Here is a 50,271-nt window from a genome sequence, read left to right as displayed (position 1 = left end):
TTAATATTCGTGGGCCTGGTGGTAGTGACGGATCTCGTGTGTTGTTCAACCTTATTGGATTGGTTGGGCGGCGAAGAGGTTCCAGGAAATAGCTCCACCGTATAGACCGTACCCGAAACCGACACAGGTGGTCAGGTAGAGTATACCAAGGCGCTTGAGAGAACTATGTTGAAGGAACTCGGCAAATTGCACGCGTAACTTCGGAAGAAGCGTGACCCTGTTGTACGCAAGTATGTCAGGGTGGCACAGACCAGGGGGTAGCGACTGTTTATCAAAAACACAGGGCTCTGCGAAGTAGCAATACGACGTATAGGGCCTGACGCCTGCCCGGTGCTGGAAGGTTAAAGGGAGGGGTGCAAGCTCTGAACTGAAGCCCCAGTAAACGGCGGCCGTAACTATAACGGTCCTAAGGTAGCGAAATTCCTTGTCGGGTAAGTTCCGACCTGCACGAATGGCGTAACGACTTCCCCGCTGTCTCCAACATAGACTCAGTGAAATTGAATTCCCCGTGAAGATGCGGGGTTCCTGCGGTCAGACGGAAAGACCCCGTGCACCTTTACTATAGCTTTACACTGGCATTCGCCAAGGCATGTGTAGGATAGGTGGTAGGCTTTGAAGCGGGGACGCCAGTTCTCGTGGAGCCATCCTTGAAATACCACCCTTATCTTCGTGGATGTCTAACCGCGGTCCGTTATCCGGATCCGGGACAGTGTATGGTGGGTAGTTTGACTGGGGCGGTCGCCTCCGAAAGAGTAACGGAGGCGCGCGATGGTGGGCTCAGACCGGTCGGAAATCGGTCGTCGAGTGCAATGGCATAAGCCCGCCTGACTGCGAGACTGACAAGTCGAGCAGAGACGAAAGTCGGTCATAGTGATCCGGTGGTCCCGTGTGGAAGGGCCATCGCTCAACGGATAAAAGGTACGCCGGGGATAACAGGCTGATGACCCCCAAGAGTCCATATCGACGGGGTTGTTTGGCACCTCGATGTCGACTCATCGCATCCTGGGGCTGGAGCAGGTCCCAAGGGTATGGCTGTTCGCCATTTAAAGCGGTACGTGAGTTGGGTTCAGAACGTCGTGAGACAGTTCGGTCCCTATCTGCCGTGGGTGTAGGAATATTGACAGGATCTGTCCCTAGTACGAGAGGACCGGGATGGACGTATCTCTGGTGGATCTGTTGTCCTGCCAAGGGCATAGCAGAGTAGCTATATACGGAATGGATAACCGCTGAAGGCATCTAAGCGGGAAACCAACCTGAAAACGAGTGTTCCCTATCAGAGCCGTGGAAGACGACCACGTTGATAGGACGGGTGTGGAAGTGCAGCAATGCATGAAGCTTACCGTTACTAATAGCTCGATCGACTTCTTCGTTCCCATTGATTATGTTCATGTTTATCGAAGATAAACATCAACTGTTCTGTCTTCACGGGCCAAAAGCCCTGCAGACGGCGCGCGCCACAGGGCGCGACGGACTATCGTCCTGTATGGGTGGCACGCTCGAACTTCGAGCAAGGCACCATACGGACAGGTCACAGGAAGACGTGTAATTAAGACAAAAAGTGGCAATGCCACCCAGCTTCTCGAAACAACAGTTTCCATGTGAAAACATGAACATGTTGCTTTGGTCAAACGTACACTCGCAAAGGGTGCCGTATCGACCATTGGTGTGCCCTGTGAGCGTCAAGCGAACAGGATAAGCTACACCAATCACAAGCAATCATATGTTCATGCTCCGCATGAACATATGTTGCGTTTTGCCGACCTGGTGGTTATTGCGGGGCGGCTGCACCCGTTCCCATTCCGAACACGGCCGTGAAACGCCCCTGCGCCAATGGTACTCCGTCTTAAGACGCGGGAGAGTAGGTCGCTGCCAGGTCTGCAAAACGCAACACATCATAAAACAACAATCTTCTCAAACATAAACAAACTTCGGCCCAGCCGATACAAAGGGCCGCATCAAGCGGCCTTTCGTCGTTGAAGCGATAAGCCGAAAACAAATCAAAGATCGGCGTACCAAAAAAAGAGGTGCGTCCCTTACAGGAGACAAGTTGCTACGCAATTTGCTCCGGCACTCCATGTAAACCGCCTTGCGGTGTACATGATCGGTATTTTGCCCAAGGCAAAAACCGGGAAAAAAGCGACATTTTGCTAACGCAAAAGTCGGGTAGTGACGCAAACTCTGCGAGTTTGCTATGGCGGTTTTTGCAAACGCAAAAACCTGGTAACGCGGGGTGGAGCAGCCCGGTAGCTCGTCAGGCTCATAACCTGAAGGCCGCAGGTTCAAATCCTGCCCCCGCAACCAAAATACAGACATATCAATCACAAAATATAAAACAGAAGTTCTTGTCAGGAACACCTGAATCGTTCTCGCGTAAAAATCATAACCCTCTCTATGGATTATGAGGCCGTTTCGGTCTGAGCTGCTCTCTCTGTGGATAGGGGGATTGCGCGCTCGCCGATAGGGGCTATATTTCCAGTCACGACGAGGAAAAGCTTGGGAGGAGCGTTTCATGAGACGGATGTGGCCGGACGAATTCAATTCTGTTTTGGACAATGCGCAGGAGGTCACGCTTGATGTGCCTGCAATCGACCCAGCGGGTCATGTGCGTGGAGAGATAACGAAACGTCAGGCGCTCAAGGTGCGCATGACGCAGGCCGATTATGAACGCATCTGGCCACTTGCCGAAACCCGTTACCGGGTCCAAGGGTCATTTTCAGGCAAGGCGATTACCCTCATTACGAACAATCCGCATTATCAGAAATGGCACCCTGTGGATGGAGGCGTAGAGGAAGGTGTTTCCGATAGTGGCAAGCCTTTTCAGACACCCTATGTGGTCACCTATTTTCTGCTGGACGACGTGAGCGAGAAGGTAGAGGCGTAACCGCCCTGACCCTATTGGTGCGATCTGACCGCGTTCGACGTCGTCGAGCGCGGACGATGCTTTCGTCTGGTGTCTATTGAGACATAAACTGCGAGATCACCTCGAGAAATGCCGGGCCGTAGCGATCCAGTTTCGCTTCGCCGACGCCCGGCACTTTGGCCATCTCGGATCGCGATGTCGGTCGTGCACCGGCAAGTTCGATCAGTGTCTTGTCATGGAAGATGACATAGGGCGGCAGGTTTTGGGTACGCGCGATTTCCATGCGGCGTTCGCGCAGGGCCTGAAACAGTGCTGCATCTTCATCGGGAAGACTGACAGTTTTGTTTCCACTAAGATTTCGGTCGCGGCTCGCCTTGCGAGGAGCTTGAGGTTTTCGCAGCATCAGCGTCGGCTTTTCCCTCAGGAACTGCCGGCCAGTCTCAGACATGGAAAGGCCGCCATGGCCCTCAAGATCCACTTCTAGCAGGCGTGACGCAATCAATTGGCGCAAAATGGCGCGCCAGGTCCTGTTGTCATGCTCCTTCCCGATGCCATAGGTGGTGATCTTGTCATGGCCAAAGCGGGTAATTCGTTCGTCTTCGACACCCAGCAAAACGGTGATAATATAGGCTTGGCCAAAACGTTCGCCCGTTCTGTAGATGCAGGACAGGATTTTCTGGGCAGCGATCGTGCCATCGAACAGTTCTGGCGGTTGGGCGCAGGTGTCGCAATTGCCGCAGGGTTCGCAACTGTCTCCGAAATAGGAGAGGAGAGCCTGTCGTCTGCACCCCGCCGTCTCGGCCAAGCCCAGCAGCGCATCGAGCTTTTGTCGCTCCATGTGTTTGCGCTGGTCCGAGGCATCCGAGCCTTCGATAAAACGGTTGCGCAGCGCGATGTCGTCGGAGCCGTAGAGCATGAGGACATCGGATGGCAGGCCGTCACGACCGGCACGGCCTGTTTCCTGATAATAGGCCTCGATGCTGCTGGGCAGATCGATGTGGACGACGAAACGGACGTCCGGCTTGTCGATGCCCATTCCGAATGCGATCGTGGCGACCATGATGATCGCTTCACCGTGCTGGAAGCGGGTCTGGTTGGCTTCGCGATCTGCCCTGTCCATGCCGGCATGGTAGGAAAGGGCGTCATAACCTTCGCTGCGCAGCCATTCGGCCGTTTCCTCGGTTTTTCGTTTGGACAGGCAATAGATGATGCCGCTTTCGCCTTTGTGATCTCTCAGGAAGCGTTTGACCTGCGACCTCGGATTGTCCTTTTCCATGATGGCGTAGCGAATGTTGGGGCGGTCGAAGCCTGCGATGAAGGCATCATCGCCATCAATGCGCATATGATCCAGAATTTCCGCGCGGGTCGGTTCATCGGCAGTCGCTGTCAGCGCCATGCGCGGTGTATCGGGAAACCGCTCTATCAACAGGTCGAGCTGGCGATAGGGCGGCCGGAAATCGTGTCCCCATTGCGATAGGCAGTGGGCCTCGTCGATGGCGATGAGCGATAGCGGCACGTTTTGGAGAGAATCCAGAACATCGGTCTTCAGCAAGGTTTCGGGGGCTGCATAGAGAATGCTGACCTTGCCCGCGCGGATATCGGCCCACAAGGCGCGACGCTCATCTGGCAACAGGTTGGAGTTGAGCGCTTCTGCCCTGACACCGGCCTGTCGCAGAGCGGCGACCTGATCAACCATCAATGCAATCAGCGGCGATACGACGAGGCCCATGCCAGGCCGAGAGAGCGCGGGAATCTGGTAGCAGAGAGACTTGCCGCCGCCCGTCGGCATCAGCACAAACGCGTTGTTACCGGCGATGACGTGCTGGACGATGTCTGCCTGCTGTCCCCGGAAGGTATCGTAGCCATAGATGGTTTTCAGAATATGGAATGGATCAGTATTCACGGATGTCTTCTTTAAGATTCGCTCGCGCGGCACCTCATTCCATATTCAGAATAATCACAACCCCTTTAAAGCGGCATACACTGCCAATCACTCCGCTGCGGTTTTGAGGCAGCCATCTATGATGCCCCTGATCTCAGCGCGGCAGGAGCCGCAATTGGTTCCGGCATTCAGGGTTTTGCCGATGGCTTCAACGGTGTGGCATCCGTTGCGTATTGCTGCCGTGATTTGATTTACACCAACGCTGAAGCACGAGCAGACCGTTGCACCGGGGTCTGCCTTGCCAGCGCCGGGGCGACCAGCGACCAGCGCGAACCGTGTGCGCAAATCTTCATGGTGGGTGGCCAGCTGGGAAATGGCCCAGTTGCGGGCGACGGCCACGGGCGTGTTGGCGATGAACAAAGCCGCAAGCAGCGTTTCGCCATCAAAAAAGGCAAGACGCACCTGACCGGCGCTGTTATCGGCGTAACCAATGGGCTCAATACGCGGATCGATGCCAAACACCGCACGCCCCCAGCTCATCCAGTCCTCTGGAACCTCTTCGAATGCCATTTCCAGACGATAACCGCCGTCTGCTTTTGCCAGCGCCCAATAGGCACAATCGAGGCCCTGCGGCTTGATCTGCGTCACGGCAAAAGCATAGGCCTTTGCTTGAAAACGCTGTGCCTTAACGGCGATGTTTTTCGATGCCGGTTGGCCGGAAAATGGATCGGTTATTGACGGAACAAGTTTGTCGACACGGGCATTGGCGGCGAACTGATCGTTCCAGTGCATGGGTACAAAAACATTGCTCCGCGCCTGCCGGTCCGTGACCAGCGCGCGAACGATGATCCTGCCAAGCGGGCTTTTGATTTCGACGAGATCAGCGCTTTCGATGCCCGCTTCCATGGCGTCGCGTGGATGCAGTTCCACGAAAGGCTCTGCGATATGGGATGATAGGCGGGCGCTTTTTCCGGTTCGCGTCATCGTGTGCCACTGGTCACGAATGCGGCCGGTGTTGAGTGTCAGGGGATAATCCGCTGATGTCTGGCGCGTCTGCGGCAGAACTGGGCTGATAAAGCGGGCCTTGCCATCGGCATGGAAGAATTTGCCATCGGCAAAAAAGCGTGTGGCTTCTGTTCGGGCAGAGGCGGGCTGTGGCCAGTTGAAAGGAGCCATCTCGTCATAATCTGACATGCCCACATCAGAATATGCGCCGATGTCGAAATCCCGTGATCCGTGATTTTCATAGGTCGAGAGATTGGCATGTTCGGCAAAGATGCTGGCTGGGCCAGCGTAGTCGAACGCTTCGGCAAACCCCATGCGACGGCCGACTTCGGCCATTTGCCACCAGTCTGCGGTCGCTTCACCCGGTGCATCCAGATAGCCGCGCTGGCGCGAGATGCGGCGTTCGGAATTTGTGACCGTGCCATCTTTTTCGCCCCAGCCGAGTGAGGGCAGAAGAACGTGCGCGTGGCGTGTGGTGTCGGTGTCTTGCATGATGTCGGAGACGACAACGAAGGGGCAGATTTTCAGCGCTGCCTCGACGGCGCTCGCATCCGGCATGGATACCACGGGGTTGGTCGCCATGATCCAGAGCGCCTTGATACGGCCATCTGCGACAGCCTTGAACAGATCGACCGCTTTCAGGCCGGGCTTGTTGGCAATGGCGGGTGAACTCCAGAACCGCTGGACGCGATCCCGGTCATCGGCACTTTCGATGGCCATATGGGCGGCCAGCATGTTGGCGAGACCGCCGACTTCGCGGCCACCCATGGCGTTGGGCTGGCCGGTCAGCGAAAACGGTCCCATGCCCGGCCTGCCGATGCGACCGGTGGCGAGGTGGCAATTGATGATGGCGTTGACTTTATCCGTGCCGCTGGCCGATTGGTTGACGCCTTGGCTATAGCAGGTGACGACTTTTTCGGTGTTCTCGAAAAGCTGATAGAAGCGTTTCAGCTCAGTGATGGACAGCCCGGTCGCTTCGGAAATCTTGTCAGAGCTGAAAGCGGTTGCGGCTCGAGTGGCCTCATCGAAGCCGTTTGTGAAGCTATCGACATAGGCGCGGTCAATCGCCGGGCCTTTTGCCAGATGAGCCAGCAGACCGGTAAACAGCGCGACATCACCATCCGCGCGGATGGCCAGATGCATATCGGCGATATCGCAGGTCATAGTGCGGCGTGGGTCGATGACCACGATGCGCATGTCTGGGCGCTCAGCCTTTGCGGCGGCAAGGCGCTGGTAGATGACGGGATGGCACCATGCCAGATTGGAGCCGGTGAGGATGACGAGATCGGCGAGTTCGATGTCTTCGTAAAGTCCCGGGACCGTATCCGAACCGAAGGCGCGGCGATGACCGGCGACGGAAGACGACATGCACAGCCGCGAATTGGTGTCGATGTTGGCAGAGCCGATGAAACCTTTCATCAGCTTGTTGGCGACGTAATAGTCTTCGGTCAGCAATTGGCCTGAGACATAAAAAGCCACGGAATCTGGTCCGTGTTGGGCAATGGCGTCGGAGAATTTCGAGGCCACGAGATCAAGCGCGCTGTCCCACTCCACCCGCTCGCCATTGATCTGCGGATAGAGCAGCCGCCCGTCCAGATCGATGGTTTCCGCCAGTGCCGACCCCTTGGAACAGAGCCGTCCCAGATTGGCAGGGTGATCGGGGTCGCCTTTCACGGAGACGGCACCATCATCCGCAATGTTGGCAATGACGCCGCAACCGACGCCGCAATAGGGACAGGTGGTCTTGACCTCTTTTGCCATGATTACTCCGCTGCGATCATCAGGCTTTCGATGGCAATCGAAAGCTGCCCATCCACATTGCGCACGGGAATGGTGCGCACCGCACCTTCATCCGCACCCAACGCCTTGCCGGTTTCCAGAGAAATGACCCAGTTGTGCAGGGGACATGTGACCGACGCGCCATGCACGATGCCTTGGCTTAAGGGGCCGCCCTTGTGCGGGCAATGGTCCTCAATGGCATAGACATCGTTGTCAGCCGTGCGGAAAATCGCGATCTTGCCTGCAGGCGTTTTTACGCATCGTGCGCCGCGCAGAGGAATGTCTGTGATGTCACCGATATCGACCCAATTCATTGTTTTCGTCCTATCCTTCGCGGTTAGAATTTTGGGTGGGGCGAAAACTCCTCTTTTCCACCCCACCCGACGCCCTGCGTCCGACCCACTTCGATAAGCGGGTGGTCACTCTGCGGCTTGATTGAACCCGATGGTCGCCATCGGTTTGAACTCGTGCTTATGTTCGCCGGATACGCGTTCCGACCATGGATCGACCTGCGCGAATTTCTGGCTGAAGACGAAGCGTTCGAAGTAAGCCTTTCGCTTTTCAGCATCACCCATGATCTGGCGGCGAACCTCATCGTAACCGATGCGCTTGGCCCATTTGTAGATGCGCTCAAGGTAACGGCCCTGTTCGCGATACATCTGCGTCAGCGCCACGATATGCTCCAGCGCCTCGTCCTCGGTCTTCACCAGACCCAAAACCTCGGTGCCTTTGATATCGAGACCGGCCGCACCCGCGAAGTGGATTTCAAAGCCACTGTCAACGCAGATCACGCCGATATCCTTGCAGGTGGCTTCAGCGCAGTTGCGCGGACAGCCTGATACGGCCAGCTTCAGCTTGGCCGGTGTCCACGAACCCCACATAAACTTTTCGATGCGGATGCCGAAGCCGGTACTGTCCTGCGTGCCGAAGCGGCACCAGTCCGAACCGACGCAGGTTTTGACGGTGCGAAGGCCCTTGGCATAGGCCTGACCGGAGATGAAACCGGCCTTGCCGAGATCTGCCCAGACGGCAGGCAGGTCTTCCTTTTCGATGCCCAGCAAATCGATACGCTGACCGCCGGTGACCTTCACCATCGGTATCTCGAACTTGTCGACAACATCGGCGATGGCGCGCAGCTCGTTGGCATTGGTCACGCCGCCCCACATGCGTGGCACGACGGAATAAGTGCCGTCCTTCTGGATGTTGGCGTGAACGCGCTCGTTGATGTAGCGCGACTGGTAGTCGTCTGCATATTCATCCGGCCAATCGCAGACGAGGTAGTAATTCAGTGCCGGGCGACATTTCGCGCACCCACAGGATGTCTTCCACTCCAGTTCCTGCATGACGGCAGGAATGGTTTTCAGACCCTTCGCCTTGATCAGACGGCGCACGTCATCATGGCCGAGGTCGGTGCAGTTGCACATGGGTTGAACGGCAGCGGGATTATAGCTGTCGCCCAGTGTCAGTGTCATCAGTTGCTCAACGAGGCCTGTGCAGGAGCCGCACGAGGCCGACGCCTTGGTGTGTGCGCGAACATCGTCCAGCGATGTCAGCCCCTTCGACGTGATGGTGGAGGTGATTTTACTCTTGCAAACGCCGTTACAGCCACAGATTTCCGCATCATCCGGCAAGGCTGCAACGGCCGCCATGGGGTCCAGTGGGGACCCTCCCTGATAGGCCTGGCCGAAGATAAGGGTTTCACGCATCGCCGAAATGTCGGTCGCTTTTTTCTTCAGGTCGTTGAACCAGGCACCATCGGCTGTTTCCCCGTAAAGCACGGTGCCGATAATGCGGTTGTCCTTCAAGATCACGCGCTTGTAGACGCCAGCGGTGGCGTCACGCAGCACGATTTCCTCGCGGTCATCGCCATCGGCAAAATCACCGATGGAGAACAGGTTGATGCCCGTGACCTTCAGCTTGGTGGGCGTATCGGCGTGCACGAAGGCGGGTGTCGTATCGCCAGCCAGATGCGAGGCGGCAATTCTGGCCATCTCGTAAAGCGGCGCGACGAGGCCATAGACCATGCCGCCCACTTCGGCGCATTCGCCGACAGACAGAATATCACCGTCGGATGTCTGCATGCCCGCATCCACGACGATGCCGCGATTGACCGCAAGGCCGGCGTCCTTTGCCAGACCGGCATTGGGACGGATACCGACCGCCATCACCACCAGCGTGGCCGGGATAATCGTACCATTGTCGAGTTCGATGCCCTCGACCTTATCGGTGCCGAGGATCTGCTTGGTGTTGGCCTTGGTGATGACCTTGATACCGCGATCTTCCATTGCCTTTTGCAGAAGATATCCGGCTGCCGGATCGAGCTGGCGCTCCATCAGCGTCGGCATAACATGCAGAACCGTGACGTCCATGCCGCGCATGGAAAGACCGGCTGCCGCTTCCAGACCCAGCAGACCGCCGCCGATGACGATGGCCTTTTCGCGGGATTGCGCTGCCAGCAGCATCGCATCCACATCATCCAGATCGCGGTAGGTGATGACACCCGGCAGATCCTTGCCGGGAACGGGGATGATGAAGGGCACCGAGCCTGTGGCGATGACGAGCTTGTCATAGCTTTCGGTCACGCCGTGATCGGATGTCACCGTCTTGGCAGCACGGTCGATGTTGACGATGCGGTGGCCCTTGTAGAGCGTGATGCCGTGCTGAATGTACCAGCCGTCACCATGGATGATGATGTCCTCAAAGGACTTTTCACCCGATAGCACGGGTGAAAGCATGATGCGGTCGTAATTGACGCGGGGTTCTGCGTTGAAGATGGTGACCTGAAAACGGCCCGGTGCCTTCTCGAAGAGTTCTTCGAGCATGCGTCCGGGTGCCATGCCGTTTCCGATGATGACAAGTTTTTCTGTCTTTGTTTCGGACATGGGGAATTACTCCGCAGCTTCGACGAAGCGGTGACGTTCGTAGAGGAACTTCAGCACGGCTTCGCGGCATTTGAGATAGGTTCGGTCTGATGCAAGGTCGATGCGGTTGCGCGGCCTTGCCAGCGGCACATCCAGAATTTCGCCAATGTTGGCGGCGGGGCCGTTGGTCATCATGACGATGCGGTCCGAGAGAAGAACAGCCTCATCCACATCGTGGGTGATCATGATCATGGTGTTGCCGAGACGGGCATGGATTTCCATCACCGCATCCTGCAAATGGGCGCGGGTGAGGGCATCCAGCGCGCCGAAGGGTTCGTCCAGTAGCAGGATTTTCGGCTCCATGGCCAGCGCGCGGGCAATGCCGACGCGCTGCTTCATGCCGCCGGAAATTTCGGACGGCTTCTTGTCTTTCGCATGGGCCATCTGCACGAGGTCCAGATTGCGCATCACCCATTCGTGGCGTTCCGCCTTGGTCTTGGTGTAGCGGAAGATCTTTTCGACGCCGATATTGACGTTCTCATAGACACTCAACCACGGCAGCAGGCTGTGGTTCTGGAACACCACGGCGCGTTCCGGACCGGGTTCGTTGACCTCGCGGTTTTCCAAGAGAACCACACCGGACGACACCTTCGTCAGGCCGGCGATCAGGTTCAGCATGGTGGACTTGCCGCAGCCGGAATGGCCGATGACGGAGACGAATTCGCCCTTGCCGATGGTGAGATCGATGCCTTTCAGCACCTCGGCGCGGACGCCGCCCTTGTCGAAATATTTGTCGATATGGTCGAGCTTGAGATAGGCGTTCATAGGGGTCTCCCTCAATTTGTCGCTGCGCCACGGGTGATGACATTGCCGAGCGCCGCCACCAGCTTGTCCAGCACGAAGCCGACGACGCCGATGTAAGCGAGAGCGACGATGATGTCGGGCAGGCGCGAGGAGTTCCACGCGTCCCAGATGAAGAAGCCGATGCCCACGCCGCCGGTCAGCATTTCAGCGGCAACGATGGCAAGCCATGACAGACCGATACCGATGCGCAGGCCGGTAAAGATGTAGGGTGCCGCCGATGGCAGCATGATCTTGTAGAAAAACTCCAGCTGGTTCAGCCGCAGTACCTTCGCCACGTTGCGGTAATCCTGCGGAATGTTGCGCACGCCGACGGCGGTGTTGATGATGACAGGCCAGATCGACGTGATGAAAATCACGAAGATGGCTGAGGGGTTGCTGTCCTGAAAAGCAGCCAGCGAAAGTGGCAACCATGCGAGTGGTGGCACGGTGCGCAGCACCTGAAAGATCGGATCGAGACCGCGCATCGCCCAGATAGACTGGCCGATCACCGCACCCATGATCACACCGGCGATGGCAGCGAGACCAAAACCGTAGGCCACGCGCTCCAGCGAAATCAGCACGCGCCAGCCAAGGCCGATATCCTGCGTTCCATAGCTGAAGAATGGATAGGCAATCAGGTCATAGCTTTCCTGAAACACCTGACTTGGCGGCGGCAGGGTTGCGCCCGGCCCCGAACAGAGCACCTGCCATATGCCCAGCAACAGCGCCAGCACGACAAACGGCGGAACGACATTGCGGGCGATGGAAGCCGCGATCTTCTTGGCGTTCAGGCCCTGCACCGGGCGGCGGTTGATGGCGATAACGGTTCCGCTTTTCGGTACAGCGGCAGTGATAGCCGTATTCTCTGTCTTGCGGGCTGTTGCGGTCATGGTTCTATCCTGTCGCGTTTAGGAAGCAGCTTTGATCGAGAGGCTGTCGAGATAGGCGGATGGGTTTTCCGGATCGAAAACCTTGCCGTCGAAGAAGGTCTCCTTGCCGCGAGACTTGGAGGCCGGAATATCAGCGGCAGCAACGCCCAGATCCTTGGCGGCTTCGCGCCACAGGTCTTCACGGTTGACCTGTGCGACCAGTGCCTTGATGTCAGTATCAGGTGCAAATTTACCCCAGCGCACATTCTCGGCGATGAACCATGTGTCGTGGCTCTGGAACGGATAGGACGCCGCGTCCTTCCAGAATTTCATCTGCAGATCGGTGCCGTGTGCCACGCGGCCATTGCCATAATTGATGTCGCCTTTCAGGCGGCCCAGCACGTCCTTTGGCGGTACGTTGAACCATTGGCGTTTGCCGAGAATGGCCGACATTTCATCCTTGTTGTCCATGCTGTCGCACCATTGCTGGGCTTCCATGACGGCCATCAAGATGGCCTTTGCAGCATTCGGGTTCTTTTCCACCCAGTCGGCGCGCATGCCGAGCGCCTTTTCGGGATGGCCCTTCCAAAGCTCGCCGGTTGTACAGGCAGTAAAACCGATGCCCTGATTGACCAGTTGTTCGTTCCAAGGTTCGCCCACACAGAAGACGTCCATGTTGCCAACCTTCATGTTGGCGACCATCTGCGGCGGTGGAACGACGATGGTGGACACATCCTTGTCCGGATTGATGCCGCCAGCGGCCAGCCAGTAACGCAGCCACAAATCATGCGTGCCGCCGGGGAAGGTCATGGCCGCCTTGATTTCCTTGCCCTCAGCCTTTTTTTTCTCGAAAGCAGCCTTCAGCTTGGACGCATCCATCTGCACGCCGGTCTCGGCATAGTCCTTGGCAACCGAAATGCCCTGGCTATCGAGATTGAGGCGGGCAAGGATCGCCATCGGCACGGGCACATTGTTCTGCGTCACCTTGCCGGTGTGCATGAGGTACGGCATGGGGGTGAGAATATGCGCGCCATCGATGCCGTTCGAAGCGCCGCCGAGAACGAGATTGTCGCGCGTGGCACCCCAGGATGCCTGCTTGGCAACCTCGACATCGGGCATGCCGTATTTCGCGAACAGACCCTTTTCCAAGGCGACGATCAGCGGCGCTGCGTCGGTCAGGGCGATGTAGCCCAGCTTGGCGCCGGTGACTTCCGGTGTGGCGGTTGCGGCGAAAGCGCCGGAGGGGAAAGCGGATTTCATGGCCGTGATCAGCGCTGCTGTGGCAGTGGTTTTCAGCATGCCGCGGCGGCTCAGATTGCCGGTGAATGTCGGTGTCATTCGCATGTTCCCCATTTTTGATCCGCCGTTCCGGCGCTGTTTGCGAAAGGTAAAAAACAAAAAAACGCCGCTCGGAGATTGCGTTTGCCGGGAGGGAGGTCCCGGTCAGCAAAAACCTTGCGACGTCTGTGTCGTTGGTAAGCAGCAGTGAAGCGCTTTTATCCTCGATCGCCGTTGACCGAGTGCTTTCTACAAAGCAAGCGCTATGCCAGTTTGATATTCACAAATTATGCCTTTGAAATAAAAAGGGTATTTCTAAAATCACAGCGGTTCTCTCTCAGTTTCATCAGGCATTATATGGCTCATATTTTGCGCATATGGTGTGAGTGGAGCATTTTAGATGCGCAGCATTTGTGCAGTGCGCCACCGTTAGACATCGTCCGAAGCGGAAGAAAACTGATTGCGCGCGCTGACGGGGAAGCTGTTCACGTAGTCCTCGATGGCGCTGGGGTCGAAGACATGGCCATCCATGAAGCGGTCGCCGTCCATGTCGCCTTCAATCCGCAAGTCCGGTTCCAGCGGTGCATGGGAGGCACCCAGAGCGTTACGATAGAGGTCGCTGCGGTAGGCCGATGCCGCGGCTTGCGCCGATTGCGGCGTAAAGTTCGCTTGGCCCCAGCGGATCATCTGGCTGTAGATCCAAAGCGCCTGGCTTTTGCGGGGGTAGTTGGCGAAATTATCATGAAAGGTGAAATAGCGCTCGATTACGCGTTGATTGCCCTGCGCATCGACGCTGAAGCGTCCAGCCAGCACTTGGCGAATGATCTCCTCGGGCGCGGCGATGTATTTTGCATCTGCCAGCATCTCGGCCAGAGCGCGATGGTTCTCCGTATCGTCACACCAGCGCGCGGCGGCATCCAGCGCCACGATCAGGCGGGAAACTGCTTCGGGCTGTGCCTCTGCCCATTCAGGGCGCATGCCGACGACCTTTTCCGGGGCCGATGGCCAGATGTCCTGTTTGGCGGCAACGATGCGGCCAATGCCGCGTTCGCTCGCGATCATGTTCCAGGGTGCGCCGACGCAGAAGCCGTCAATGGCACCGGCGGCCAGTGCATCGGATGTCAATGGTGGCGGCACGACGACGAGTTTGACGTCCTCATCGGGATTGATGCCGCCAGCCGCCAGCCAGTAACGAAACTCGTAATTGTGCGAAGAAAAAGGGTAGGTGACACCAAAGGTCGGTGCGCCTTCGCGACGCGCGCGCATCTCATCGAGAAGGATTTTCAGTGCCGTCGCATTGTTAAGCGCGCTCGCCGTCTCTGAAATGCCCGCCACCTCGCGCATGCGGGCAAACAGTCTGGTCGAAAGCGTAATCGCATTGCCGCCGCGCCCCAGAGAAAACGGTGTGATGGTGGGGGAGGGATTGGAGCCCAGATCCAGCATCGAGGCGACCGGCATGGGCGATAGCATATGGGCGATATCGAACTGACGGAATGCCAGACGGTCGCGCACATTGGCCCAGGACACGTCCTTGACGAGGTCGAGCTTCAACCCCTCCCGCTCTGCGAAACCGAATTCGGCGGCGGCAATGAGAACAGACGCGTCGACGAGCGGAATGAAGCCTGCCCGCAATGTGCGTTGGCGGTCATTGCCGATAAGGGCGGGCGCGGTGTCTGCCGGACCGTTTTTCGTTTTCTCGCTGACGATGCTCGTCATATCCTATACGTCCTTTCCTGTCCTCGCCCGTTCACATCAGCAAACCGGCAGCCGTGATCACGCTTTGCGCGATCTCGGACAGTTTTTTCTTCTCGTTCATCGCCGTCTGGCGCAAAAGTGCGAAAGCTTCTTCTTCAGACAGGCCGCGCATCTTCATGAGAATGCCCTTGGCGCGCTCGACGATCTTGCGGTCTTCCAGCGCCGATTTGGCGTCGGCCAGTTCCCGTTTCAGGCGGCTGAACGCATTAAAACGGCTGACGGCCATATCCAGAATGGGTTTGACGCGCTCCTTCTTCAGGCCATCGACGATATAGGCCGAAACGCCTGCCTCAACCGCCGCTTCGATAGAGGCCGTATCCGAGCGATCCACGAACATCGCGATCGGGCGTCCCACTGTTCGCGTTAGTTGAAACAGATGTTCCATCATGTCGCGGTTTGGATTTTCTATGTCGATGACAATGACGTCGGGACAGAGTGTGTCGATGATACGCGCTACGCCGTGGACCTCGTGGATGACGGTGACACGGTCATGTCCCGCCTCTCGCAAACCCTCCTCGATAATGGAGGCGCGAATGGCGTTTTCATCGATCACTAGAATGGTCAGGTCGCGCAGCGTCATGCGGGCATTGATGACGCAGCGCACAATCATTTGCAATCTTTTTCATCGCGACTAAAAATCGGGCATATTTGGCTTTTTTTGTTTCAGTAAAACCCGTTAGCCAGCACGTCCACGCCTTGACAACGATCGCGGGTTTATAAAAGGTTGTCACATGAGTGCAGGGGTGGACTGGTTATCAGAAGCAAGCCCGATTACCCGCAAAAGCGCGGCGGAATCGGTTTTCGAGGATTTGCGGTTGGCAATCGTCTCCGGGCGTTTGAGCGTGGGGACGCGCTTGCCTGCTGAAACGCACCTGGCCGGCAAATATGGCGTCAGCCGACCCATTGTGCGTGAGGCTCTCCGTTCCCTGCAAACGTTGGGCATGACCCAGACACGGACTGGCAGCGGTACATTCGTTCTGACCGACAGGCCAAGTCCCGGGCTCAGTTACGGCGGCTACTCCGCCCGCGATCTTCTCGAGGCCAGACCCTATATCGAGGTTCCCGCTGCGGGTTGGGCGGCGGTCAGGCGAACCGGCGAGCAGCTCTCTCGGATCCTCAGCCTCTGCGACGCGATGGATGCGCAGGAGGACCCGCCCAAATGGGTCAAACTTGACTCCGAATTCCATAGCGCCATCGCCGAAGCGTCCGGCAATTCCGTCTTTGCCAAGATCGTTTCGGATGCGCGCGGCTCGCTCAGCCAGCAATCGGAGCTGTTGAATATCATGGCGCCGCGCCGCATCGCCTCCAATGTCGAGCACCGTTTGATTGCCGAAGCCATCGCCGCCGGGTCCGACGAGACCGCCCGAAGCGCCATGGATGCGCATCTGAGTGAGGTCAAGCAGATCGTCACGTCCATTCTGGGCGGCGAAAGAGCGCTGCGCTAGTCGTTGTTTTGAAGCGCCGATCCGTCCTTCCAGGCCATTTCAATAGAGATAATGCGTGTGTGCTCAGCGCGTTCGGTTGGTATCCTATTTTTCTTGTCGTCGCTGTCCGCTGTCGCATTTCGGTGGCCAGATCTCCGTCGCGGTTTCATGGCAATAGCGCTTGACGTCGCAAGTGATGGTCAGTATTTGGACCGGGAAATCTGTCTAACAGCATAACAGAAGCATATCGTTTATTTGGACTTTAACGCCAAGGCCGCCGACACCGTAAGGCTGGGATTTGCTGGCTGATTGATCGGAATGCGCGGCTGACTAAAGCTCTGAGGGAGGGGCGATTGTCAGTGAACCAGCCAAATCAGAACCATCACGACCGCGATACGCAGTTCAAAGAAGAGCTTGGATATCACAAGGCTCTCAAGCCTCGTCAGATTCAGATGATCGCCATTGGCGGCGCCATCGGAACCGGATTGTTTCTCGGTGCTGGCGGGCGCCTGGCCGCTGCCGGTCCTGCTCTGGTTTTCGTCTATGCCACTTGCGGCTTCTTCGCCTTTCTGGTGCTGCGCGCTTTGGGCGAGCTCATCATGCATCGTCCGTCCTCCGGCTCTTTCGTTTCCTACGCCCGCGAGTTTTATGGGGAGAAAATGGCCTTTGCGGTTGGCTGGATGTACTGGCTGAACTGGGCCATGACCTCTGTCGCAGACGTCACTGCCGTTGCCATCTATATGAACTTCTTCAAGCAATATGTGCCGTGGATGCAGGGTATCGACCAATGGGTCTTTGCGCTCGGCGCGCTCATCATCGTGCTGGCCATGAACATGCTGTCGGTCAAGGTGTTCGGTGAACTGGAATTCTGGTTCAGCCTCACCAAGGTTGTCGCGCTCGCAACATTCCTCATCGTCGGCGTCTACTTCGTCATTTTCGGCACACCGATCGAAGGGCATGTCACGGGCTTCAGCCTGATTACCGACAATGGCGGCTTCTTCCCCAACGGCATCCTGCCCGCCTTCATCATCATTCAAGGGGTGTTGTTTGCCTATGCCTCCATCGAATTGATCGGCACGACGGCGGGTGAAACCGAAGATCCGCGCAAGGTCATTCCCGGCGCGATCCGCACCGTGGTGTTCCGGTTGCTGGTGTTCTACGTCGGCTCGGTTCTGCTTTTGACGCTTCTTTTGCCCTATACGGCCTACAAGGCCGGCGAGAGCCCTTTCGTGACCTTCTTCGGCTCCATCGGCATCGAAGGTGCCGATATCATCATGAACCTCGTTGTGCTGACGGCGGTCTTGTCATCGCTTAATGCGGGGCTTTATTCGACGGGGCGCATCCTGCACTCGATGGCCGTTTCCGGCTCGGCACCTGCCGCTCTGGCCAAGATGAACAAAGCGGGTGTGCCCTATGGCGGCATTGCGGTAACCGCTGTCGTGACCGTCATCGGCGTCATTCTCAACGCCATCATACCGTCCGAGGCCTTTGAAATTGCTCTCAATCTTTCGGCTCTGGGCATTATTTGCGCCTGGGGTGTCATCGTGTTATGCCAACTCAAGCTGTGGCACCTGTCGCGGCGGGGAGAAATGAGCCGTCCTGATTTCAGAATGTTTGGCGCGCCTTACACCGGCATATTGACACTTGTCTTTCTTCTCGGCGTTCTGGTGCTGATGGCATTGGATTATCCTGCTGGCACGTTGACGGTCGGTTCGCTCGTCATCATTGCGCCAGCTCTCGTTGCGGGATGGTATGTGTTGCGAAATCGCATTCATGAACTGGCGAAAGCCGAAACGTCCAGGCAGACTGGACCTCGAGGCGATGCGTGAGCGCTGAGAATACGACAATGCAGGTGGCTGTGATTGCCACTGGCGGCACCATTGCCAGCACGCGCGATGACACCGGCGCGGCCAAGCCAGCGCTTTCTGGCGAGACGCTGGTTTCCGGCCTCACCATCGCCAATGTATTGGTCAAGCCCGTCGAGTTGATGGCGAAGGATTCGTCCAGCCTGACGCTGTCGGACATGCAGCATATCAGCGATGCGGTGGGCTTGGAGCTTGCCGATCCCGCCGTGTCCGGCGTCGTCATTCTTCATGGTACAGATGCCATGGAGGAAAGCGCACTTCTGGTTCATCTCCAGCACCATCTGACGAAACCCGTGATCTTTACCGGTGCGCAATTTACTGCTGATCACCCGCAGGCGGATGGGCCGGATAATCTGTCGTCCGCCATCCAAGCCTGCATTGATCCTTCCAACGTCGGAAAAGGCGTTCTGGTCTGCTTCGGCGGAAAGCTTCTGCCGGCATGGGGTCTCTACAAACGCTCGTCGGATGAGCGCGACGCGTTCGATCTGGCAAGCACATCCCTCTGTCCTCACAGCCTCGGCCTTTCGGCAAGCGTCAAGGATATCAGAGTGGACATCGTAGCAATCCATCCTGGCTGCGAAGCGACCCATATCGATGCCAGCCTCAAGGCTGGCGTCGATGGCATTGTTCTGGCGGCGCTGGGTTCGGGTAATGCCAATGTCCGTATTGTCGAAGCTGTTGGCCGATGCCGAGATGCTCGTGTGCCTGTGGTCGTTTCCAGCCGGGTGCCCACTGGCAGGCTTGTCGCCGGTTACGGCGGCGGCGGTGGAGGCCATGATTTGGGTGCGGCAGGCGCCATCCACGCGCAGACATTGCGGCCCGGACAGGCCAGAATTCTGCTTGCGGCGATGATTGCTGCGGCCAAAAACACCGGCGATATGCAAGCTGCTTTTGGCGATTTCGAAAAAGTGGCGAAATCGTGATTTTTTCGGGAACCTTTAAGGCCTGATCGTGTTTCCCGCGTGGGAGACCACCGGGGGCTTTTTATGGCAGTCACATCCACTGCAGTCGTCCTGACGCTCATTGGACTTGCAATTTTCGGTTTCGGTTCTCAGCTGGTTATGCTGGGCGGAAGCTTTTATTATGCATTGGCGGGTATCGCATTCGTGATCACTGCCGTTTTGTTGTTTCAACGAAACAAGCTGGCACTGCATTTTTATGCCGCCTTCGTCATCGCCACGTTGCTGTGGGCGCTTTGGGAAGTCGGCTTTGACTGGTGGCAGCTTGGACCGCGTGGCGGCTTCATCATCGTCATCGGCATGTGGCTGTTGATGCCTTGGATCAGAAAGCCATTGGGCTTTACCAGTCCAACCGGCATTACCTATGGCGCAAACGCTGTCCCATTGTTGACGGCCGTTCTGGTTTCGGTCGGTGCTGCTGCTTTTGCCATGACGCAGGATCCTCAGGACATGGAGGGGGCTCTTCCCACGGAGGTGGTAACGGCGTCGCCATCCTATGGAAACGCTGTTCCGGACAATGAGTGGTATCAATATGGCCGCACCTCTTATGGTCAGCGGTACTCGCCTTTGGCGCAGATCAACACCGACAATGTCAGCGGCCTGAAGGAAGCGTGGCGGTACCGGACGGGCGACGTGAAGCTGCCGGACGATGTGGGCGAAACAACCTATCAGGTGACTCCCTTAAAAGTGGGAAACTCGCTCTATCTCTGCACACCGCACAATTGGGCAATTGCCATCGACGCTGCCACAGGCAAGGAAAAGTGGAAGTACGATCCGAATGCGGGTCTCAATCCTGACCGTCAGCATCAGACATGCCGCGGTGTGACATATTATGCCGATCCTGCCGTGCAAGCCGGTGCGCCCTGCGCACAGCGCGTTTATCTGCCCACTTCTGACGCGCGTCTGATTGCCTTGGACGCGTCGACGGGTCTGGTGTGCAATTCGTTTGCACAGAACGGCACGCTGCAACTCGCATCCGGAATGGAGCACAATCCGGCTGGCTACTATTACTCGACATCCCCACCTGTCATCGTCGGCAACAAGATCATCATCGGCGGTGCGGTCAACGACAACTACTCCACGCAGGAACAGTCCGGCGTTATCAGAGCGTTTGACGTCAACACCGGGGCTTTGATCTGGAACTGGGACTCGGGAAATCCGACGCAGACGCAGCCTTTGCAGCCGGGCCAAACCTATACGACGAACTCGCCCAACAGCTGGTCGGTGTTCAGCGTCGATGAAGCGCTTGGTCTCGTTTACATTCCGCTCGGCAATCAGGTTCCCGATCAGTTGGGCATGGGCCGCAGCGAGAGCGTTGAGAAATACTCCTCGTCTATCGTCGCGCTGGATATCGACACGGGACAAGATCGTTGGGTGCGCCAGACGGTACATCACGACCTCTGGGACATGGACGTTCCAGCGCAGCCGGTCCTGCTCGACATCACAAAAAAAGACGGCCAGACTGTTCCGGCACTCGTCGGGCCGACCAAACAGGGTGATATCTACGTTCTCGACAGACGCAATGGTGAGCCGATCCTGGCCGTGACGGAAGAGAAGGCACCCGGCGGTGCCATTCCGGAAGATTTCAGCGCGCCGACACAGCCGACATCTGCTTTGTCCTTCAAGCCCGAGCCCTTGGTTGAAAAGAACATGTGGGGCGTCTCCATGTTCGACCAGCTGGCGTGCCGCATCAAGTTCCATCAGCTGAATTATGAAGGTCGCTACACGCCGCCGTCGGTGAATGGTTCTCTGATCTACCCTGGCAATTTCGGTACCTTCAACTGGGGTTCCGTGGCGGTCGACCCTGAGCGTCAGGTCATGTTTGGCATGCCGACCTATCTGGCCTTCACGTCGCAACTTGTGCCTCGCGCACAGATTCCGCCCAAGGGGCAGGATGAAAAAGGCAGCGAGCAGGGCCTCAACCGTAACGACGGAGCGCCTTACGGCGTGTTGATGGGACCGTTCCTCGGACCGCTCGGCGTGCCCTGCCAGGCGCCGCCCTGGGGTTATGTCGCGGGTGCTGATCTGCGCACCGGTGACGTTGCCTACAAGCACAAGAACGGTACCGTTTACGATATGACGCCGCTTCCACTGCCCTTTAAGGTTGGTGTTCCCGGCATCGGTGGACCGATGATTACCAAGGGTGGCGTGGCCTTCCTCGGTGCCGCCGTCGATAACTATCTGCGTGCTTACGATCTGACCTCCGGCAAACAGCTGTGGGAGGGACGTCTTCCAGCTGGTGGCCAAGCGACGCCGATGACCTATGCGATGGACAACGGCAAGCAATATGTCGTCATGGTCGCGGGCGGCCACGGTTCGGTGGGTACGAAACCCGGTGACTATGTCATTGCCTACACGCTGCCCTAAGCACAGCAGAGCGTTTCGCTATCAAGGCCGGGAAGAGATTCCCGGCCTTTCGCGTTATGATCGCTGGCGATGTGAAGCCTAGAGAAAATACCACCTTGTAATATAAAATGTAATAACATAACAAAAGAGATGCTTGACCACGTGGCCGCATTCCGTCTATCTGGTCGCGACGGTTTCGAGCGAGCAATCGTGAGGAATAATAGGGAATACGGTGAGGATTTCGGTCCGATGCCGTGGCTGCCCCCGCAACTGTGAGCGGATTGTCGAACCCATTGGCGCTTTTCTTAAAAAGCGTCATGCCACTGCGAAGCGATATCGCGGGAAGGTCGGGTGAAGACGCAAATCCGTGAGCCAGGAGACCTGCCGTCGTAAGTTCATTCCAATTCACGGGCGGGGATGCCCGGAGCAGGAGACGTCGTGATTGCATCGAGCGCTGCTCAGCGCCTATTCCATCTGCCATGTCCCGGTTTCAGAGAGTCCCAGTGTCGCGTCGTTGCGGACTGACTGTCTAAACATGTTCATACACGGCTGCCTTTGTGGCGCCCATGACGATCGGGGACTATCGAAAATGACATTCCATTTCAGACAGACGATGTGTGCTGCGGCATTGGCCGTTACGGCGTTCAGCACATGGTTGCCCGCTGTGCAAGCGGCTGAGACGAGCTATCCGCTGACGCTCAAGAATTGCGGTCGAGACGTGACGTTCACGCATGCGCCCGAGCGCACCGCATCTGTGGGCCAGAGCACCACGGAAATTCTTTATTTGCTCGGCCTTGCCGATAAGGTTGTCGGAACCGCGGTCTGGATCGGCCCCGTCCTGAAGGGTTACGAGGAGGCCAATGCCAAGATTGACCGTCTGGCGGATAATGATCCGAGCTTCGAGAGTGTTCTGGCCAAGAAACCCGATCTGGTGACGGCACAATTCCAGTGGCATATCGGCCCGGAAGGTGTGGTCGGTAAGCCCGAGCAATTCGAGGAACTGAAGATACCGGTCTACATATCACCTGCCGATTGCACGGGTAAGGATAATTCCAGCGGCGGTGATGGGGTTCGCCACTCCGTCTTCACCATGGACCTGATCTATCAGGAAGTGACCGATCTCGCCAAGATTTTCAATGTTCAGAACAAGGGCGAAAAGCTGGTGGCTGATCTGAAGGCCCGCGAAGAGGCGGCGCGCAAGAAGATGGCGTCCGTGGACGGCAAACTTTCCGCCGTCTTCTGGTTCTCCAGCGCAGAGTTGGATATCGACCCCTATGTCGCGGGCAAGAATGGTGCGCCCGGTTACATCATGTCGGCACTGGGCATCAAGAACGTCATCGAAAGCGACGAGGAGTGGCCGACGGTGGGTTGGGAAACCATCGCGAAGTCACAGCCGACGCTGATTGTCGCCGGCAAGATGGACCGCAAGCGATACCCGGCAGACGACATTGTCGTCAAACAGACATTCCTCAGAGAAGACCCGGTCGCAAGCCTCATGCCAGCGGTGAGGCAGGGCCATGTCGTCGTCATGGACGCCCAGGCCATGAACCCGACGATCCGCACCATCGAAGGCATCGAAGTTCTGGCCGACGCCGTCGTCCAGCTTGGACTGTCCAAGTAAGCCATGAGCGCTTGTTTCACCCTGACCCGCGCCGTCCTTTTGGCGATCGGGTTGTTAGCCCTGGCGCTCTGGCTCGGTGCCGCCGTTGGCGAGACATCCATTCCACTGGATGTCGTTGCCAAGACGGTGGCGAACCGTGTGTTCCATGCGGGCTATCCTCTCGATGCGATCGATGAAGGTATCATCTGGAACTACCGCCTCAGCCGGGCGGTGGTTGCTGCCTGTTGTGGTGCCGCCCTTGCGCTGTCTGGGGTGGTGCTTCAAGCGCTTTTGCGCAACCCGCTGGCCGACCCCTACATTCTCGGCATTTCTGCCGGTGCGTCTACCGGCGCAGTCGGGGTTGCCATTCTGGGTTTTGGTGCTGGTATGCTGACCATGCCACTCGGCGCATTTCTCGGCGCTCTGGTGGCGTTTGCGCTCGTCAGTCTCTTGGCGTTGCGAGCGGGCAGCGGTAACAGCGCCATTATTCTGGCGGGCGTTGCCGGTTCACAGCTTTTCAACGCCATCACCTCCTTCATCGTTACCAAGGCAGCCAATGCCGAACAGGCGCGCGGCATCATGTTCTGGCTGCTGGGCAACCTGTCTGGTGTCCGTTGGCCGGATGTCTGGCTGGCCCTGCCTGTCGCTCTGGGAGGTTTCGTTGTCTGTCTATGGTATGCCCGTGCGCTGGATGCCTTCACTTTCGGTTCCGAATCCGCTGCGTCCCTCGGCATACCGGTGCGCCGGGTCTATATCGTTCTGACAGGGGTCTGCGCTTTGATGACCGCCATTATGGTCAGCATCGTCGGTTCCATCGGTTTTATCGGCCTCGTCATACCTCACGCGGCGCGCATGATCGTCGGTATTCGACATGGTCGTCTGTTGCCGGCCGCCGCACTGACGGGTGCCGTGTTCATGATCGCTGCCGATATCGTCTCGCGCACCATCATTACAGGGCAGGTGCTGCCCATCGGCGTCATCACGGCACTGTTCGGGGCACCGGCCTTCGCGCTCATTCTCAGCCAGCGACGGAGATCGGTATGACGCTTCGTGCACACGATCTATGCTGGTCTGCGGGCGGTGTTGAAATCGTCAAGAATGTCAGTCTCGAGATCAGGCCGGGCGAATTTCTTGGTATCGTTGGTCCGAACGGCTCCGGCAAAACCAGCCTCATGTCGCTTCTCTGCGGAATCAGGAAAGCGAGATCCGGTCAAGTCACGCTCGATGGAAAGGCCATGCAGAGCCTGAACCGCCGGGATGTTGCGCGCTCCATTGCGCTTGTTGAACAGCAGGCAGAGACGCAGGAACGGATCAATGCTCGCCAAGCCGTCGAGCTTGGTCGTACCCCGCACAAGGGCGCACTGTCTCCATGGTCCTCGCAGGACGATGCCATCGTGGATCAGGCCCTGCTGGATGTGGATGCCCAGCATCTTGCCGAGCGCCTATGGCACACTTTGTCGGGTGGCGAGCGGCAGAGGCTGCACATTGCCCGTGCTCTGGCGCAAAAGCCTGATATTCTGCTTCTCGATGAGCCGACCAATCATCTTGATATCGGCCATCAAATTGCGCTTCTCCATCTTGTTCGCAAGCAGCGACTGACCGTCGCTGCGGCCCTGCATGACCTGAACCATGCTGCCATGTTCTGCGACCGGGTGGCCGTCATGAAAAACGGACATCTGGTGGCTCTCGGCAAGCCATCGACTATCTTCACAGCCGATCTGATCAGCGACGTCTTTGGCGTGGAGGTGGATGTGGAGCGCGGGGAGGGCGGGATCTGCCACATCCGTTACCGGCTTCCGGTTGATGAGAACCAATCCGTACTCAAAGGCATGTGATGCGGTTGTCGCTGCGAATACGTGGCATCAAAAGCGTGGTATGAGCTTATCGGCGCGGCGCGTGTTCGATTTCGGATGCGCGTCCCTTGAATTGGCCGAGCGGCCTCCCACATCTGGGTCAACCCGCTGGTCCGGGCCCCTCTGGTGAAAGTCTCGGCGCTTTTACGATGTCGGACCTTTTCCGATGTCTTCGCCGAGTGTGCAGAGGTTTTCGCATGATTTCCGATATTGCCGCGTGGTTCATCACGCTTTTCGTTCTCAATCCGATTCAGGCTGACGTGCAGGAGCGTATGCAAGGCGTCAACGCGTCGGCGCAGTCCATTCAGCAATCCCAGCAATGTATATCTGCGCAGGGACCAAAGCTGCTCCAGCGCGCCGGTGAAGACCCGTCCTGGGCCATCGCGACTGTGGCTGGCTATACGCTCGGTTGGACCTCACCGGTGCAGTTGCTGGATGCAAGTGATCCGAATTGCGCAGAACTCACCCGTCTGTTGCAGGCCGGTGAGGGCGAAGAAGCCAATAGCTGATACTGAGAGAATATCCGGCGGCCCGAGAGATCAGGCTTTGCCGGACTGCCAGTTGCGGTACCATTCCACAAAAGCGGCAACGCCGGTTTCGATCGTGATATCAGGTGCGTAGCCGGTCAGAGCGCGCAACAGGTCGGGCGATGCGAAGGTGCGAGGCACATCGCCTTGCTGCATGGGCAGCATGTTGCGAATGGCTTTTTGCCCGAGAACGTCCTCGACCGTCTCGACGAAGCGCATCAATTCCACCGGCTGACCGCCGCCAATATTGACGACCCGGAACGGTGCGTGTTTCGACAATGTATCGATCACACCTTCGTCCGTGACGCGGTTGTCTTCCGATGGCGGGATATGGCTGAGCCTTACGATGCCTTCGACCAGATCATCGATATAGGTAAAGTCACGGCTCATCTTGCCTTCGCCGTAGATGTCGATCGGCTGGCCCTTCAACATCGCGTCCACGAATTTGAACAAGGCCATGTCCGGGCGGCCCCAGGGTCCGTAGACCGTGAAGAAGCGGAACGCCGTCGTCGGTACCTTGTGAAGATGTGCGTAGCTGTGCGCCATCAGTTCCATGGACTTCTTGGTGGCTGCATAGATCGTCATCGGCTCGTCGGCCTTGTCGCTTTCCGCGAAAGGGACTTTTTCGTTCGAACCATAGATGGATGATGTCGATGCCAAGAGCAGATGCTTGGGTTGCAGCGTCTTTGCCAGCTCCAAAATGTTCCACGAGCCGATCAGGTTGGAATTGACATAGTCCTTGGGGCAATCGATGCTGTAGCGAACACCGGCCTGCGCGGCCAGATGGATGATGACTTCCGGTTCTGCCAGGTCTGCTGCACGGTTCAGCGCATCGACATCTTCCAGCATGCCGATCTGGGCCTTGAAGCCGTTGGAGCGGGCCAGAATGGCGTGGCGCTTTTCCTTCAGCGCAATGTCGTAATATTGCGTCATTCCGTCGAAGCCAACGACGAAATGGCCGTCGTCCAGCAAACGCTTCGCCAGATGGAAGCCGATGAAGCCAGCCGTACCGGTAATCAGATATCGCATGTTTTCGCCTTCCTATGATGACCGACCGATGCCAGCATAGGTGAAGCCGTGAGCGGTGACTTCATCCGGGCGATAGATATTGCGCAGATCCACCAGAACGGGTGAGGCCATGATGGATTTCAGCCGGTCGAGGTCGAGCGCGCGGAACTGGTTCCACTCGGTCACGATCACCACCGCATCGGCATCCTGCGCGGCCTCGTAAGGTCCATCAGCATATTCAATTCCCTCCATCAACGGACGGGCATTGACCATGCCTTCGGGATCGTAACCGGTGACTTTTGCGCCCGCATCCTGCAATGTCTGAACGACGGCAATGGCGGGGCTATCGCGCATATCGTCGGTGTTCGGCTTGAAGGTCAGGCCAAGCACGGCGACCTTCTTGCCTCTGATGTCCCCACCAACGGCGGCAATGACCTTACGGCCCATGGCGCGCTTGCGGGTATCGTTGACGGCAATCGTCGTCTCGATCAGTCGAACGGGGCTGTCGAAATCCTGCGCGGTCTTGGCCAGTGCTAGCGTATCCTTCGGGAAGCACGAGCCACCATAGCCGGGACCGGCATGCAGAAATTTGGCACCGATGCGCCCATCCAGACCAATGCCGCGCGAAACGTCCTGAATGTCGGCCCCGACCTTTTCGCAAAGATCGGCCATCTCGTTGATGAAGGTGATCTTCATGGCGAGGAAAGCATTCGCCGCATATTTGATCAGTTCGGATGTGCGGCGTGTGGTAAACAGAAGCGGCGACTGGTTGAGGTAGAGCGGGCGATAAACCTCGGTCATGACAGGGCGCGCGCGCTCATCGGACAGACCGACGACAATGCGGTCCGGGCGCTTGAAGTCATCGATGGCAGCGCCTTCGCGCAGGAATTCCGGATTGGACACGACGGCGATATCGGCGCTCGAGTTTTCCTCGCGAATGATGCGCTCGACCTCGTCGCCGGTTCCGACCGGTACGGTGGATTTCGTGACGATGACGGTAAAGCCGGTCACGGCTGCGGCGATTTCGCGGGCGGCGGCATAGACGTAAGCCAGATCCGCATGGCCATCACCCCGGCGCGACGGTGTTCCAACGGCGATGAACACGGCATCCGCATCGGCAACAGCAGTTTTTAGGTCGGTGGTAAAACACAGGCGGCCAGCCTTGGCATTGCTGGCGACGATTGCATCCAGACCCGGCTCGAAAATCGGGATCTGACCGTTTTTCAGCGCCTCGATCTTTTCGGGCATCTTGTCGACGCAGATGACGTCATGACCGAAATCGGCAAAACAGGCACCTGAAACAAGCCCCACATAACCAGAGCCAATCATTACAATACGCATCAAAAGACCTTTCAGGATCAAGGCAGGCAAATGCGCAAGCCATGCGCGCACCGCCACTCCATTTTGCCTAGCTGTTTATCCGCCTTCGCTGCCGGGGCCAAGCGTGCAGCCGGTTTTCAACGGACGATTTCAAGAAATTGTTGTAAACCTAGGGAAAGCAGGGCAACGCTTGGTCGGCATTCGCCGTTCTTGCACTATCGTCCCGCTGCTTTTCCGAGGAAATACCCGCACCCATGGTCCATCCATCCAGCCTTTCGGACATCGCGCTCTGGCTTTCGCAGCAGGGTTATGAAGGACAGGTGGAGGAGGTCTTGCTCTCTGGGTTTTGCGAGAGATGCAACGCTGCCGGTATCAGCATTTCCTCGGCCTTGATCCTGATGGATACGTTGCACCCGGATTTCGAAGGCCATGCCTTTCGTTGGGACAGCCACGACGTTTTCGAATCCTCCAGCGTCTATGATTTTACCGACGATGGGACAGCGCGCGAGGCCTGGGAAAGTTCGGTGTTCTTCCGCCTGATCACAGACAATGCCAACGAAGCGAGATATCGCTTTTTTCTCGGGGAGGAGTTGGCCTTTCGAAAACTCGGAGAGCTGAAAAGCGCAGGCCACACTGACTATCTGGCGACGATCCACCGCTTTACCGAAAGTGGAAGCATCGGCGAAATGAATGCGTTCTATTCGCAATGGCTGACCCGGCACCCCGAAGGCTTTCACGACGATGAACTTGCCGCGTTGCGCATGCTTTTGCCAACGCTTGCGCTGGCATTCAAAGCCGCGTCCTGCATGCGCATCATCGGCACGATCAGCGATGTGTATCTGGGTCGCGATGCGGGCAGAAAGGTCATGAGCGGCACGATTACCCGTGGCGAGGTGGAGCGGATCGATGCTGTCCTGTGGTTCTCCGATCTGCGGGACTTTACCGGTATTTCCGACCGCGCCGAACCAGACCAGATCATACCGTTTCTCAACGACTATGCCGGTCTCGTCATCGACGCGATCCACGCGCATGGCGGCAGCGTGCTGAAACTGATCGGGGACGGGGTGCTGGCCATTTTTCGCGATGTCGACCAAAGCTCCGGATGTGCGGCAGCGTTGGCATCGGAAATCACCATGCGGACCAACCTGACGGTGTTGAACAACAGGCGGCGCCTGGAAGGTCTGCCAACGACGGACGTCTATCTCGGCCTGCATGTGGGAGAAGTCTTCTACGGCAATATAGGCAGCCGCAACCGGCTGGATTTTACCGTCGTGGGACCTGCGGTCAACATGGTCAGCCGCATCAGCAGCCTGTGCAGTTCGGTCGATCGCGATACCGTCATGTCGCGCGAGTTTATGGCGATGTGCCCGCAAAATATGCGCAGCCTCATGGTTTCCATCGGACGCTACGCTTTGCGCGGGTTTGGGCGGGCGCATGAACTTTACACGATCGACCCAGAAATGTGCTGATGTTCGACAAGGCAGATAGCCGAACGGTTTTCGCGGCTTGACGCCTTGCGCCCTTGCCATGCGAGGCGTAGCCAGAATGCGGAGATAGCGTTCACGCCGGGCATTTGAGTCTCTTTCCATGCCACCCGGCTGTCGCGACGGGAGCCATTATCATGCAAAAAGGTTTTCTACTGGGCTTGCTCGCCTATGCCAGCTTTTCCTGTGGAGACGCCACCATCAAGTCGCTCGGTTCGCACGTCAGCGTCTTCGAAATCGGCTTTTTCAGCATTCTGTCGTCGGCATCCCTCATCTTCTTCTTAAAGCCGAAAGACGAGCGCTGGCGGTACTTCTGGCGCATGAGCCGGCCCTGGGCGGTGCATGGTCGCGCGATTTCCGGTTTGTTTGCGGGTATTCTGGGCATCTACGCCTTTACCAGCGTGCCGCTGGCGGAAGCCTATGCGCTGATTTTCCTTTCTCCGCTCTTCGTTACCATTCTGTCGGCGCTGGTGCTGAAGGAAGACATCGGGCTTTGGCGATGGTCGGCCGTCATGGCAGGCATCGTTGGTGTGATACTGGTTGTGCGGCCCGGCTTCAAAACGCTGGAGCTTGGGCATTTCGCAGCACTTTGCGTGGCCTTTCTGGCAGGCCTGACCATCGTTCTCCTGCGCTCGCTTGCCGGACGCGAAAAGCGGACATCGATCATGGGTGTGCTGATCATCTACGGTTTGACATTCAATGGCATCCTGATGATCCCGGAATTTCAGGTGCCGACGCTGAACCAGATCGGTGCCTTCATCGTCATCGGCATGTGTACCGCCATCGGCCAGATCACCTTGCTGACAGCGACGAAGATCGCACCCGCCAGTCAGATCGCACCATCGCATTACTCGCAGATATTATGGGCGGTCGCCATTGGTGCGTCCTTCTTCGGAGAATATCCAGATACGCTTGCGATTTCCGGCTTGGTTGTCATCGCTTCTGCCGGATTGCTGACCATGATTCGCGAGAAAATCCGCCTCGGTGTCGTGCGCTGGAATCCGTTTTTCCGCAATCGCCTGTGAGGGCGGTTGGTTAAACCGGTGTCCCCACTTCGTCCAGCAACCAGTTTTGAAACGCGCGCGCCAGAACGTTGTCCTGCCGCCCTTCGGGCAGGGCGATGTAGTAGCTGTTTTCGGTTTGCAGCGGCACGTCGAACACCACATTCAACAATCCGGATTTCAGTTCGGGCTCGATCAGATATTTGGGCAAAAGCGCAAATCCGAGACCGCCGACGGCGGCTTCGATCAGCATGGAAAACTGGTCGAAACGGCTGCCGCGATACGCGTTTTCGGAGGTGAGCCCGTTCATCTCGAACCACTCGGTCCATAATTTCGGGCGTGTGGTGACATGCACAAGCGGGCCTTCCAGCATGTCCGCATGGCTTTCGACAGGGCGAGATGCGATGAGGGCTGGGCTCGCAACGGGAACGATGACCTCGTTGCAGAGGAAGGCACAGGTGCCGTGCGCCCAGATCGGTTGGCCGTAATGGATGGCGATATCGAAACCCTCTTCGTCAAAATCGAAGGGCTGGGAGCGGGAGCCCACCGTCAACACCGTATCGGGGCGTGCGGCCATGAATTTGTGAAGGCGAGGGGTGAGCCAACGGCTTCCGAATGTCGGCAGCGTGGCAATCGACAGCGAGGCGCTGGAGGCTCCGGCGGTAACCGCGCGCACCATCAGTTGCTCCGATTGCTGCAACAATCGTTGGACGTCGGGCAAAAACTTGCGGCCTGCATCTGACAGCACCACACGGCGACGAATGCGCTCGAACAGCAGCATGCCGGTCTGCGCCTCAAGATCGCTGATCTGACGGCTCACGGCGCTTTGCGTCAGGTTCAGCTCTTCGGCAGCACGCGTAAAGTTGCCGTGCCTTGCAGCGCATTCGAACGCCTGTAAGGTGACGATATCGGGAACAAGCCGTCTGCGTGTGTCCATTCCAGTCTCGCATCAACAGAACCGCTTTCCTCATTTGAAAACGGCACTTGAACCCGTATATGATCAGGAAAGAGAATGAAACGGGTATTGTCTCACGTCAATATCCAGCTTTCAAAAACCAAGGAGCCATTGTGATGAGCCAATCAGCAGCCAACGTCGATGTCGTCAAGGAAGCCGCAGCGCTTCTGGCCAAGATGGGCGTTTCTCCCGCGCTCTACCAGGGCGGCGATATGGCCTCCTTCAGCCCGGTCAGCGGCGAAGAGATTGCCCGCTTGAAGACCGTATCGGCAAGCGATGTGGCTGCCATCGTCGAAAAGGCAGATTCCGCCTTCAAGACATGGCGTCTGGTGCCAGCGCCCAAGCGCGGCGAGCTGGTGCGTTTGCTGGGTGAAGAGCTGCGTGCCGCCAAGGATGACCTTGGTCGTCTGGTCTCGCTCGAAGCTGGCAAGATTCCGTCCGAGGGACTGGGTGAAGTGCAGGAAATGATCGATATCTGCGATTTCGCGGTCGGCCTGTCCCGCCAGCTCTACGGCCTGACGATCGCAACGGAGCGTCCCGGCCACCGCATGATGGAAACCTGGCATCCGCTGGGCGTCATCGGTGTCATCTCCGCCTTCAACTTCCCCGTCGCCGTCTGGGCATGGAATGCAGCACTCGCCATCGTCTGCGGCAATTCCGTGGTCTGGAAGCCATCCGAAAAGACACCGCTGACCGCTCTTGCCGTTCAGGGTATTTTCGAGCGTGCCGTCGCCCGCTTCGGCGATGCGCCTGAGGGTCTGAGCCAGCTCATCATCGGTGACCGCACCGTTGGCGAAGCGCTGGTCGATCACCCGAAAGTGCCGCTCGTTTCGGCCACCGGCTCCACCCGCATGGGCCGCGATGTCGGTCCACGTCTGGCCAAGCGTTTTGCCCGTGCCATTCTCGAACTGGGTGGTAACAATGCCGGCATCGTCTGCTCCTCTGCCGATCTCGACATGGCGCTGCGGGCCATCGCCTTCGGTGCCATGGGTACTGCCGGTCAGCGCTGCACCACGCTTCGCCGCCTCTTCGTGCATGACAGCGTTTACGACCAGCTGGTTCCGCGTCTGAAGAAGGCCTATGCGTCTGTGTCCGTCGGCAACCCGCTGGAAACCTCCGCACTTGTCGGCCCGCTGGTCGACAAGGCTGCTTTCGATGGAATGCAGACGGCACTGGAAGACGCCAAGGCGCATGGTGGCGTCGTTTCCGGTGGTGAGCGTGTTGCCGAAGCTGGCAAAGAGACGGCCTATTACGTCAAGCCTGCGCTGGTCGAGATGCCGAAGCAGGTTGGCCCTGTTCTGGAAGAAACCTTTGCGCCGATTCTCTATGTCATGAAATACAGCGATTTCGATCAGGCCGTCAGCGACCACAATGCCGTTGCCGCTGGCCTTTCCTCATCCATCTTCACCCGTGATCTTCAGGAGGCCGAGCGTTTCATGGCGGCTGACGGCTCCGATTGCGGCATTGCCAATGTCAATATCGGCACATCGGGCGCTGAAATCGGCGGAGCCTTTGGTGGCGAGAAGGAAACCGGCGGCGGCCGCGAATCCGGCTCCGATGCCTGGAAGGCCTATATGCGCCGGGCCACCAACACGGTGAACTATTCCAAGGCGCTGCCGCTCGCTCAGGGCGTGACCTTCGATATCGAATAATAAAGAGATCGGCTGGCGAGATACCTCGCCAGCCGATCTGGTTCAGCCAATCGACATCAGGCTGGCATTGCCGCCCGCCGCTGTCGTGTTGACGCTGACGGACACTTCTTCCAGCAGCCAATTGAGATTGTATGGCTGCTCCGTGCCCTGCAACGCCGCGGTGGTTGCCGCCTGAACCAGAAGAAGCGGGCCTGGCAGTTCGGCGATGCGGGCATTGACCTGCCGCACCCTGTCGGCATCACCTTCCACCAGCGCACCGGCAAACGGGCCGGATTTGGCCCAATTATCCGACCATGTGATGCGCGCGGCGACGCTGGATGGCAGGCCGCTCAGTTCCGTCTCCAGACCGGTTTGCTTGTCGATTGCCACCGTATTGCCGGTTGCGAACGCTGCCGCCAGCTGTCGGAACAATCCCTGCGCCGTTAGCGGCGCCAAAAGGACATGGCCGCGCGGGTGGAGGGCATACAGATTGCGCTCACCCACCGGGCCTGCAAGTTCCGTCTCGAAACCAAGGCCGGAGAGCTTGGCGGAGTGGCGCGCCGTTTCCGCCGCCCCCTTCTTGTCCTTGGATTCCAGCCATTTGGCCAAGTCTGTCACGGACGTGTCGTTCTGCTGACTGTTGCGCGCGACATAAGGGGCTGATCTCGTCAGACGTCCGAGATAAAGCGGGCCACCGGCCTTCGGGCCGGTGCCGGAAAGACCGCGCCCACCGAAGGGTTGAACGCCAACGACAGCGCCGATGATGTTGCGGTTGACGTAGAGATTGCCTGCTTTGACGCGGGACAGGACATGCGCGATGGTCGTGTCGAGGCGGGTATGCAGGCCGAATGTCAGACCATAGCCGGTGGCGTTGATGTCATCGATCAAGCGGTCGAGTTTTTCGCGTTTGAAGCGGATGACGTGCAGGACCGGACCGAAGACTTCTTGCTTGAGATCGGATAGCGATGTCAGCTCGATGATGGTGGGCGGCACGAAAGTACCCTTGTCCGTCTCTCCGGCAAGTGTAATCTGCTCGATGCGATTTCCAAGGGCACGCATGGATTCGATGTGTTTTTCGATATTGTCCTCGGCTTCGAGCGTAATCACCGGGCCGACATCGACCGATAGCTGGTCTGTCCTGCCGATGCGCAATTCATGCAAAGCGCCCTTGAGCATCGTCAATGTCCGCTCGGCGATATCGTCCTGAAGGCACAGAACCCGGAGCGCCGAGCAACGCTGACCGGCGCTGTCGAAGGCTGAGGCGATGACATCGGCCACGACCTGTTCGGCCAGAGCCGAGGAATCGACGATCATGGCGTTTTGACCGCCGGTTTCGGCAATCAGCGGAATGGGCTGTCCATCGCTCGAGATACGTGCGGTCAGCTGCTTCTGGATAAGGCGGGCAACATCCGTGGAGCCGGTGAACATTACGCCCGCGGTCTGTGTCGCACCCACCAGCTGTGCGCCGGTTTTGCCGTCGCCGGGCAGAAGCTGTACCGCATCTGCGGGCACGCCGGCCTGATGCAAAAGTCGAATGCCTTCGGCAGCAATCAGTGGCGTTTCTTCTGCAGGCTTTGCAAGAACCGGATTGCCGGCAACCAGTGCCGCCGCGACCTGACCGATGAAGATCGCCAGCGGAAAATTCCACGGGCTGATGCAGACGACGGGTCCAAGCGCATGTTGCTGCGTGCCAAATGTGTTGCGAGCTTCGGCTGCGTAATAGCGCAGGAAGTCGATGGCTTCGCGCACTTCGGCAATGGCGTTGGGCGCCGACTTCCCGGCTTCGCGCATAATGAGACCGAGCAGTGTCGGCAATCTCGCCTGCATCAGATCGGCCGCTTTTTCGAGGCATGCGGCACGATCTTCGACACCGGTCTGTGGCCAGGTGGATGCGGCGGCTGTCTCAAGCGCCTTGCTAACATCCTCCTCGGTCGGCTCCGTCACGAAGCCGACGACGTCATCCCGATCACCGGGGTTGAGAACCGGTCGGACAGGACCAGTGCCATGTCGCGACGCCGCGCTCCATTGATGTTCAGCGCTTGCGGACAGTGCTTGAGAGAGCGAGGCGAGGGTGTCTTCGTTGGCGAGATCCAGCCCCGAAGAGTTGGCGCGGGCGCCATAGAGATCGGCAGGCTTTGAAATCTTGTCATGCTGTGCACCGGGTGCGGGCATGGCTTCGACCACGGCCGCCGGGTCTTCCAGCAGCGAGTCGATGGGCACGTTCGGGTCGGCGATGCGGTTGACGAAGGAGGAATTCGCGCCGTTTTCCAGAAGGCGGCGCACGAGATAGGCGAGCAGTGTTTCGTGTGTTCCGACTGGCGCATAGAAGCGGCAGGGGCGATCAAGATTGTGTTTGCCGACGACCTCATTGTAGAGCGGCTCGCCCATGCCATGCAGGCATTGGAATTCGTAATCACCGATTTTGAAATCCGGTCCAGCAAGGTGGTAGATCGTCGCCATCGACTGTGCATTATGGGTCGCAAATTGCGGGAAGATTACGTCGCGCGCCGCCAGCAGCTTGCGGGCGCAGGCGATGTAGGACACGTCCGTGTGGACCTTGCGGGTGAAGACGGGGAAGTCTTCGAGACCATCCAGTTGTGCGCGCTTGATTTCTGCGTCCCAATAGGCACCCTTGACCAGACGCACCATGATGCGGCGGTCTGATCTGCGGGCAAGGTCGATGATGTAGTCCAGCACGAAGGGGCAGCGGCGGCTGTAGGCCTGCACGACGAAGCCGAGGCCCTGCCAGTTGCCGAGCTCGGGATCCAGCGCAATACTTTCCAGAAGGTCGAGCGACAGCTCCAGTCGGTCGGCTTCTTCCGCATCGATGTTGAGGCCGATGTCGTAGCGCTTTGCCAGAAGCATCAGCGATTTCACACGCGGCAGAAGTTCATCCATCACGCGCTGTGCCTGTGCGCGAACGTAACGCGGGTGGAGGGCAGACAGCTTAATGGAAATACCGGGCCCGCCATAGACGCCGCGCCCGGCGGAGGCCTTGCCGATAGCATGGATCGCCTGCTCGTAGTCTCGACAATAGCGCTCTGCATCCTTGGCTGTGGTCGCAGCTTCGCCCAGCATGTCGTAGGAATATTGAAAGCCTCTCGCTTCCAAAGGTTTGGAGCGGCTGATGGCTTCGGCGATGTTCTGACCGGTCACGAACTGCTCACCCATCATCCGCATGGCCATGTCTACACCACGACGAATGACCGGCTCTCCGGCACGGGAAATGAGCTTTGTCAGGGCTGCCGACAGGCTCTTGTCGTTGACGGTGGATGTCAGCTTGCCGGTGATCACAAGCCCCCAGGTGGCGGCATTGACGAAGAGGGAGCGACCGCCACCCAGATGCGATCGCCAATTGCCAGTGGCTATCTTGTCGCGGATCAACGCGTCACGGGTGGCCGCATCGGGAATGCGCAGCAGTGCCTCCGCAAGGCACATCAGCGCTACGCCCTCCTGGCTGGACAGCGAATATTCCTGCACCAGACCTTCGACACCGGTGCCTTTCGCTTTGGAACGCAAAGCCTGGACCAGCTTGCGGGCTGTGGTGCGGATGGTTTCAGCCTGCTCAAGTGAAACGGTCGCTGCTTCGATGAGGGGGGCAACACAGTCCGGCTCCGCGCGGCGATAGGCGGATGTAATGGCCTGGCGCAATTCGCTCTGTGGTCGCAGCGGTGGCGCGAACTGGGCGAAAACATCGCTTGCTTCGTGGGTGTTTGTGGTCGCAAGTCCAGCTAGATTTTCGGCCATCGGTCCGGTCCCTGATATCGGTCACGTGCGCTCTCGATCTCGGCGCCGTTTTTCTCCATCAGAATATCATTGCTGCTGAAATTGCCATGGTCTTATTTTAGCGATACATCAGGTCAGATAGACTTATAATTATCGATCTGAAAGGCGATATGGATGGCAAAACATGAAGAAGAAGGCAATCTGGATCAATTCGATTTGAAGATTCTGGAGGAGATGAGCGACGATGGGCGCATGTCCATGCTTCAATTGTCCAAGAAGGTCGGGCTTTCGAAGACCCCGTGTCAGACACGGCTGAAACGTTTGGTGGATGAAGGTTACATTCTCGGCTTTCGCGCCATACTCAATCCGGCAAAGTTGGGGCTCGAGCATATCGCGTTCACGGAAGTCAAACTCTCAGATACGCGGGAAAAGGCGTTGGAGGAGTTCAACACAGCCGTCCGCAAGATCAAGGAAGTGGAGGAGTGCCATATGATCGCTGGTGCCTTCGACTATCTCTTGAAGGTGCGAACCACGAACATCCGCAAATACAGACAGGTTCTGGGCGAAAAAATCTCCAGCCTGCCGTGTGTTGCCAACACATCGACATTCGTCGTCATGCAGTCGGTCAAAGACGTTGGAATATAAAAAGGGCGCAGCTTTGTGGCCGCACCCATCTCATTGTTTTTAGGTTTTAGCGAATGGCCGCAACGGAGGTGACGGCCGCCACCTGCGCATCGGGGCCGAACTCGTTCTCATCCTGAATGCCGAGAAGCTCCTGGAGACGAAGGCGAGCACGGCTGACCCGGCTCTTGATCGTACCGACCGGGCAACCGCAAATTTCCGCTGCTTCCTCGTAGGCAAAGCCAGACGCGCCGATTAGAAGGATTGCTTCGCGTTGGTCTTCGGGAAGCTTTGCGAGAGCGGTTTTGAAATCCTGCAAATCGACGGATCCGTGCTGCTCTGGCGGTACCGACAGACGAGACGTGTATATGCCATCTGTGTCCTGAACTTCGCGGCCTGATTTTCTGATTTGGCTGTAGAATTCGTTGCGCAAAATGGTGACCAGCCAAGCCCGCATGTTCGTGCCGGGCTGGTAGCTTTCCTGCTTTGCCCAAGCCTTCATCATCGTATCCTGCACAAGGTCATCAGCCCGGTCGCGTGATCTGATTAATGAGATGGCGAAGGCACGCAAGTTAGGCAGGGCGGCCAACATTTCGCGCTTGAAATTGTATTCGTTCGTATTCGTTTCCGTGACCATCAGCGCCTCGAAGCTTTTGCGTTGTTCTCAGCTTCGTCAAGCTTTTCAAGGAGGTCGAGAAATTTGTCGGGTATGCCCTCATCCTGAACTGCATCGTACAATTCACGTAATTTCTTGGATATGACAGCGCGACCCGAATCGGGAACATTGGGAGATGTTCCTCTGTCAGATGGATCCTGGTCCGATTGAAACATGCTCATGATTTCCGGTATTCCTTTGGTGACGCAGCTAACAATGCACAAAGGAAAAAATAGTTCCATATCCCGCGGAACTTTTTTTGAAGTGTGGAGTTTGTTCGTTTAGGTTTGCAGTGCAAGCCGCATGAGCCAGGGGAGAATTCCATGTCAGTTTCTACACGCATCGCACCGCATCTGCCTTATCTCCGCAGGTTTGCACGTGCCGTATGCGGTTCACAATCCACTGGCGATGCATATGTTGCCGCCAGCCTCGAAGCACTTATTGCCGATGTCAGCATTTTCCCGCAGACCAGCAATGACCGTGTTTCGCTTTATCAATTGTTTGTATCGATCTTTAGTTCCGTGACGCTCAACATCAAGAGCGACGAAAACCTCACGGGCTGGGAAAAGCGTGCATCGGCAAACCTGTCGGCCGTTCCCGCTGTGCCACGTCAGGCTTTTCTGTTGACGACAGTCGAAGAATTTTCGGTTTCCGAGGTTGCGGAGATTTTGCGCGTTCCCGAATCGCAGGTTGGCAAGCTGATCGACGAAGCGGCATCTGAAATCGCCCGTCAGGTCGCGACCGATATCATGATCATCGAGGACGAACCTCTGATTGCCATGGATATCGAACAGATGGTCACCGACCTTGGCCATAACGTGACTGGCATTGCGCGCACCCACAAGGAAGCGCTTGAACTCTTCCACCGCACGCAGCCAAAAATGATTCTTGCCGACATCCAGCTTGCCGATGGAAGCTCCGGTCTGGAAGCGATGAAGGAAATCCTGCAGATGACGACTCTGCCGGTCATCTTCATCACCGCGTTCCCCGAGCGCCTGTTGACGGGCGAACGCCCTGAACCGACATTTCTGGTCACCAAGCCGTTTAATCCGGATATGGTCAAGGCGCTTATCAGCCAGGCTCTCTTCTTCAATGAAAGCTCCCGTGTCGCCGCTTGAAACATAAAACTCATCGTCGATAATAATTTGGAACCCGGGTTATAGTCCGGCGTTGACGTCGTTATGTTGTTTCAAGCGTAGCGACGACCATCGCTGTTCCCCGTTAGGAGATCGTATTGCATCGGCTGGCGTGGCATAATGGTGAGCGGGACGAGGGGGAGCTTCACGATTCACTCGTGCTAGCCCTCCTGGATTCCGATGAAACGGTCATGCTTCAAGACCGCGATAAGGAGTACATCTTTATCGCAAACCTTCCCGATGTCTGGATTTTCCCATCGAGCTCCGCCGAACCGCCAACCGACCTTTCGATGTTCGGCAAGGACATTGCTGGTCGTCTGGCGGAGCTCAAAAAGGATCTGACCGCTGCAGGCAGCCGCGGCATGCTGGAAGTCACAGCTGGCAAGGACAGGGTCTTTCAGTTCCACGTCTATTCCACGGTCAATATGTCCGGCCTGCGCGTGTTGAAGACGACGATCCGGGAGATGACCGTCGAACGTCGGCGTGAGCAACTGCTGCGCTCGCTTTTGCGCGAAGTCAGCCACCGCTCCAAGAACCTGCTTGCCATCATTCAGAGCCTGTCTGCCCAGACGGCTCGCTTCAGTTTCACCAAAGACGATTTTCTGCGCAAATTTCGGGGGCGCCTGCACGCGCTAGCACAGTCACAGGATCTCATCACGGATTCGGATTGGCGTGGTGCCGAAATTTTTGATCTGTTGAAACAGCAGTCCGATCTTTATCTCCCGGAATACCCGCAGTTGATCAAGATGGTGGGCGAAAATCTGTTGCTGAACCCGAACGGCGCACTCTATGTGGGTCTGGCGTTCCACGAGCTGGTGGTCAATACCGTCAGCCACGGCGGCAACCTTTTGCAACATTCACCGATTACACTTGATTGTCGCAAGGACGGCGAGTTCTTCGAAGTGCGCTGGACCGAGCCTCTGGGCGGTTCCGCGATCTTGATGTCGTCCGAAGATGGCAGCAAACGCAGCAATTTTGGCAGCGTTGTTCTAGAAAAGGTTGTTCCCGCAGCATTGGGTGGCGAGGCAAAATACGGCGTCTCGACCGACAACATCGATTATTTTCTACGTTTCCCCGCACCTCTCCCGACCTGATATCAATATTTGAGCTGGGTGTCCTTCACCGGGCGATTGGTGTCGGTATCGCCATGGCCTATTGAAGCAGGTGGATTCGATTGGACATAAGGCTGGATCGGTCCGCTAAACGAAAAAGCACGGCTCCGTAGAGCCGTGCTGTTCATGGCAGGTTTTCAGGGGCAAAACCTGCGACGCCAAGCCTCAGGCGGGGACGGGGAGTGGCTTGGCTTGCATCAATAACGACGCACCCGATTGTTTGTTCCAAGCCACCCATTCTTTTTTAATCGATCGTGGATGTATCTTTCCGGGTGAGGAAGTGGCGGATGGGTGCGGTTAGTGTCCAGCGAAACCCAGCCTCGGTGTAGTCTATTGAAATATTTGCAGAAAAAGCCGTTTCTGCGTGGCGTTTTATAATCGTGCTGCCGAAGCCTGTCGATGTCGGCTCGATAGCCGGGGGACCACCGACTTCTTTCCAGGAGACAGTCAACAGATCGTGATCGTCCTTGCGGCCTTGAGGGTGGGTCCATGTCAGCTCAACAAAAGCACCTTTTGTGGACAAAGCCCCATATTTCATCGAGTTGGTGGCGAGCTCGTGCAAAATGAGGCCGAAATTCTGGGCGGCTTCCGGTGACAACATGAAGTCGGGGCCACTGATCGTGACCTGATCGATGGCGCTGCCGAAAACCTGGATGTGGTTTTCGATCAGTCGACGCATCGGTACGCCTTGCCATTGTACCTCAGCCAGAGCGCCGATCGACATGGCCAAGCCACGAAGGCGGTAATCGACAGCTTTCTGGAATTCCTCGACGGTGGTATTTTCCCGCGCCAGCTGTCGCATCATGGCCTGGACCAGCGTTAGCAGGTTCTTGGAGCGATGGACGAGCTCCTGCAAGATGAGGTGCGTCTGGTCTTCGGCCTGGCTGCGATCGAAGGATGCATTGGACAAGGCGACCGCGACGTGGTTCGCTTCCTTGATCTTGGTATCGATGGGCGCGACAATCTTGCCTTCACCAATCCTTTGCGCCATCTCCACCAGTTCCCGGATCGAACCGCGCAATTGCACGCCGACCAGATAGGCGCCGGTGATGGCGATGATGACGAGTAACAGACTGCCCGCCATCATTTTGCGCCATGTGCTTGCAAGCGCCGACCGCGTGTTATCAGCTGGCCCCCACACGACTGCTTTCCAAGACCATCCGGCCAGCTGCGAATAGGCATGAATCGTGCCGTCCTCATCCTCGAAGCTACCGCTTAAAGCCCGCATCTGGTCAAGTGCGATTGGTCGGGTAAGAATATTGCCCGTGGTTGCGGCGTCTGGATTGCTCGAGACGACGACACGGTTGTCGCTGTCCAGAACGGCAATCGTCCATCCGGGCGGCAAACCGTCGTCGTTGATTAGCCCGCTCAGATCTCGCGCATTCTGGGTCATCATCAACACGTCGCCGGTGGCGCTCAGCGCAGATGGAAGCGGGCGCATGACGTTGAAGACCCACTCCTTGCTGGTCTTGCCGAAGAATATGTCTGACACGACGATCCGGGCGCCGGTTATGATGTCTTTAATTTTCAGGTCCTCTGGCACATTTCCCAGCGGCTGGTCGAAAGGCACACGCGTGTTCAGTCGTTGTTTGCCATCTGATTTTGCAACGATGACATAGAGCCCCTGTCGCTGGAGGCTCTCGCTCACTCGCTTGTGAAATGCCGAGAGGTCTCCGTTTTCGAGCTCGGGAAACTGCGACAGCAGATTGAGGGATGTTGCCATTTCCTGCAGACGACGATCGACGTTGCGGCTGATCGAGCGCGCATCCTCGACGGCTTCGCGTTGAAGGTCGTCTCTTTCGCCCGCCTCCAGTTTCAGCATTAGGTAACCGACGAATATAATCAGCGGAAGTGTGATTACCGCAGTCATAACAACGAGATAAACGCTTATTGTCGCCGTAGGGAAAAAATTGGCTAGGCGCTGTCTGAATTTGGTCATGAGTGCGTTTGGCATTGTCTCGCCGGGTTAGGCTGGAGCTGAGGTCAAGGTGGGCGAGCCGTAGAATGTCCGAAGCGATTGCGCCGTGCAATCCCTACTTATATTCAAGAGTATAGGTCATTTTCGAAATTTTATTCGTTCTAATATGCCTAAAACTTTGGCGGAACCAATCCCTTTTTCCCCCGTTTGCAGATCAACAGGCTCATACAGAAACGGATTTACCGTTCGGAGCCGGTTCATATCGAGGAACAAGGAAAGGTTTTACAATGAAAAAGACATTTGCGACACTCATCTCTGCCGCCCTGCTGGGTTCGACCGCATTCGCTCCGATGGCAATCGCCCAGACGACGGCGCCTGCCGTGCCAAGCGCGACTGCACCTGCAACTCCAGCGATGCCAGGCTCGACAGCATCTTCTGGTGGCGCCTACCTTACTGAGCAAGCTGCAAACCAGATCAGTGCAAACGATTATATCGGCAACGCCGTTTACACATCCGCTGATGAGAGCATCGGCAGCGTAACGAACCTCATTCTGGAGGAAAATGGCGGCATCGTTGCGGCGGTGGTCGGCGTCGGCGGTTTCCTCGGCATCGGTGCCAAGGACGTCGCGGTTCCCATGGACAAGCTGACAGTCACACGCGACACCGCTGATGGTACCGTTCGCCTGACAACCACGGAGACCGCCGATACGCTGAAAGCGGCGCCGGAATTCGTGACGATGAAGGAAAAGAAGGCTGAAGAAGGTTCTGCGGCTCCAGCTGCAACTCCATCTGCTACCGGCGGTGCGACAACGACAGCGCCCAAGCCATAATACGCTTACCTGGGAGAGGAGCTACGAGAGCGTTCTTGTAGCGGGAAGCACCGGCCAAACGGCCGGTGCTTTTTTCGTACGATTGGCAGGATACTGCCTATACGCTGTCATTGCGCGACGAATGCCAGCGCCATGCCGAGCGGATGATATCGGTCAGCGTATATTGCGGTTCCCAGCCCAAGACCTCATGGGCCTTGTCGTTATTGGCAACGAGCGTCGTTGAATCACCCTCGCGCCTGTCGGCATATTCGACGGGAAAGGGACGGCCCGAGACCTCGGAGATCGTGTCGAGAAGTTCCTTGACGGTTGTGCCGGTGCCCGTGCCGAGATTGAGTTCGACCGTTTCACCACCATTCAACAGGTAATCGACAGCCCGCACATGTGCGTCCGCCAGATCGAGAATATGGATATAGTCGCGCACACAGGTGCCGTCGCGCGTATCGTAATCGGTGCCGAACACCTTGAACCCCTCGCGTCGGCCTAACGCCGCCTCGATTGCCAGCGGAATGGCGTGGGTTTCAGGCTTGTGCCACTCGCCGATACGACCTTCGAAATCCGCGCCCGCTGCATTGAAATAGCGCAGCATGACGGATTTCAGATCCTTGTAGGTGCTGTAATCCTTCAGCGCCTGCTCGACCACCCATTTGGTACGGCCATAGGGATTGATCGGCGCCTGGGGGTGCGTTTCATCCAGCGGTACGCGTTCGGGCAACCCATAGGTAGCGCAGGTCGAAGAAAAAACGAAAGCTTTCACGCCCGCGTCCATGGTGGCGGAAAGCAGCGTCAGTGCACCGGTTACGTTGTTGTCATAAAAAGCGACGGGATTTTTGACCGATTCGCCAACTTCGATCAAAGCGGCAAAATGTAGTACGGCTTCAGGCTGGTGTTTCGCAAAGACCTCATCGAGGCGCGCTTTGTCTCGGATATCGCCTTGCTCGAACGGTCCCCAGCGGACGAACTCTTCGTGACCGTTGGACAGATTGTCGATGACGACAGGTTCATATCCCCGTTCGGCAAGCAGCAGGCATGTGTGGGAACCGATATATCCGGCACCGCCGACGACAAGGACTTTTTTCCGCATCCAACATTCTCTCCGTTAAAAGATGTGTTGGCAAACTGCCTAACATTTTGTCGGCAGAAGGGCAGCGGAATTTATTGCGGATGAAAATGAAAAGCCGCCTTCTGGTCGAGGGCGGCTTTTGATGCGATTATTTCTTCTTCAGGATTGTCGTTCTGGTGCCGACATATCCAAGCGCAACCGCTGTCAGCAACGCCACAAAGGGTCTGGCACCAAGGGCACTCCCTAACAGTGACTGTACCGCGAGGGGCGCTGCTGCCAGCGGCAGAATCGGCCTCGCCGCGTAGACCCGAGGTCTACGTTTTATGGCAAGAGTGACCAGCATGATGACGCCCAGCAGAAAAGCGGAACCCGCGATTACCAGAGCTGCGGGTCCGGCACCAATTTCCTTTGCCAGGTAAATCGAGCCACCGACGATTGCCGCGATGAAAGCGATCAGGAAAAACACGCCAGCCAACGTCCACAGAATGATCGTGGACTTGATGCGACGTGTCACCAATTGGCCTTCACGCTGGGTATCGCCGATGTAAAGCAGCAGCGTTTGAAGCATGTTGCTACCTTACTTACGGGTGACGAGCGCGATCAGGAAGCCCGCAGCAACTGCGATACCCAGAGACTGCAACGGGTTCTTCTGAACCTGATAGGTCAGGTTGTCGTTGAGCGACTGAATTTCATTGCGAACCGTGGCGACGGTTTCTTCACCGGCGGCCATGGCGTCGTCGGCTGCGCGCGAAGCGCGGGCCTTGACTTCGTGCGATACGCCAGCGCCGAGCGCTTTCACGCTGCCGGCCAGATTGGCCAAATCTTCGCGCAGCTGAGCCAGCTGAGCAGATACTTCAGCAGCATCGCCGCCTTCTAGAGTTTCACGTACCTTGTCTTCCACGTTGCGAACCGTCGCCATGATGTTTCCCTTGCTTGAATTAAGTCAAAAACGCCGTGTCCACGGCTTACACTTGCTGCAAAAACGTACCGAGCAGCGTTTTGTTCCTTCAATGAGAGCATGCAGATATAAAAAACAGAGTGATTGCAGAATCTCGTGTGCGGGTTTGTTTTCCTGTCACAAGCATCATATAAGGCCCCTCTCAAGACGCCATCACCCACCCATGACAGAACGACGTGACAGACCGATGCTGCAGACACCCTATTACCTGATCGATAAGACCAAGCTTCTTCGCAACATGGAGAAGATTGCCTATGTGCGCGAGAAATCCGGTGCCAAGGCATTGCTGGCGCTGAAGTGTTTCGCGACGTGGTCGGTGTTCGATTTCATGTCGCAATATATGGATGGCACCACATCGTCCTCGCTTTACGAAGTGCGTCTGGGCCGCGAAAAATTTGGCGGCGAAACGCATGCCTATAGCGTTGCCTATGCCGACTACGAGATCGACGAAGTCGTCGGCAATGCGGACAAGATCATCTTCAATTCGATCAGTCAGTTGGAGCGGTTTGCGGATAAGGCGTCCGGCATCACGCGCGGTCTGCGCCTCAATCCGCAGGTCAGCTCATCGACCTTCGATCTTGCCGATCCGGCGCGGCCGTTCAGCCGTTTGGGTGAGTGGGATGTGACGAAGGTCGAAAAGGTCATGGACCGCATCTCCGGCTTCATGATCCATAACAATTGCGAAAACGGCGATTTCGAACTGTTCGACCGCATGCTGGGCCAGATCGAGGAAAAATTCGGCACGCTTCTGACGCGCGCGGAATGGGTGAGCCTCGGTGGCGGTATTCACTTCACCGGTGACGATTATCCGATCGACCGCTTCTGCGACCGCCTCAAGGAATTTTCGCAGAAATACGGTGTTCAGGTCTATCTCGAACCCGGCGAAGCCTCGATCACCAAGAGCACGACGCTGGAAACCACCGTTCTTGACACCTTGTTCAATGGCAAGAACCTCGCCATCGTCGATAGCTCCATCGAAGCGCACCTGCTGGATTTGCTGATCTACCGCGAGACGGCCAAGGTCTCCCCCAACGAGGGTGACCATGCTTACATGGTCTGCGGCAAGTCCTGCCTTGCAGGCGACGTGTTTGGCGAGTTTCGTTTCGAAAACGAATTGAAGGTGGGCGACCGCGTGTCCTTCCAGGACACGGCCGGTTACACCATGGTCAAGAAAAACTGGTTCAACGGCGTCAAGATGCCGACCATCGCCATCAAGGAACTGGACGGCTCTGTCCGTGCTGTCCGTGAATTCGACTTTGCCGATTTCGAGCAAAGCCTGTCTTAACATCAACAGCTCATCCCTGCGGGGATAAAGGGGGCATCACCTGAAATGAAGAAGAACGTTCTCATCATCGGCGCCGGTGGCGTAGCACAGGTCGTGGCGCATAAGTGCGCCCAGAACAGCGATGTATTGGGAGACATTCATATTGCGTCACGCACAGTTGAAAAGTGCCGCAAGATTGTCGAGTCCGTACGCGAAAAGAACAGCCTCAAGTCCGACGTAAAGCTTGAGGCCCATGCGCTTGACGCGATGGATATCGAGGCGACGAAAGCCTTGATCGTGAAGACTGGCGTGCAGATCGTCATCAATGTCGGTTCTGCCTTCGTCAACATGTCCGTTCTTCGTGCCTGCATGGATGCAGGTGTTGCCTATATGGATACGGCCATCCATGAGGATCCGACCAAGATTTGCGAAAATCCGCCCTGGTACGGAAACTACGAGTGGCAGCGCGCAGCCGAATGCAAGGAAAAGGGCGTCACCGCCATTCTCGGCGTCGGTTTCGATCCGGGCGTGGTCAACGCCTATGCGCGTCTGGCCAAGGACGCGTATTTCGACAAGGTCACATCGGTCGATATCGTCGATATCAATGCCGGTAGCCACGGCCGCTGGTTCTCGACCAATTTCGACCCGGAAATCAACTTCCGCGAATTTACCGGTGTCGTCTACTCCTGGCAAAACAACCAGTGGCAGACGAACGAGATGTTCGAAGTCGGTCAGGAATTCGACCTGCCTGTCGTCGGCAAGCAGAAGGCCTATATGACTGGCCATGACGAAGTGCACTCGCTATCCAAGAACATGGATGGTGCCGATGTGCGCTTCTGGATGGGCTTTGGCGACCACTATATCAAGGTCTTCACCGTGCTGAAGAACCTCGGCCTGCTCTCTGAAAAACCTGTCACGACGGCTGAGGGTCTGGAAGTCGTCCCTCTGAAGCTCGTCAAGGCCGTGCTGCCCGATCCATCGTCGCTGGCACCCGATTACGTCGGCAAGACCTGCATCGGCGATGTCGTGAAGGGCATCAAGGACGGCAAGGAGCGCGAAGTCTTCATTTACAACGTGGCCGACCATAAGGATGCCTATAACGAGGTCGGCAGCCAGGGTATTTCCTACACGGCAGGCGTTCCACCGGTTGCGGCGGCCATGCTGATTGCGACGGGCGAATGGGACGTGAAGCAGATGGCGAATGTGGAAGAACTTCCACCGCAGCCGTTCCTGAACATTCTCAATCGCATTGGCCTGCCAAGCCGCATCAAGGATGAAAACGGCGACCGCGCTTTGTCATTCTGATCCGATGAAAGACATTGAAAAAGCCCCGCTCGCGGGGCTTTTTTGCATGCTTGTCTTGCTTGGGAGTTCACTTATTTCGATGCGGATTTGCGGGCTTTCGTCTTTGGTTTTGCTGCCTCGGCGGCAAGCGCCAGCTTCACATCCGCCTTTTTGCGGTGTGCTGGCTTGGTGGCCTTGGAGTTCTGCAACAGTGCATATTCCCGCTTGGCTTGCTCCCAATGGTCGGCATCACGGCCATGCTGACGTCCGTCTTTTTCCCACAAGGTATAGGCGCGTTTGCTGATCCAATCATTTTCTGAAACCGGCATTTCTATCTCCCGTTAGAATGTCATCAGCCATGGGATGGCTATCTGAATGCGCCGGCTGCAACGCTTGAAAAAATGAGCGCGCCGGTATTTTACCAAAATATTACATGCCATGATTCGCATGGGCGTCAAGTTAATTTGCTGCGCTGCAAGAGCTCTGGCATTCCCGTTTATCGAGCAATTTCAACGCTCGATTGCTTCCGTTGTTGCATACCCAACGATAAATGTTGCGTGAAGTTCCTTCGCCCTCCACATTGCTGTTGCAGCGCATTGCTTTTGAGGAGGAGACATGGTGCAGCAGAGCTCAACGACAGATGAGGTTATCGTCGAAAGACGCGGTCATGCCGGGCTGATCCGCCTCAACAGGCCCAAAGCCATCAACAGTCTCAACCAGGCGATGGTGTCAGGCATGAAGGCTGGGCTGGACGCTTTTGCACGCGATGCCGCCATAACATGCGTCATTTTATGCGGCGAGGGGGAGCGCGGTTTGTGTGCTGGCGGCGACGTGAGCCAGATCCATGCCATGAAATCAGCTGGCGATATGGACCGCACCCGATTCTGGCGGGATGAGTTTCCGCTGAATGACACGATCTCCCATTATCCCAAGCCCTATATCGCGCTGATGGATGGCATCGTCATGGGCGGTGGCGTCGGTATTTCCGCCCATGGCCGGTATCGGATCGTGACCGAACGCACCCGCCTTGCCATGCCGGAAACCGCCATCGGCTATTTCCCGGATGTCGGCGCGACATGGCTTTTGCCCAAGGCGCCAGGCGAAGTGGGATGCTGGCTCGGACTGACCGGGCGCGAGATCGGCGCAGCCGACGCGAGCTATGCGGGTTTTGCCGATTATCATGTCGCATCCGACCGTCTGCCCGAACTGGTGGATGCACTGGCCGACGTATCATTTGCCGCCGATATCGGTGCTGTCATCGAACATTTTTCCAGCAGGCCGGAAGATAAAGGTTTTCTGTCTTTTCACCGGAACGAGATCGATACTGCGTTCGGCTTCGACACGGTTGAAGAGATCATTGATGCTGTGGCATCGACCGAGAGTGATTTCGCACGAGAGACGCTTGCCGCGCTGCAATCGCGGTCGCCGACCAGCCTCAAGCTCACTTTACGCCTTTTGCGGCTGGGGCGGGAGAGTTCCGGTCTGGTCGAGTGTCTGGAACGTGAGTTCGTTGCGGGTTGCGCGGTGTTGCACAACCACGATTTTTACGAGGGCGTGCGCGCGGCGCTCATCGACAAGGATCGCAAGCCCTTATGGCGTCCCGACACCTTGGCGCAGGTCAGCGATGCGCAGCTTGATCGATATTTTGTTGCCACAGAACCGCCCCTGTTCCGCGATCATCGCCTGTGATTTTTGTAGCGTGAAACATATGTTCGACTTGGACTGTCGTTGCAGCAAAATATTCTAAAATCCACTTGCGGTGCGCAGGGCCATTCCTCGCAGCTGGGAGGCCGCTTCCTTATCTTGCCGGTACAATTGGTGCTGTGGGGAATTCCATGAAACGGATCATGCTTATCGGTGCTGCTGTTGCAGCGCTCCTGTCGACCTCTGCCTCTGCGCAGGAGCCGAAAACGCTTCTCAATGCATCCTATGACGTGGCGCGTGAGGTTTTTGCCGCCGAAAACGAGGCCTTCACCAAAACGCATCTGGGTGTGACTATCGATCAGTCGCATGCGGGAACATCCAAGCAGGCGCGTGCCATCGTAGAGGGTCTGGAAGCCGACGTCGTGACCTTCAACCAGGTGACCGATATCGATTTTCTGGTGAAGCAGGGTTTCGTTTCCGCCGATTGGAAGAAGAACTTCGCCAATGATGCGTCGCCCTTCTACTCGTTTCCGTCCTTCCTCGTTCGTGCTGGAAACCCCAAGAACATCAAGGATTGGGACGATCTTGTCCGGGACGATGTGAAGCTCGTTTTCCCCAACCCGAAGACATCTGGCAACGCCCGTTACACTTACTTGGCGGCGACCGCTTTCGCGAAGGAAAAGTTCAACGGCGACGAGGCCAAGGTTGAGGACTTCATCAAGAAAATCTTTGCCAATACGCCTGTGTTCGATACCGGAGGCCGCGCTGCCACCACGACCTTTGTCGAGCGTGAAGTCGGCGACGTGCTGATCACCTTCGAGGCCGAAACGCGCGGCATTGCCAAGCAATATGGCAAGGACAAAGTCGAAAGCGTCGTTCCGTCCGTCAGCCTTCTCGCGGAATTCCCGGTGGCCGTCGTGGATAAGGTGGTCGATAAGCGTGGTTCGCGTGAACTGGC

Annotated in this window: 40 protein-coding genes, 1 tRNA gene, 2 rRNA genes and 1 riboswitch (2 of these 44 only partly in view); of the genes, 23 read left to right on the top strand and 20 right to left on the bottom strand. The window is 57.2% G+C overall.

Annotated elements, in window-relative coordinates:
* The 4 genes from RMR21_RS12880 to RMR21_RS12865 all read left to right on the top strand — a co-directional run.
* Positions 1 to 1,370: ribosomal RNA gene (locus RMR21_RS12880) — 23S ribosomal RNA — on the top strand (it extends 1,437 nt beyond the left edge of the window).
* 390 nt (positions 1,371 to 1,760) lie between these two features.
* Positions 1,761 to 1,875 (top strand): 5S ribosomal RNA (rrf, locus tag RMR21_RS12875).
* A 349-nt stretch (positions 1,876 to 2,224) separates the two neighbouring features.
* Positions 2,225 to 2,301, top strand: a tRNA-Met gene (locus tag RMR21_RS12870).
* A 217-nt stretch (positions 2,302 to 2,518) separates the two neighbouring features.
* A complete protein-coding gene (locus RMR21_RS12865) occupies positions 2,519 to 2,881 on the top strand; it encodes a hypothetical protein (protein ID WP_498670165.1) in 363 nt (120 codons plus the stop codon).
* A 73-nt stretch (positions 2,882 to 2,954) separates the two neighbouring features.
* On the opposite strand, the gene recQ is transcribed toward RMR21_RS12865, so the two are convergent.
* From recQ to RMR21_RS12820, 9 genes are all read right to left on the bottom strand, one after another.
* Positions 2,955 to 4,763 carry a DNA helicase RecQ gene (gene recQ, locus RMR21_RS12860; RefSeq protein ID WP_498668381.1) on the bottom strand — a complete coding sequence of 603 codons (1,809 nt, stop codon included), beginning with the start codon at positions 4,761 to 4,763 and terminating at the stop codon, positions 2,955 to 2,957.
* Between the two features lie 87 nt (positions 4,764 to 4,850).
* A complete protein-coding gene (locus tag RMR21_RS12855; protein ID WP_498668380.1) occupies positions 4,851 to 7,508 on the bottom strand; it encodes a nitrate reductase in 2,658 nt (885 codons plus the stop codon).
* A gap of 2 nt (positions 7,509 to 7,510) precedes the next feature.
* Positions 7,511 to 7,840, bottom strand: a complete 330-nt coding sequence (gene nirD, locus RMR21_RS12850) for a nitrite reductase small subunit NirD (protein WP_498668379.1) — start codon at positions 7,838 to 7,840, stop codon at positions 7,511 to 7,513.
* A 105-nt stretch (positions 7,841 to 7,945) separates the two neighbouring features.
* Positions 7,946 to 10,408 carry a nitrite reductase large subunit NirB gene (nirB, locus tag RMR21_RS12845; RefSeq protein WP_498668378.1) on the bottom strand — a complete coding sequence of 821 codons (2,463 nt, stop codon included), beginning with the start codon at positions 10,406 to 10,408 and terminating at the stop codon, positions 7,946 to 7,948.
* Positions 10,409 to 10,414: 6 nt separating this feature from the next.
* Complete coding sequence (locus RMR21_RS12840; RefSeq protein ID WP_498668377.1) at positions 10,415 to 11,212, bottom strand: ABC transporter ATP-binding protein; 798 nt, start codon at positions 11,210 to 11,212, stop codon at positions 10,415 to 10,417.
* Between the two features lie 11 nt (positions 11,213 to 11,223).
* Positions 11,224 to 12,120, bottom strand: coding sequence for a nitrate ABC transporter permease (gene ntrB / locus RMR21_RS12835; RefSeq protein ID WP_498668376.1), 897 nt, complete (start codon positions 12,118 to 12,120; stop codon positions 11,224 to 11,226).
* Positions 12,121 to 12,138: 18 nt separating this feature from the next.
* Positions 12,139 to 13,437, bottom strand: coding sequence for a CmpA/NrtA family ABC transporter substrate-binding protein (locus RMR21_RS12830; RefSeq protein ID WP_498668375.1), 1,299 nt, complete (start codon positions 13,435 to 13,437; stop codon positions 12,139 to 12,141).
* A 369-nt stretch (positions 13,438 to 13,806) separates the two neighbouring features.
* Positions 13,807 to 15,093 (bottom strand): CmpA/NrtA family ABC transporter substrate-binding protein, encoded by a 1,287-nt coding sequence (locus RMR21_RS12825; RefSeq protein ID WP_498668374.1) that lies wholly within the window; start codon positions 15,091 to 15,093, stop codon positions 13,807 to 13,809.
* Between the two features lie 31 nt (positions 15,094 to 15,124).
* The gene (locus RMR21_RS12820) at positions 15,125 to 15,712 is read right to left on the bottom strand and encodes an ANTAR domain-containing response regulator (RefSeq protein WP_498670164.1); all 588 of its coding nucleotides are present in this window, start codon (positions 15,710 to 15,712) and stop codon (positions 15,125 to 15,127) included.
* Positions 15,713 to 15,863: 151 nt separating this feature from the next.
* On the opposite strand from RMR21_RS12820, the gene RMR21_RS12815 reads away from it, so the two are divergent.
* The 8 genes from RMR21_RS12815 to RMR21_RS12780 all read left to right on the top strand — a co-directional run bounded on the left by RMR21_RS12815 (position 15,864) and on the right by RMR21_RS12780 (position 25,688).
* Complete coding sequence (locus tag RMR21_RS12815) at positions 15,864 to 16,577, top strand: FadR/GntR family transcriptional regulator (RefSeq protein WP_498668373.1); 714 nt, start codon at positions 15,864 to 15,866, stop codon at positions 16,575 to 16,577.
* A gap of 338 nt (positions 16,578 to 16,915) precedes the next feature.
* Positions 16,916 to 18,385: an amino acid permease gene (locus RMR21_RS12810; protein WP_498668372.1), complete on the top strand. Its 1,470-nt coding sequence runs from the start codon at positions 16,916 to 16,918 to the stop codon at positions 18,383 to 18,385.
* Positions 18,382 to 19,344 (top strand): asparaginase domain-containing protein, encoded by a 963-nt coding sequence (locus RMR21_RS12805; protein ID WP_498668371.1) that lies wholly within the window; start codon positions 18,382 to 18,384, stop codon positions 19,342 to 19,344. The genes RMR21_RS12810 and RMR21_RS12805 overlap by 4 nt, the downstream gene beginning before the upstream one ends.
* A gap of 63 nt (positions 19,345 to 19,407) precedes the next feature.
* Complete coding sequence (locus RMR21_RS12800; protein ID WP_498668370.1) at positions 19,408 to 21,747, top strand: glucose/quinate/shikimate family membrane-bound PQQ-dependent dehydrogenase; 2,340 nt, start codon at positions 19,408 to 19,410, stop codon at positions 21,745 to 21,747.
* 153 nt (positions 21,748 to 21,900) lie between these two features.
* Positions 21,901 to 22,129, top strand: a riboswitch (cobalamin riboswitch).
* 186 nt (positions 22,130 to 22,315) lie between these two features.
* Positions 22,316 to 23,347, top strand: a complete 1,032-nt coding sequence (locus RMR21_RS12795) for an ABC transporter substrate-binding protein (RefSeq protein ID WP_498668369.1) — start codon at positions 22,316 to 22,318, stop codon at positions 23,345 to 23,347.
* Between the two features lie 3 nt (positions 23,348 to 23,350).
* Positions 23,351 to 24,370 (top strand): FecCD family ABC transporter permease, encoded by a 1,020-nt coding sequence (locus RMR21_RS12790; RefSeq protein WP_498668368.1) that lies wholly within the window; start codon positions 23,351 to 23,353, stop codon positions 24,368 to 24,370.
* Entirely contained in the window at positions 24,367 to 25,161 is a 795-nt protein-coding gene (locus tag RMR21_RS12785; protein WP_498668367.1) for an ABC transporter ATP-binding protein, read from the top strand. The genes RMR21_RS12790 and RMR21_RS12785 overlap by 4 nt, the downstream gene beginning before the upstream one ends.
* 215 nt (positions 25,162 to 25,376) lie before the next feature.
* The gene (locus tag RMR21_RS12780) at positions 25,377 to 25,688 is read left to right on the top strand and encodes a hypothetical protein (RefSeq protein ID WP_498668366.1); all 312 of its coding nucleotides are present in this window, start codon (positions 25,377 to 25,379) and stop codon (positions 25,686 to 25,688) included.
* A 30-nt stretch (positions 25,689 to 25,718) separates the two neighbouring features.
* Here RMR21_RS12780 and RMR21_RS12775 read toward each other — a convergent pair whose 3' ends face one another.
* Both RMR21_RS12775 and RMR21_RS12770 read right to left on the bottom strand, forming a co-directional pair.
* Positions 25,719 to 26,735: an NAD-dependent epimerase gene (locus RMR21_RS12775; protein ID WP_498668365.1), complete on the bottom strand. Its 1,017-nt coding sequence runs from the start codon at positions 26,733 to 26,735 to the stop codon at positions 25,719 to 25,721.
* A 12-nt stretch (positions 26,736 to 26,747) separates the two neighbouring features.
* The gene (locus RMR21_RS12770) at positions 26,748 to 28,055 is read right to left on the bottom strand and encodes a UDP-glucose dehydrogenase family protein (protein ID WP_498670163.1); all 1,308 of its coding nucleotides are present in this window, start codon (positions 28,053 to 28,055) and stop codon (positions 26,748 to 26,750) included.
* Positions 28,056 to 28,288: 233 nt separating this feature from the next.
* Here RMR21_RS12770 and RMR21_RS12765 point away from each other — a divergent pair, with 233 nt between their 5' ends.
* Together RMR21_RS12765 and RMR21_RS12760 are read left to right on the top strand one after the other, a co-directional pair.
* Positions 28,289 to 29,503, top strand: a complete 1,215-nt coding sequence (locus RMR21_RS12765) for an adenylate/guanylate cyclase domain-containing protein (protein WP_498668364.1) — start codon at positions 28,289 to 28,291, stop codon at positions 29,501 to 29,503.
* 152 nt (positions 29,504 to 29,655) lie between these two features.
* Positions 29,656 to 30,543 carry a DMT family transporter gene (locus RMR21_RS12760; protein WP_498668363.1) on the top strand — a complete coding sequence of 296 codons (888 nt, stop codon included), beginning with the start codon at positions 29,656 to 29,658 and terminating at the stop codon, positions 30,541 to 30,543.
* Positions 30,544 to 30,553: 10 nt separating this feature from the next.
* Here the strand turns inward: RMR21_RS12760 and RMR21_RS12755 are convergent, their stop codons facing one another.
* Positions 30,554 to 31,456 carry a LysR family transcriptional regulator gene (locus RMR21_RS12755; protein WP_498668362.1) on the bottom strand — a complete coding sequence of 301 codons (903 nt, stop codon included), beginning with the start codon at positions 31,454 to 31,456 and terminating at the stop codon, positions 30,554 to 30,556.
* 134 nt (positions 31,457 to 31,590) lie between these two features.
* Here RMR21_RS12755 and amaB point away from each other — a divergent pair, with 134 nt between their 5' ends.
* On the top strand, positions 31,591 to 33,126 hold the full coding sequence (amaB, locus tag RMR21_RS12750) for an L-piperidine-6-carboxylate dehydrogenase (RefSeq protein ID WP_498668361.1): 1,536 nt from the start codon (positions 31,591 to 31,593) through the stop codon (positions 33,124 to 33,126).
* A 42-nt stretch (positions 33,127 to 33,168) separates the two neighbouring features.
* On the opposite strand, the gene putA is transcribed toward amaB, so the two are convergent.
* Complete coding sequence (gene putA, locus RMR21_RS12745; RefSeq protein WP_498668360.1) at positions 33,169 to 36,852, bottom strand: trifunctional transcriptional regulator/proline dehydrogenase/L-glutamate gamma-semialdehyde dehydrogenase; 3,684 nt, start codon at positions 36,850 to 36,852, stop codon at positions 33,169 to 33,171.
* Positions 36,853 to 37,005: 153 nt separating this feature from the next.
* Between putA and RMR21_RS12740 the strand changes: the two genes are divergently transcribed.
* Positions 37,006 to 37,476, top strand: a complete 471-nt coding sequence (locus RMR21_RS12740; RefSeq protein ID WP_498668359.1) for an Lrp/AsnC family transcriptional regulator — start codon at positions 37,006 to 37,008, stop codon at positions 37,474 to 37,476.
* A 46-nt stretch (positions 37,477 to 37,522) separates the two neighbouring features.
* Here RMR21_RS12740 and RMR21_RS12735 read toward each other — a convergent pair whose 3' ends face one another.
* Complete coding sequence (locus tag RMR21_RS12735; protein ID WP_498668358.1) at positions 37,523 to 38,089, bottom strand: sigma-70 family RNA polymerase sigma factor; 567 nt, start codon at positions 38,087 to 38,089, stop codon at positions 37,523 to 37,525.
* Entirely contained in the window at positions 38,089 to 38,289 is a 201-nt protein-coding gene (locus RMR21_RS12730; protein WP_498668357.1) for a NepR family anti-sigma factor, read from the bottom strand. The genes RMR21_RS12735 and RMR21_RS12730 overlap by 1 nt, the downstream gene beginning before the upstream one ends.
* A gap of 141 nt (positions 38,290 to 38,430) precedes the next feature.
* Here RMR21_RS12730 and RMR21_RS12725 point away from each other — a divergent pair, with 141 nt between their 5' ends.
* Complete coding sequence (locus RMR21_RS12725) at positions 38,431 to 39,225, top strand: response regulator (RefSeq protein WP_498668356.1); 795 nt, start codon at positions 38,431 to 38,433, stop codon at positions 39,223 to 39,225.
* A 116-nt stretch (positions 39,226 to 39,341) separates the two neighbouring features.
* Positions 39,342 to 40,337: a sensor histidine kinase gene (locus RMR21_RS12720; protein ID WP_498668355.1), complete on the top strand. Its 996-nt coding sequence runs from the start codon at positions 39,342 to 39,344 to the stop codon at positions 40,335 to 40,337.
* Between the two features lie 262 nt (positions 40,338 to 40,599).
* Here the strand turns inward: RMR21_RS12720 and RMR21_RS12715 are convergent, their stop codons facing one another.
* Positions 40,600 to 42,309, bottom strand: coding sequence for a sensor histidine kinase (locus tag RMR21_RS12715; RefSeq protein ID WP_498668354.1), 1,710 nt, complete (start codon positions 42,307 to 42,309; stop codon positions 40,600 to 40,602).
* 251 nt (positions 42,310 to 42,560) lie between these two features.
* On the opposite strand from RMR21_RS12715, the gene RMR21_RS12710 reads away from it, so the two are divergent.
* The gene (locus RMR21_RS12710) at positions 42,561 to 43,103 is read left to right on the top strand and encodes a PRC-barrel domain-containing protein (RefSeq protein WP_498668353.1); all 543 of its coding nucleotides are present in this window, start codon (positions 42,561 to 42,563) and stop codon (positions 43,101 to 43,103) included.
* A 97-nt stretch (positions 43,104 to 43,200) separates the two neighbouring features.
* Here the strand turns inward: RMR21_RS12710 and galE are convergent, their stop codons facing one another.
* The 3 genes from galE to RMR21_RS12695 form a co-directional block, all read right to left on the bottom strand.
* Entirely contained in the window at positions 43,201 to 44,184 is a 984-nt protein-coding gene (galE, locus tag RMR21_RS12705; protein WP_498668352.1) for a UDP-glucose 4-epimerase GalE, read from the bottom strand.
* 127 nt (positions 44,185 to 44,311) lie between these two features.
* A complete protein-coding gene (locus RMR21_RS12700; RefSeq protein ID WP_498668351.1) occupies positions 44,312 to 44,731 on the bottom strand; it encodes a hypothetical protein in 420 nt (139 codons plus the stop codon).
* Positions 44,732 to 44,740: 9 nt separating this feature from the next.
* Positions 44,741 to 45,082, bottom strand: a complete 342-nt coding sequence (locus RMR21_RS12695) for a DNA-binding protein (RefSeq protein WP_045228289.1) — start codon at positions 45,080 to 45,082, stop codon at positions 44,741 to 44,743.
* A 226-nt stretch (positions 45,083 to 45,308) separates the two neighbouring features.
* Between RMR21_RS12695 and nspC the strand changes: the two genes are divergently transcribed.
* Positions 45,309 to 46,406, top strand: a complete 1,098-nt coding sequence (gene nspC, locus RMR21_RS12690) for a carboxynorspermidine decarboxylase (RefSeq protein WP_498670162.1) — start codon at positions 45,309 to 45,311, stop codon at positions 46,404 to 46,406.
* 45 nt (positions 46,407 to 46,451) lie between these two features.
* A complete protein-coding gene (locus RMR21_RS12685; protein WP_498668350.1) occupies positions 46,452 to 47,690 on the top strand; it encodes a saccharopine dehydrogenase family protein in 1,239 nt (412 codons plus the stop codon).
* Positions 47,691 to 47,761: 71 nt separating this feature from the next.
* Here RMR21_RS12685 and RMR21_RS12680 read toward each other — a convergent pair whose 3' ends face one another.
* Positions 47,762 to 47,998: a DUF2934 domain-containing protein gene (locus RMR21_RS12680; protein WP_498668349.1), complete on the bottom strand. Its 237-nt coding sequence runs from the start codon at positions 47,996 to 47,998 to the stop codon at positions 47,762 to 47,764.
* 286 nt (positions 47,999 to 48,284) lie between these two features.
* On the opposite strand from RMR21_RS12680, the gene RMR21_RS12675 reads away from it, so the two are divergent.
* Together RMR21_RS12675 and cysP are read left to right on the top strand one after the other, a co-directional pair.
* Positions 48,285 to 49,358: an enoyl-CoA hydratase/isomerase family protein gene (locus RMR21_RS12675; protein ID WP_498668348.1), complete on the top strand. Its 1,074-nt coding sequence runs from the start codon at positions 48,285 to 48,287 to the stop codon at positions 49,356 to 49,358.
* 146 nt (positions 49,359 to 49,504) lie between these two features.
* Positions 49,505 to 50,271: the 5' portion of a thiosulfate ABC transporter substrate-binding protein CysP gene (cysP, locus tag RMR21_RS12670; protein ID WP_498668347.1), read on the top strand. It continues 220 nt past the right edge of the window; the window shows 767 of its 987 coding nt (coding positions 1-767); the start codon lies at positions 49,505 to 49,507; the stop codon falls past the right edge of the window.

It is taken from the genome of Agrobacterium sp. rho-8.1, assembly GCF_033957725.1.
GTDB lineage: Bacteria > Pseudomonadota > Alphaproteobacteria > Rhizobiales > Rhizobiaceae > Agrobacterium.
This window is presented reverse-complemented; position numbering and strand designations above follow the sequence as displayed.

What these genes read in the sequence shown, in the direction of transcription:
- RMR21_RS12725 (WP_498668356.1), top strand. Translation starts at nt 38,431, where the DNA reads ATGTCAGTTTCTACACGCATCGCACCGCATCTGCCTTATCTCCGCAGG.
- RMR21_RS12760 (WP_498668363.1), top strand. Translation starts at nt 29,656, where the DNA reads ATGCAAAAAGGTTTTCTACTGGGCTTGCTCGCCTATGCCAGCTTTTCC.
- RMR21_RS12710 (WP_498668353.1), top strand. Translation starts at nt 42,561, where the DNA reads ATGAAAAAGACATTTGCGACACTCATCTCTGCCGCCCTGCTGGGTTCG.
- RMR21_RS12865 (WP_498670165.1), top strand. Translation starts at nt 2,519, where the DNA reads ATGTGGCCGGACGAATTCAATTCTGTTTTGGACAATGCGCAGGAGGTC.
- RMR21_RS12735 (WP_498668358.1), bottom strand. Translation starts at nt 38,089, where the DNA reads ATGGTCACGGAAACGAATACGAACGAATACAATTTCAAGCGCGAAATG.
- RMR21_RS12775 (WP_498668365.1), bottom strand. Translation starts at nt 26,735, where the DNA reads ATGCGATATCTGATTACCGGTACGGCTGGCTTCATCGGCTTCCATCTG.
- RMR21_RS12795 (WP_498668369.1), top strand. Translation starts at nt 22,316, where the DNA reads ATGACATTCCATTTCAGACAGACGATGTGTGCTGCGGCATTGGCCGTT.
- galE (WP_498668352.1), bottom strand. Translation starts at nt 44,184, where the DNA reads ATGCGGAAAAAAGTCCTTGTCGTCGGCGGTGCCGGATATATCGGTTCC.
- amaB (WP_498668361.1), top strand. Translation starts at nt 31,591, where the DNA reads ATGAGCCAATCAGCAGCCAACGTCGATGTCGTCAAGGAAGCCGCAGCG.
- RMR21_RS12695 (WP_045228289.1), bottom strand. Translation starts at nt 45,082, where the DNA reads ATGGCGACGGTTCGCAACGTGGAAGACAAGGTACGTGAAACTCTAGAA.
- RMR21_RS12770 (WP_498670163.1), bottom strand. Translation starts at nt 28,055, where the DNA reads ATGCGTATTGTAATGATTGGCTCTGGTTATGTGGGGCTTGTTTCAGGT.
- RMR21_RS12785 (WP_498668367.1), top strand. Translation starts at nt 24,367, where the DNA reads ATGACGCTTCGTGCACACGATCTATGCTGGTCTGCGGGCGGTGTTGAA.
- RMR21_RS12675 (WP_498668348.1), top strand. Translation starts at nt 48,285, where the DNA reads ATGGTGCAGCAGAGCTCAACGACAGATGAGGTTATCGTCGAAAGACGC.
- RMR21_RS12715 (WP_498668354.1), bottom strand. Translation starts at nt 42,309, where the DNA reads ATGCCAAACGCACTCATGACCAAATTCAGACAGCGCCTAGCCAATTTT.
- RMR21_RS12830 (WP_498668375.1), bottom strand. Translation starts at nt 13,437, where the DNA reads ATGACACCGACATTCACCGGCAATCTGAGCCGCCGCGGCATGCTGAAA.
- nirB (WP_498668378.1), bottom strand. Translation starts at nt 10,408, where the DNA reads ATGTCCGAAACAAAGACAGAAAAACTTGTCATCATCGGAAACGGCATG.
- nirD (WP_498668379.1), bottom strand. Translation starts at nt 7,840, where the DNA reads ATGAATTGGGTCGATATCGGTGACATCACAGACATTCCTCTGCGCGGC.
- RMR21_RS12855 (WP_498668380.1), bottom strand. Translation starts at nt 7,508, where the DNA reads ATGGCAAAAGAGGTCAAGACCACCTGTCCCTATTGCGGCGTCGGTTGC.
- RMR21_RS12800 (WP_498668370.1), top strand. Translation starts at nt 19,408, where the DNA reads ATGGCAGTCACATCCACTGCAGTCGTCCTGACGCTCATTGGACTTGCA.
- RMR21_RS12820 (WP_498670164.1), bottom strand. Translation starts at nt 15,712, where the DNA reads ATGACGCTGCGCGACCTGACCATTCTAGTGATCGATGAAAACGCCATT.
- RMR21_RS12685 (WP_498668350.1), top strand. Translation starts at nt 46,452, where the DNA reads ATGAAGAAGAACGTTCTCATCATCGGCGCCGGTGGCGTAGCACAGGTC.
- RMR21_RS12815 (WP_498668373.1), top strand. Translation starts at nt 15,864, where the DNA reads ATGAGTGCAGGGGTGGACTGGTTATCAGAAGCAAGCCCGATTACCCGC.
- putA (WP_498668360.1), bottom strand. Translation starts at nt 36,852, where the DNA reads ATGGCCGAAAATCTAGCTGGACTTGCGACCACAAACACCCACGAAGCA.
- RMR21_RS12700 (WP_498668351.1), bottom strand. Translation starts at nt 44,731, where the DNA reads ATGCTTCAAACGCTGCTGCTTTACATCGGCGATACCCAGCGTGAAGGC.
- RMR21_RS12765 (WP_498668364.1), top strand. Translation starts at nt 28,289, where the DNA reads ATGGTCCATCCATCCAGCCTTTCGGACATCGCGCTCTGGCTTTCGCAG.
- RMR21_RS12780 (WP_498668366.1), top strand. Translation starts at nt 25,377, where the DNA reads ATGATTTCCGATATTGCCGCGTGGTTCATCACGCTTTTCGTTCTCAAT.
- RMR21_RS12730 (WP_498668357.1), bottom strand. Translation starts at nt 38,289, where the DNA reads ATGAGCATGTTTCAATCGGACCAGGATCCATCTGACAGAGGAACATCT.
- RMR21_RS12840 (WP_498668377.1), bottom strand. Translation starts at nt 11,212, where the DNA reads ATGAACGCCTATCTCAAGCTCGACCATATCGACAAATATTTCGACAAG.
- nspC (WP_498670162.1), top strand. Translation starts at nt 45,309, where the DNA reads ATGCTGCAGACACCCTATTACCTGATCGATAAGACCAAGCTTCTTCGC.
- RMR21_RS12740 (WP_498668359.1), top strand. Translation starts at nt 37,006, where the DNA reads ATGGCAAAACATGAAGAAGAAGGCAATCTGGATCAATTCGATTTGAAG.
- RMR21_RS12790 (WP_498668368.1), top strand. Translation starts at nt 23,351, where the DNA reads ATGAGCGCTTGTTTCACCCTGACCCGCGCCGTCCTTTTGGCGATCGGG.
- ntrB (WP_498668376.1), bottom strand. Translation starts at nt 12,120, where the DNA reads ATGACCGCAACAGCCCGCAAGACAGAGAATACGGCTATCACTGCCGCT.
- RMR21_RS12825 (WP_498668374.1), bottom strand. Translation starts at nt 15,093, where the DNA reads ATGACGAGCATCGTCAGCGAGAAAACGAAAAACGGTCCGGCAGACACC.
- RMR21_RS12755 (WP_498668362.1), bottom strand. Translation starts at nt 31,456, where the DNA reads ATGGACACACGCAGACGGCTTGTTCCCGATATCGTCACCTTACAGGCG.
- RMR21_RS12680 (WP_498668349.1), bottom strand. Translation starts at nt 47,998, where the DNA reads ATGCCGGTTTCAGAAAATGATTGGATCAGCAAACGCGCCTATACCTTG.